The organism is Pseudomonas guariconensis, assembly GCF_024127895.1.
GTDB lineage: Bacteria > Pseudomonadota > Gammaproteobacteria > Pseudomonadales > Pseudomonadaceae > Aquipseudomonas > Aquipseudomonas guariconensis_B.
This window is the reverse complement of record NZ_JAMYBK010000004.1, coordinates 228384-284557: the sequence shown is the minus strand read 5'-3', so window position 1 is coordinate 284557 and position 56174 is coordinate 228384. Positions and strand designations below refer to the sequence as shown.

Genomic DNA, 56174 nt, shown 5'->3' with positions numbered 1-56174 from the left:
TGCTACTGCCGAGTAAAGGGGACGATCACTCGCCTCCCCTTCTGGCACCTGGCATTACGCCATTAAGGCTGCCAGTGCCGACGACGAGCGGTGGTGTTACACTCGCCGCATGGCTTGTAAGAGAGCCATTGCCAGAGATGTCTCCCGACTATCACTGGCACCCCGCCGCCCTATCTGTGGTGGAGAAGGCGGCACCCAGGCTTCATGCCTGGACCCCGTGTTCAAGGTAAGTGGTTGCAGTGGTGTGCCCATCTACCTTGAACGCGGCCCGGTAGCACTGTGGTGGTACTACCGGGGGAAATTAGGCGACCTTTGGGGTCGCCTTTTTTCTTTGTGTACGGGCTATGCCGCTCGCGGCTCGTCCAATTCAGGTGGGAAAACATCATCTAACGCACATACCGCACCCAGGTCATTCAGGGCAACAGTGATAGCGCGACACTCACTCAACCCTGGCATACGAAGGCCAGACTCATAGTTACTCAATCGGGCCTGGGTCCATCCCAACCGAGCAACCAGGTCCCTTTGTTTGATACCAGCGCTTTTTCTTATCTCAGCGATACGATTCATAACGAAGACTCCGGTTGACTCGCCAGGAAAGATAACACGAAACGTGGATTAATCAACACGGTTAGTGCAAAAAAAACATTTCAGTACGTGTTAAAAATCAGGGATGAAGACACTCGCGCAACGCATCAAACACTTCCGTAAGGCCAAAGGCCTAAGCCAGCAAGCCTTAGCGAGCGCCTGCGGCTGGGAATCTCAATCCCGCATAGGCAACTATGAGCGGGGCATCCGAGAACCCAACCTCGCAGACATTGAAAATATGGCGCGCGCATTGGGCATCACCCTGGGAGAACTACTACCGGGTTCAGCCTCCGATGAAGCCCCGACCACCGTCAACATTACATTTGCAAGAAGGGCATTGGAGGGCGCAGTGCCGGTAGTAGGCTATGCACAACTGGGGACCGACGGATACTTCGACGCCTTGGACTTTCCTGCCGGGCATGGAGATGGCTATCTAAACATCCACAGCGATGACCCTGACGCCTATGGCCTGAAGGTGACCGGCGATAGCATGCACCCGAGGATCAAGAACGGGGAATACGTGCTAGTGGAGCCGAGTAAGGGCTACTACAGCGGCGACGAAGTGTTGGTCAGAACAACCAATGGCAGGACCATGATCAAGGAATTCATTTACCTACGCGACGGAATGTACCGCTTCGATAGCGTGAACGCCGACCACGCCCCCATCCATGTCGACGAAGATGAAATTGAGCACATTCATCTGGTTGGGGGCATCCTCAAATCATCACGGTTCATGCATATGCCCAAAAAATAAAACAATCTGTGTTGACACAGATAAGCACAATACGTGATATTTACCTCACTCTTCCACCACAGAGTGAGGCAACACCATGCACACCACCGCATCACTGCACGTCCATCCGGCCGCTGCAACCATCGACCTGATCTTCAAGATCCGCCGCCTAGCCCGCCAACACGGCTGCGCGTTTGGCAGTACCAAACGCCCTACGTCCACTCACGCCTTTTCGATGTCCCCGAACGACGGAGGACACGCAGCATGAGCTACGCACTCCGTCATAACGCCTTTGTCTGCCTCAAGGCACAGACCAATCTGTCCGGGCAGTTCACCCATATTCTCCGCGACGAGTCGAACGGCGCCCGCGTCAAGGCGACGGTACAGACCGAGGTCTATCTCGACCAGGTGACGGCTGTCATTCGGATGGGCTCAACGGTGAACAGCTTGACCTTGCCAGCGAATAGCCTCGCCAGTGCGCGCAAGATTGCCGCACACCTCGAGGCGATCGCCAACGGGAAGCTGGACACTGCCGACATGCCTCCAGTCGAGCAACTGCTCGCAGACGCGGCATAGGAGGCGACCGTGGAGAGAACCCTCGCACAAACCGCTAAGCACTTCGGGATCAGCCGCAACGAACTGATTCGCCGCATGCGGGAGAACGAGCTGTTGACCGAACGCAACCTGCCCCGCTACCCCACCCGTGACCGTGAGTATCTGCGGATCAAAGAGGGGAAGTGGTTCCATCCAGACGTCGGCATGCAGTACAGCGAGTCGACCCGCGTGAAGCAGGCCGGAATTCCCTGGCTGGCAGAGCGCTTGGGGCTAAACCTTCCGTCACCACCGGAAGATAAGCGCTATGCGGCCTAGGCAATACGCGGCCCAGATCCTCCAGCTCAAGACCCGTGCGGAGCGCAACGCTGCGCTCCAACAGGTCCCGGAAGAATGGCGCGACCTGGTACGCAAGCACTGTGAAATCACCTGGAACCATCCGTCACGCCACAAGCTCAGGGAGAGCCCGAAGCCTGATGAGCAACAACAATCAAATCGCGCTGCGCCTGCCGCACGCACCTGATTCAACCACGGTAGAACTGCTGTACCGAACGTTCGGCGACGTGCTGATACCACTCGACAAGGTGCGAGTGCAGTACTTCCGCAACCTCAACGAACAGACCTTCGTCGAGCAGTTGAAGGACGGTCGGATCTGCTTGCCCATCACTACCCTGGGCAGTAGCCGAAAGGACCTGAAGTTCGCCCACATCCGCCATGTTGCAGCCCTGATCGATAGCAGGGCTCACCTGGCAGACGAGGAGCAGTCCCGTCTCAACACCGAACACGACAAGCAGTAACAAGACCCGCAAGGGCCGCCACCACCGGCCCGCACACCACAAGGAGTAAGACCCATGACCACCCAACAGGTCATCGCCCTCGCCATAATCTGCCTATTCATCATCGGGCTGTTCGCCTATGCCTATTGGCTTGGGCGCACAGCAGGCCGAGCCAACCGCCAACACGGCTTGCTTTCCAACTCCCCGCCCTGCGCAGGATGCAGCCGCCCCATCGACCAGGAATCCCCGCAGATCTGGATCACGGAGGGAAGCGAGCACGAGTTGGCCCAGGTTCTCGGCGATGTCCCACTCGCTTCGCTCCGCGACACTCGCAGCATCAGCGCGCAAGAAACAAAAAGCCTCTGCTGCGAAGCAGCAGGCATTATTCATCCCACCACCAGCCCCGCAGAAGCGCAAATACCCCACAACAAGCTGCGCGAGGCAGCGCCCGCTGATGCAACGCTAATCGCTAAAAGTCGCCCGCACGCGCAGCCTGCCGAGGGGTATACGCACCCTTCCGCCGTCAGCTGCATCGTCGCCGCGATGGACGCGACACCGGCCGAGGCCGGAACCTACGCCACCTCGGAGCAGATGGCACAAGCGATTGAAGCCGCCCTGCAGCAAGCCGGGTTCCTGAGCCCAACCGACGAGACCTGGGAGGTCGTACGTGCCCACCTGGACGAATCGCTGATTGAGCGCAAGGCGGAGCAGCGCAAGCACCACCACACCGCCGCCAACCTCAAACGCACAATTGCCGAGCTCGAAGAGCGAATCATGTCGTACACCGGCATGCCGGTGACCAGGGCCGACTATGACTTGCTGATCAGCGCCGCCGAGTCCTTGAAGCTGGCCGAGAAGACCTGGAAAGCCCTTCCAGGCACCGAACCAGGCCGCAAACGAGCCACGCAGCACCAGCAAGACATCCTGGCGCTCGCAATGCGCGTGCACTCCCAACTACGCAACACCCCGGCCGGCGCGGTTAGTGCGGGGGAAGCAGCATGAACAGCATTCAAAGAATTACATTCACCCAAACGTCGCTGGAGCATGCACTCGATGCTGTCAGCGGGCTCCACGAAATGAGCACCGAACTAATCGCCCGCGAAGTGTTTCGGCTGATGCAGGAACAGGCCAGGGGCGGCTCAATCATGCCTATCACAATCTGGTGCAGCCGATCCGGGCTTTACCCCACGAAGCTCGATGCAGCTAGAAATGGCGAACAACAAGTTGCCCCTGCCGTGCTCATCGGATCAGACAGCCAAGTGAGCCTCGCAAACACCACCTATTCGGACGATACCACCGGGATCACTGATGCACTGCCGACGGTGGCAGTCGAAGGCGACCAACTAGTGATCCGCATCACCACCGAATGCTTGCTACACGCTGTCACATGCTCCCCGGAGTGGCCGACAGACGAAGCCGGATCGCCGATCAGCATCACCGACGACCAGCTCCTGCTCCAGGAAATTATCCATGAGCTGCAGCGCGAGGATGAACAAGGTACCAACCCTATGCACCGCTTGTTCGACGAAGCCGCGCTTAACGCATTGAACAATGGCAGCCAGGCGGTGGATTACGACGAGGCGCACCCATGAACAACACCAACCAAATGGTCAGAGTGCCCTGCGAGCTTCTGGAGCAAGCCCTTGATGCAGCCTTAGCAACTGGTATGCAGGACGTAGCGGATGAACTGAACCGTATTCTGACCCCCTCAGCTAAGAAGGATAAGCAGGTCGAGCCGGTAGCGTATGCGCTGTTCACCGAAAACGGAAAAATCCGCATCTGGTCGCGCAACCGTGAGGATGTTGGCATTGAGAACCTGCGGAAGGAGGGGCAAGAAGTGGTGCCGCTCTATACCCGCCCAGACCACAGCACACTGAACCAAGCAGCCCTGGACATACTCGCGGAACGTCAGCGGCAGATTGTGACTGAAGGCTATACACCGCAGAGAGACGATCAATACACCTCGGGACAACTGGCAGATGCTGCCAGCACTTACTCTTTCTGGGCTCGCACTTGGAACCTACCGCATGCCCAATGCACGCACGCTCCGACGATGTGGCCATGGCCCCCTGAAATGTGGAAGCCCAAATCTCAACGGCAGATGCTCATTAAAGCCGGAGGATTAATCTTGGCCGAACTGGAGCGCCTTGATCGTCAAACAGCACGCGAGGTTCAGCCATGACTGAGCGCATCCGACCACCCATGGCCTCACACAGTTTGGACCTGCCCGCGATCTGCGATATCTGTGGCAAAGGTAGGTCAACTCGAAAACATGCTACTTGCAGTAGAACCCGTCAACAGCGTGAAAGTGATAAATGGGCATCCTATATGGCTAATGTGGCCGCAAAACGAAAAATGGGGTCACGAAAATGAATACAGCTTTCGTGCTAATGGCACAATACAACGGACTCGCAATCATCCCTATTGAGTTGGTCTGCAACGACTACTTTACTCATCTAACCCCAGACATGTTTCAGCGCAAAGTGCTAGCAGGACAAATAAAGATCCCTATAACTAGACTTGAATCAAGCCAAAAAAGCGCCAAAGGGATACACATAACAGATTTAGCCGAGTACTTAGAGACTCAGCGCGCCTTGGCCATAAAAGAGCACCAACAACTCAATAGGGCGCGCTAAATCCGGCCAATCAAACACATAATAAATAATGGGCGCCACTGGGGCGCCCATCGCATTAGACCACTACGAACTACTTCGGAGCCCTGGATCAAAATGCGAAATCTCCATATCAACTATACGCTTATAGTCTTTACGACTCGAGAAAAGACTAATGGCATGCTCAGATAACTGATCTACCCCCGTAATCGTACGGCACAGCAAGGCCACCTTCGCCATCCCGGCCTCATACCTGCGCACAGATGACGATGCTATAACACCCTGCTCTTCATACTCTTGAATTAATTCACATATTATTTGCGATTGCCCTTGTAGCTCCAGCCAAAGCTCAAGAGGGAGAATAACTGCTGACCGCTCCTCTAACTCAGCGAAATCTTTAAAATAGCCACCCAAACTCGTCCTTGCCTCATGATGGTGTCGTTCGTCTTCCGCCGACAATATAATCACGTCTAACCTAATTCGTGACAGAAGGTGACTCACTTGCATAGCCATATCTAGCTGCCTAGAAAAAAGTGCATCCCTCAATGGCGCGACCCGCCCTTTGGCAGTGTAATAAAGGCCCAACGCACTCACTAACAGTGTAGACAAAATACCTGCAAGCCCAACCACTAAAGTGACCATGCTATCACTCATTACGCGCCCCTAACTCTATGCCATATATAGTGAGTTTTCATATTTAGACCGCCCTACCCCCTAGCGTTACCCGTGAATACAAGATAGCGCCCAACCACTTCCAAGTGCTATATCGATCGCCACGTCCACGAAGATGGGTATAACGTCGCAAGGAATTCCAGTCGCGGTGACCCGACACACTCGAAACCCTCGGGATATCCCAGTCCATTTCAAACAGCCGACTCACACCCTCATGTCTTAAGTCGTGGAAGTGAAGGTCCTCGATCCCCACCATCTTGCACGCTCTTGCCCATGCGGCTCCTATAGAGTCGGTGTTATATGGGAAGATTTCAGGGCACTCACGCGGCATGCTCTGCACGATGCGCCAAGCCTCGTCCGGCAAATAGCACCACACATCATTGCCGATCTTCTGGCCGGGGTTTTTCATGTCCCGAACTTTCACCGACTGCCGATGTTCATCCAGATCATCCCAAAGGATGCGGGTGATCTCATCCATTCGGCGCGTTGAATAGATAGCGAACGCCACCACCTTGGGCATATGGATGACTGTCGGCCTGCGCTGCAACATCTCGAAAAAGTGCTCAATCACCTTGTCGAGCTCATCCAACGTAGGCCGCCGATCTCGCTCGCGACTCCTCATGTTGTAGCCGAACTTCTTGAGCACCAGGCGCGCATCGGTCATTGCTTGCGGATTGATCTCGTAGCCCCAGGCCGCCCTGGCCAACGACAACACTGATCCCAAGTGCGCCAGATCATTGCCGGCCGTCTGCGGCTTAATCCCTCCCCCGTCAGGACTCATGCGCCAAAGGGCATAGTCCACCAGCACCTGCTGGCTAATGTCGGAGTCGACCTTATCACCCAGATAGCTGTTCTTGATGGCAGTCAGCGTGCGCCGCTTGGTCTCGCCCAATGGCCGGGCTTTCTCGGCCTCGACCAGGTAACGGTCGATCATCTGTTTGACCGTATGTCCCACGCGGCTGGCCCGCTCGATCGCACCAGGTTCTGCCAACTCAGTCTCTCGTCGCTTCGCCCAAGCCTGAGCGGCCTGTTTGCGGGCGAACGTCTGGCTCTCTTGGTAAACTGTCACTTTGTCGCGGTTGATGCGGATCTGAGCTGTGTAGCTGATGGTGCCGTCGGCCTTCTTGCGGGGTCTGATCGTTGCCATGAGAGTTGGTACACGTCCTGATTCGATTGGTACATTGTACCAAGAGCTTGGTAAAAACGCCCCAAAACCCCCGAAAATCGGTACAGAACACGTTGAACGAAATGACTGTTAAATCAGGCTCTACGCCAGAAAACATGCGCCCTGAGCCCTCCCGCCGCTTCAGCGTTGCACCGATGATGGACTGGACAGACCGCCATTGCCGGTTCTTCCTGCGCCTGCTGTCCAGGCACACCCTGCTCTACACGGAGATGGTCACCACCGGCGCCCTGCTGCACAACGACGCCCATCGCTTCTTGCGCCACGACGACACCGAGCACCCGCTGGCCCTGCAACTGGGCGGCAGTGTGCCGGCGGAGTTGGCAGCCTGCGCCCGGCTGGCCGAGGACGCCGGCTACGATGAGGTCAACCTCAACGTCGGCTGCCCCAGCGACCGGGTGCAGAACAACATGATCGGCGCCTGCCTGATGGGCCACCCGGCGCTGGTGGCCGATTGCGTCAAGGCCATGCGCGATGCGGTGCACATCCCAGTCACGGTCAAGCACCGCATCGGCATCAATGGCCGTGACAGCTATGCCGAGCTGTGCGACTTCGTCGGCCAGGTGCGCGAGGCGGGCTGTCGCAGCTTCACCGTGCATGCGCGCATCGCCATCCTCGAAGGCCTGTCGCCCAAGGAGAACCGTGAGGTCCCGCCGCTGCGCTATGACGTGGCCGCGCAGTTGAAGGCCGACTTCCCGGACCTGGAGCTGGTGCTCAATGGCGGTATCAAGACACTGGAAGAGTGCCACGTGCACTTGCAGACCTTCGACGGCGTGATGCTCGGCCGCGAGGCGTACCACAACCCCTACCTGCTGGCCGAAGTAGACCAGCAGTTGTTCGGCAGCACGGCGCCGGTCATCAGCCGCAGCGAGGTGCTGGCACGGCTGCGTCCGTATATCGTCGCGCACATGGAAAGCGGCGGCGCCATCCATCACATCACCCGCCACATCCTCGGCCTGGGCCAGGGCTTCCCCGGTGCCCGGCGCTTCCGCCAGTTGCTGTCGGCAGACATCCACAAGGCCGCCGAGCCGCTGGCCGTGCTCGACCAGGCCGCCGAGCTGCTGCAGGGCCGCTGACGGAACCCCGGGTGCGCTTTCGACTCGAACCTTCATTCCCTCGCCCATCCTGCCCCCCCGGCCCTTGAGCGGTCGCCGGGGCTCGGGTAATGTCGAGTCATTGCACAGGACAGAGCACGCCCATGACCTCCAAGCTGGAACAACTCAAGCAGTTCACCACCGTGGTCGCCGACACCGGGGACCTGGACGCCATCACCCGCCTCAAGCCGGTCGATGCCACCACCAACCCCTCGCTGCTGCTCAAGGCCGCCGCCATTCCCGGCTACGCCGACCTGCTCAGGCAAGTCAGGGCCGACGCCAAGGGCAATGTGGACCTGGCCTGCGACAAGTTCGCCGTGGCCGTCGGCTCAGGCATCCTCAAGGTCATTCCAGGGCGCATTTCCACCGAAGTGGACGCACGCCTGTCGTTCGACGAACCGGCATTGCTGGCCAAGGCCCGCCAACTGATCGCGCTGTACGAACAGGCCGGCATCCCGCGTGATCGCGTGCTGATCAAGCTGGCATCCACTTGGGAAGGCATCCGCGCCGCCGAGCAGCTCGAACGCGAGCAGATCCAGACCAACCTGACCCTGCTGTTCTCCTTCGCCCAAGCCCAGGCCTGCGCCGATGCCGGGGTGTTCCTGATCTCGCCGTTCGTGGGCCGTATCTACGACTGGTACAAGAAGAGCACCGGCAAGGAATACGTCGGCGCCGAAGACCCGGGCGTGCAATCGGTGACGCGCATCTACAACTACTACAAGGCCAACGGCTACGACACCGTGGTCATGGGCGCGAGCTTCCGCAATATCGGCCAGATCGAGCAACTGGCCGGTTGCGACCGCCTGACCATCAGCCCCGAGCTGCTGCAGCAATTGAGCGACGACCAGGGCCAACTGCCGCGCGTGCTCCAACCCGGCAATGCCGGTGAGGCCAAGCAGCAGTTGAACGAAAGCCAGTTCCGCTGGGCGATGAACGAAGACGCCATGGCCACGGAGAAGCTGGCCGAGGGTATCCGCCAGTTCGCCCGGGACCAGGAGAAGCTGGAAGCGTTGATGGCTGAAAAAGCCTGATACAAATCTGGTTTGCCCCGCGGGCGGCAAATGCCGAGCATTTCCGCCCGCTTTTCGTCTGGGTGCTGCGTTTGCGCAGGCACTGCCCGTTGAACGTACTGACGCTTTCGCGGGCAAGCCCGCCCCCACATGGCCTTGCAAACCCATTATGTATGGTCGACGCAGCCTCTGTGGACTTGCCTGCGAATGGGTCGGCTTGCAACCTGAACTGTCGATGACCACCCTACCCCTCATTCTCGCCGGCCCCGTGCTGCGCCGCCTGGAACCCCAGCGCCTGGCCATCTGGCTGGTCGGCACGCAACCGCTTCGCCCCGAGTTCGTGCTCGATTGCCCAAGCATCGAGGCCAATCTTGCCTGCGAGGTGATCCCAGTGGGCCGGCACGCCTTCGTGCACCTGCTGGACATCCGCTTCGACCAGCCGCTGCCTCGCAACCAGGCCATCGGCTACGATCTGCTGCTGGACAACAGCCAAGGCATCGCCGACTGGGCCCCGCACCTGCTCTACCCCGGCACCCGCCGGCCAAGCTTCGTGCTGCGCGAGCGCCTCGACCAACTGCTTCACGGCTCATGCCGCAAGCCCCATCACCCCGCCGCCGATGGCCTGCTCTGCGCCGACCGCCTGCTGCAAGCCTGCCAGCGTCCGCAAGAGCGCCCCGCCCTGCTGCTGATGACGGGCGACCAGGTCTACGCCGACGACGTGGCAGGCCCCATGCTGCGCGCCATCCATGAGCTCATCGAGCACCTGGGGCTGTTCGGCGAATACCTCGAAGGCGCCCTGGTCGACGACAGCACCGCGCTGTACCGCCACCCGGCCAGCTATTACCACCGCGCCGACCTGCTGCCGGCCCAGGAAAGCAACGAGAGCCTGCGCGAACGCTTCTTCGGCGGCAAGCGCAAACCGATCTTCTCCAGCAGCAACGCCGACAATCACCTGGTGACCTTCGCCGAAGTCATGGCCATGTACCTGCTGGTCTGGTCGCCAGTGCCCTGGCGCCTGGTGCGCATGGACATGCCCGCAGGCCTGAGCGAACCGCGCCAGGCCCGGTATCGCGCAGAACTGCCGCTGATCCAAGCGTTCGCCGCCGGCCTCGGTCAAGTGGCCCGGGTGATGGCCCACCTGCCCTCGCTGATGATCTTCGACGACCACGACATCACCGACGACTGGAACCTTTCGGCGCAGTGGGAACAGACCGCCTACGGCCACCCCTTCTCGCGGCGGATCATCGGCAACGCCCTGCTCGGCTACCTGCTCTGCCAGGGCTGGGGCAACGATCCGGACGGCTGCGCGGGGCTGGCCGAAGCCTGCAGGGCCCTGGGCGAGCGAACGGCCCAAGCGCACCTGGACAACGCTGCCCAGGACCAATTGATCGACCAACTGCTGCGCTTCCAGGGCTGGCAGTTCGACCTGCCCAGCGATCCGCCATTGCTGGTGCTGGACACCCGCACCCGCCGCTGGCGCAGCGAAAGCAGCCTGAAGAAGCCGTCCGGCCTGCTCGACTGGGAGGCGCTGTGCGAGCTGCAACAGGCCCTGCTCGACCATCCTTCGGCGATCGTCGTGTCACCGGCACCGATCTTCGGCGTCAAACTGATCGAGACGGTGCAACGGGTCTTCAGCGGGCTCGGCTATCCGCTGCTGGTCGACGCGGAAAACTGGATGGCCCATCGCGGCGCGGCCCAGGTGATCCTCAACATCTTCCGCCATTCGCGCACGCCCGGGCACTACGTGATCCTTTCCGGTGACGTGCACTACTCCTTCGTCTATGAAGTGCTGATCCGCCACCGCCAGCGCAGCCCGCACCTGTGGCAGGTCACCAGCAGCGGGATCAAGAACCAGTTCCCCAAGCGCCTGCTGGACGTGCTCGATCGCCTCAACCGTTGGCTGTATGCACCACATTCGCCACTCAACTGGTTCACCAAGCGCCGGCAGATGGAGGTAGTGCCACGCACACCCAGCCACAGCCAGGCGGGAGAGCGGCTGTGGAACAGTGCAGGTTTGGGGCAGGTATTCTTCGATGAGCAAGGCCGGCCGGCGCGGGTGTTCCAGCTCAATGCCGACGGCGCCGCGGCTACCGAGTTCGTGCGGGACTGACGCCACGCATCGGTAGCCCGGGCTCGCTCAGGAGCGCTCCAGGGCGCTCACCAGGTCGTGGAACGCCTCACGGTTGGAGTCGTTCAGACCCATGAGGATCTTGTGCGCCTCCAGCACCTTGGAGCGCACCACCTCTTCGTTCTGGTCCTGGGATGGCAGGTCGGTAAGGCATTCCGGGCAAGGGACCGGGCGATCGACGATGTTGAACACCTGGTCGAAGCCCATGGACTGCAGCAGACGGGAAATGTCCGGGTTGGTGGTCACCACGGTAGGCAGCAGGCCCACCTTCTGCCGGGACAGGATCGACAGCTTGGCCAGCAGGCCCAGGGTGGTGCTGTCGATGCTTTCGGTCTCGGTCAGGTCGATGACGATGGCCGAGAAGTTCAGCGCGGTGAAGATTTTCTCGATCGTCGCATCCAGCGCCGAACACAGGGTCAGGCGCACTTCACCGACGAATTTCAGAACGAAGGTCCCGCTCTGCTCGGCGAACTGGATTCTACCGGTACTCATTCAAGGTTCCTGCTCAACACCAATAGGGCGATATCATCCGGCATCTCCCCAAGCGTAGCCAATCCGAATCGTTGGCGCAGCCCGTCCAGGCTGCCACCGGCTTCCTTGACGATTTCCGGCAAGGTCGCTTCCTTATCTTTGAGTGTGTCCCCAGGCAAAAGGTCCAGTATGCCATCGGACATCAGGGTCAGGCTGAAGTGCCGTGGCAGCTCCAGCACATGGTCCTGGTAGCTGGCCTCGTCGAACAGCCCTACCGGCAGGCCGCGCCCCTCCAGGTAACGGGCCTGGCCCGGGGTATAGAGCACCGGCAGCGGCAAATGGCCGCCGACGCTGTAGGTCATCAGCCCGGCTTCCTCGTCGATCACCCCACCGACCATGGTCACGTGCTTGCCCAGCTTGCAGTTGATCAGCCCACGGTTGATGTGGCTCAGCACTTGCGAAGGCTTGAAGTCGCGCATCCTGCCGCTGCGCTTGAATTCGAACAGCAGCCGGGTGGTCATGAACTTGAGCAGCACGGTGACGAACGCCGACGAAGCGCCATGCCCGGACACGTCCGCCAGGTAGAAGGCGATACGGCGCTCGTCCACCCGGAAATAATCGGCGAAATCGCCCGACAGGTACAACGACGGGATGATCTGGTGCTCGAACGACAGGTCGCCGGCCAACCATGGGCTTTCCGGCAGCATGTTCATCTGTACCTGGCGGCCGGCGTTCTGGTCCTCCTGCAGCAGGTGCAGGCTGGCTTCCAGCTCACGGTTGGCAGCCTCGAGCTTGTCGCGGTAGCGCTGGTTCTCCAGCACCAGCCGCGAGCGGTCGAGGGCACGGCGCACCGAGTGCTCGAGCACGGCCAAGTCTTCCAGGGGCTTGATCAGGTAGTCGGCGGCGCCCAGGCGCAGGGCCTCGACCGCATCGCTCATGACCCCGGCCCCGGACACCACGATGACCGGCAACTGCGGCGCCCGCTCGCTGACCCGGCGGATCAGCTCAAGGCCGCCCATCTGCGGCATGCGCAGATCGCAGATCACGAGGTCGGGCTGGTGTTCTTCGAAGACCTGGAGGCCCTGCTGGCCGTTGGCGGCCTGGAGGACGCTGAAGCCACTGTCTTCCAGATAGGCGGCGAGGCTGGCACGGACCACGTCGTCGTCATCGATGATCAGCAGCGTTGCACTGGGTTTCTGCATGTGGGCGAACGGCGCCGGATTAGGTTGGAGCAGCGACGTCGGCAAGGCGGACGGGCAGCTACTGGAATACTCTGTGGCGACTCTCTACTTGAGTTGTAGGCCAAGAAGACTGGCCCGGCAACTGGCAGAGGTGCCCTGTAAGGCGCAGACGGTACTCCCATCCGCCAGGCGTTTCAAGCATGCAAGGGTCGAGTGCTGCGCACTTTACAGGGCAAATCACCGGGAGTTATAAGAAAGCCGACCCGCGCAACCTGATGGGAAGGATGCAGCATGTCCCAGATACCCTCGAACCACGGCGAGAAACGCGACTTCATTCGTATGCGCATCGATACCGAAGTCACCCTGCTGCATGCCGACCAGGTGATCGCGGCAGTCTGCCTCGACCTCTCCAGTGGCGGCATGCAGGTGCAGGCACGGGAGCATTTCCAGGTGGGCGACCGGATCGAGGTACGTATCGATTCCGACCACCCTGCCCTCAAGGGCCTGCACGCCAGCACCGAGGTGGTGTGGATCGCCGAGCAGCCCGATGGTCAGCAGAAATTCGGCTTGCGCATCCTGGCGATGCACTGATTTCCAGGGTCAATGCCTGTCAGTTAAGCCTGGGGCCGCTTCGCCCCCCCAATGGCGCTGTAACCCTTAACTGACCAGCATCGACCCGAAGGTCGCCTTTTTCATCCCCGCCGGGATCAGAAATCGTCCTCGACTTCCCCATCCTTGACCTTGAACTCGCGGTTCTGCAGGTAGGCGTTGCGGATGAAGATGTACTTGTCGCCGCTGATCAGCTTTTCCGCCGACAGCAGGTCGGCGCGGGTGTCGACCACATCCAGGGCGAAAATCGAATTGCGAGTCGGCACATGGTCGATGTAGCGGTAAGGCTTGGTGTAGGTGTCCGGGTACTTGGCCAGGCCGTCGCGCACGGTGCTTGGGCCAAGGAACGGGATCACCACGTACGGACCGCTGCCCACGCCCCAGTAGCCCAGGGTCTGGCCGAAGTCCTCGTCGTTGCGCTGCAGGCCCATCTTGGTGCCGACATCGAAGAAACCGCCCAGGCCGAACGTGGTGTTGACGATCAGCCGCGCGGTATCCACGCCCGCCGCGTGCGGCTTGAGCTGCAGCAGGTCGTTGACCAGGTTGGTGACGTCGCCCAGGTTGCGGAAGATGTTATGGATGCCGTCTTCGAGAAATTGCGGGGTGACTGCCTGGTATCCCTTGGCCAACGGCTTGAGGGCATAGGTATCGAGGGTATCGTTGAACCTGAAGATCGGGCGGTTCACCGCCTCCCAGGGGTCCTCCTCGGTAGCCGCCTGGCTGGCGGCCACGGGCGCCAGCAGCAGGCTGGCGCAGACACAGGCCTGGGTGATTCGCTCGATCACGCCGGCACCGATCCTATGCATAGATGTTTCTCCATCGGGATTCACGGTGGCAGGCGCCTGGGCGCGCTGCCGGACAAGCCGCCAGTATAAAGGCTCGCTGGCTGATAAACAGCCTTACACATTTTTGCTCACTATTTTGTGAGCGTCTGTTACGTAGTCATCTACCGGTAACAATTGCCGAATAGCCTGCGGGCTATTTCAGGGAAGTTGACCATGCAAGACGCACCCGCCTTCACCGCCGTGCTCTTCGGTTTGCGCGGCTGCCTGGTCCAGGCCGCCAACGGCAGCCCACTGCCCACCCCTGGCGCCCTGGATGCCCTCACCGGCCTGCGGCGCCAGCAGGTCCCTTGCATATGGCTCGACGAGCTCAGCGCCAGCCAGGGCGAGTCTCTGGCCAGCGTGCTGCCCGACTGGCTGCCGGGCCAGGCCGGCAACGCGCCCCCCTGGCCGGCGCCGAATGCCTGCTGGCACGCACTCATGTCCTTGCAGAGCCAACGCCTGGACGGCTGCGTGCTGGTCAGCGGCGATCCGCGCCTGCTGCAGTCCGGTCTCAACGCCGGGCTGTGGACCGTGGGCCTGGCCGCCTGCAGCCCTGCCTGCAACCACACCTCCGGCCAATGGCAGGCGATGAGCCGGGAGGCGCGCGAACGGGCACGCGGCAAGGCTACGCTCGAGCTGTTCAGCCTCGGTGTGCACTCGGTGATCGACCACCTCGAAGCCCTCGACACCTGCCTTGCCGACATCGCCCAGCGCCGGCGCAAGGGTGAAAAACCCTGACACAGCGCCGTTGACGCGGATCATGCAAAGCGCCGGCAGGTGGATTACGATTGAAGACAAGCGAGAACCTTTGCCTCACCGCCGAGGTCCATGCCTTGCCAAGCCATAGAGGGAGAACACCCGATGCCTGCCCGCGAACTGCAAGAGCAACTCGAAAGCCTGCGCGAGCAACTGGAACGCAACCCGCCGCTCTCCTTGGAAGAGCGCGAACATCTGCATGAACTGATGCAGCAGATCGAAGCCCAGCTCAAACTGGAAGAGGCCACCCAGGACAACAACCTGGTCGATGGCGTCAACGCGGCCGTCGAACGCTTCGAGGCCGAACACCCGGATCTCACCGCCATCCTGCGCAATATTGCCAATCACCTGCACAGCATGGGTATCTGAGCCAGAGGGCCGCCTTGCGGCCCATCGCCGGCAAGCCGGCACCCACAGAGTCCGAGGCGATCACCGACGACGCGGCTTGCACGGTCCCGGCGGGAAAGGGCCTGGTCCGCAAATGGGCTGCAAAGCAGCCCCAAGACTCACAAACATCCTTACTGACGAACCAGCCGCTGGTTGCCAGGCGCGATCGCCCGGGTGCTGCGGTAGGGGTTGATATCCAGCCCGCCACGGCGCACGTAACGGGCATACACGGTCAGGTGCTCGGGCTCGAGCAGGCGCAGCAGGTCCAGGTAGATGCGCTCGACGCACTGTTCATGGAAGTCGGCATGCTGGCGGAAGCTCACCAGGTAGCTCAGCAGGCTGGCATGGTCCAGGGCCAGGCCCTTGTACTCGACCACCACACTGCCCCAGTCTGGCTGGCCAGTGACCGGGCAGTTGGACTTGAGCAGGTGGCTGTGCAGGGTTTCCTCGACCACGCGCTGCGGGTCGCAGTGCAGCAGTTCAGGCTGTGGATGCTCGTAGTTGTTGATGGTCACATCCAGCACATCGATGCACTGACCTGGCAAGGCCACCACGCCCTGGGCCTCGACTTCGCCCAGGCTGCGCACCCGCACCGTCACCGGCTTGCCAGCGGCGGCTGAGAGGTCCTTCTCCAGGCAAGCCTGCAACTCGCTGGTGCTGGCGAAGGCCGTCTGGTTCAGCGAGTTGAGGTACAGCTTGAACGACTTGGACTCGATGATGTTCGGCGAATCGGCCGGGATGGCGAATTCGCCGATGGCCACCACCGGCTTGCCCGAAGGCAGCAGCCAGGACATCTCGAAGCAGTTCCAGTAGTCCACCCCCTGCCATGGCAGGGTCTGGGCGCTGACGCCGAGTTCGGCCCACTTGGCCGTACGCGGGATCGGGAACAGCAGCGAAGGTGTGTAGGTGGCGATGTATTCGCTGGATTTGCCCAGCGGGGAGTGTTCGGCGGCGGGATGCATGGGTCTGACCTGGCAATTCGGAATGCACCTATTCTACCGTTTTTGCCCCCTGCCTTGTGGTCGATGTCACTCGATGGTCAACGGCCCGACCATGCCCGCCTGGTAGTGCCCCGGCACATTGCAGGCGAACTCGATGGGCGCCGAGGCGCGGAAGGTCCACGTCAGCTCGGCACGCTGGCCGGGCGGGACCAGCACCGTGTTGCCGGCCTCGTGGCCGTGCGCGCCATGACCGTGGTCCATGCCCCCGTGATCCGCGCCGGCGGTGAAGAGCTTGCCTTGCATGGCCAGCATTTGCTTCTGGTGCTCGGCGTGCATGGCCTTGTCGCCAAGGTTGAACTCGTGGGGCAACTGGCCTTCGTTGATGAGCACGAAGCGCACGGTCTCGCCGGCCTTGACCTGCAGGCCGCGGGGCTCGAAGGCGATGTCCTTGAGCAGCACCTCGACGGTACGGGTGGCCTTGGCCGCCGGCGCTGGCTCGCCGAAGGCGAAGCCATGGCCACTGTCGGCGAGCACGGGCAGGCTGAACAGCGCGAGGGCGGCGGCGATAAGGGGGTGTTTCATGTCTACTCCAAGGCTACAGCAGCGATGGAACCACTCTAGGCTGAGGCAACTGGCAGTTGCCTGACAGGGAGATTACAACTTTGTCAGCTTCGCCGGGCCCGCCTATCGTCACGTATCATTGGCACCCGGCGCCCACCGAAGCCCGCCAATCTTTTGGAGCAAAGCCCCCATGAAACTGCTGATCGTCGAGGACCAGGCCAAGACCGGCCAGTACCTGTGCCAAGGCCTGAGCGAAGCGGGCTTCGCCACCGAGCTTGCCGGCGACGGCGACACCGGCCTGCACCTGGCCCTGGGCGGCGACCACGACCTGCTGATCCTCGATGTGATGCTCCCCGGCCGCAACGGCTGGCAGATCCTCCAGGCCGTGCGCCAGGCTGGCCTGGACACGCCGGTGCTGTTCCTCACCGCCCGCGACGCCGTGCAAGACCGGGTACACGGCCTGGAGCTGGGCGCCGACGACTATCTGGTCAAGCCCTTCGCCTTTTCCGAACTGCTGGCCCGGGTACGCAGCCTGCTGCGCCGAGGCGCCAGCCCCAGCCTGGATACCAGCCTGACCCTGGCCGATCTGCGCCTGGACCTGATCCGCCGCCGGGCCGAGCGCGGCGGCCAGCGCATCGACCTGACCGCCAAGGAGTTCGCCCTGCTCGAACTGCTGCTGCGTCGCCAGGGCGAGGTGCTGCCCAAGTCGCTGATCGCCTCGCAGGTCTGGGACATGAACTTCGACAGTGACACCAACGTCATCGAGGTGGCGATCCGCCGCCTGCGCCTGAAGATCGACGACGCCCACGACAACAAGCTGATCCATACCGTACGCGGCATGGGCTACGTGCTCGAGGAGCGCCAGGACTGATGCCGCGCCTGTCCCTCGGTGGGCGCCTTGCCCTGCTCTTCGCCGCCTGTACCGCCGCCGTCTCGCTGACCGCCGGCGTGCTGTTCAGCCGGGCCAGCGAACAGCACTTCATCGAACTGGACGAACAACTGCTAGGCAGCCGGCTGTCGGTTCTGCACGCCCTGCTCGACGGCGTGAGCTCCCCCGCCGAACTGGCGCCACACCTGCTGGCCTTGCGCATCGAGCTCAGCCACCAGGCCGACCTGGCCCTGCGCATCCGCGGCGGCGACGGCACGCTATGGTTCGACAGCCGGCCTGACCTACCGGACGCACCACGCCAGCCCGGCCTGGCCACCCTGCACGCCAACGGCGTCGACTACCGCAGCCTGGGCGCCCGCCTGGACACCGCCACCCCGGGCTCGGCGCAACTGACCCTGTTCCTCGACATCACCCATCACCAGCATTTCCTGCAAGGCATGCAGCGCCTGATCTGGCTCACCGTCGGCCTTTCGGCCCTGGCCACCGCGCTGCTCGGCGCCTGGGCCGCCCGGCGCGGGCTGCGACCATTGCGGCAGATGGGCGATGTCGCCGCCAGCGTCAACGCCCGCTCGCTGACAACCCGGCTGCCGGTGGCGCAGATGCCCGAGGAACTGGCCGAGCTCGCCAGCACGGTCAACGCCATGCTGCAGCGCCTGGAGGATGCCTTCCAACGCCTTTCGGCATTTTCCGCCGACATCGCCCACGAGCTGCGTACGCCACTGTCCAACCTGCTGACCCACACCCAGGTCACCCTCACCCGGCCACGCAGCCTGGAGGACTATCGCGAAGCCCTGCACGGTAACCTGGAGGAGCTGCAATGGATGGCGCAACTGGTCAACGACATGCTCTACCTGGCCAAGGCCGACCATGGCCTGCTGCCCCCCAACCGCCAGCCGCTGGACCTTGCCGCGGAGGTGGATGCCTTGCTGGAGTACTACGCGCCACTGGCCGAGGACGCCGAGGTACGCCTGCAGCGTGTGGGTGAGGCGCAGTTGGAGGGTGATCGGCACATGCTGCGCAGGGCCCTGTCCAATCTGCTGGACAATGCCCTGCGCTTCACGCCCAGCGGCGGAGAGATCCGAGTGACACTGGCGCCGGGGCTGCACATCAGCGTGGCCAATACCGGCCCGGCCATCGCGGCGCAAATACTGCCGCGGCTGTTCGACCGCTTCTACCGGGCCGACCCCGCACGCCAGGAAGGCAGCAGCGAGCATGCGGGGCTGGGGCTGGCGATCACCCGCTCGATCGTGCAGGCCCATGGCGGGAACATCCGGGCCGAATGCGCGGGAGGCTGGACACGGTTCCTGATCGAGTTACCCGAAGCACGGTGAGAGGGACTGTCTATCCGCCCGCAACGGACTCCCTTGCAATGGCACATGATTCGTGAGCGCCGCTGCCCCTGCCTGGGCTTGCCCGCGATGGGCCGCACAGCGGCCCTGCCCGTAGATCACTCGTACCGCAACGCCATCGCCGGTTCCACCTGGGAAGCGCGATACGCCGGATAGATCGTGGCCAGGAAGCTCATCACCAACCCCGCCGCGCAGATGATCGCCACATCCCCCCACTGCAACTGCGACGGCAGGCTGCTGATGAAATACACATCGGACGTGAAGATGTGCTGCCCACTGACCCGCTCCAGCCAACCGACGATCTGGCTGACGTTGAGCGCGGCGACCACCCCGAGCACACCACCGACCAGGGTGCCGACGATACCGATCAGCGACCCCTGGACCATGAACGTGCCCATGATCTGCGCAGGCGTGGCGCCGATGGTGCGCAGGATGGCGATGTCCGAACCCTTGTCGTTCACCACCATGACCAGGGTAGCGATGATGTTGAACGCCGCCACGGCGATGATCATCAACAGCAACAAACCGATCATGGTCTTTTCCATCTTCATGGCGCTGAACAGGCTGCCCTGGGTGTGCGACCAGTCATCGGCACGGTAGGCCTCGCCCAGCCCGGCGGCGATCGCCTTGGACACCTGCGGCGCAGCGTACAGGTCGTGCAGCTTCAGGCGCACGCCCTGCACGCTGCCCGGTGCCCAGCGCTGCATCTCGCCGGCGTCGGCCACGTTGATGTAGGCCTGGGAACCGTCCAGCTCGGCACCGACCTTGAAGATGCCGACCACGGTCAGGCGCTGCATACGGGGGGTGATGCCGCCCGGTGCCTTGCTGATCTCCGGGACGATCAGGGTCAGCTTGTCGCCGGTGTTGAGACGAAAGCGCCGGGCGGTCAGCTCGCCGATCACCACGCCATACTCGCCCGGCAGCAGGTCCTGCAGGCGGCCCTGGACGATGTGCTGGCCAACGATGGAGACCTTGCCCTCCTCGGCCGGGTCGATGCCACTGACCTGGATCGGCTGCATCGCGCCCTTGTAGGAGAGCATGCCTTCCATTTCCGTCAGCGGTGCAGCGGCCATCACCGCGGGGTTCTTCAGGGCTGCGCCCGCCACCTTGCGCCAGTCGTCCAGCGGTTGCACGCCGAGGATGCTGGCGTGAGGCACCAGGCCGAGGATGCGCGAACTCATCTCGCGCTGGAAGCCGTTCATCACCGAGAGCACCACGATCATCGCCAGCACGCCCAGGGACAGGCCGATCATCGAGGTCATGGAGATGAACGAGATGAAGTGGTTACGGCGCTTGGCACGGGTGTAGCGAGCACCGATGAACAAGGGCAAGGGTCTGAACATGTACGAGAACACCCAATGAAGGTTGGTTACGAGGCGGCCCGTGCCGCCCCGTGCAAGCGACTCAGATCGGCACCAGGTGGCCATCGTCCAGGCGCAGCACCCGGTCCATCTGGCGCGCCAGGTTGAGGTCGTGGGTCACCACCAAAAAGGCCGTCTGCGAATGGCTGGAAAGCTCCTGCATCAACTCCTGGATGCCCTGGGCAGTGTGATGGTCGAGGTTGCCGGTGGGCTCGTCGAGCATCACCAGGCCCGGGCGGTTGACCAGGGCACGGGCGATCGCCACGCGCTGGCGCTCACCGCCGGACAGCTCGGCCGGCTTGTGGCTCAGGCGATGGCCCAGGCCCACACGCTTGAGCAGCGCCTCGGCGCGCTCGCGGGCCTCGGGGATCGGTGTGCGGCCGATCAGCAGCGGCATGCACACGTTCTCCAGGGCGGTGAACTCCGGCAGCAGGTGGTGAAACTGGTAGACGAAGCCCAGGGCGCGGTTGCGCAACAGGCCACGGGCCCGCTCGCCGAGTGCCGACAGCTCCTCGCCAGCCAGCCAGACGCTGCCCTGGCTCGGCGTGTCCAGGCCACCCAGCAGGTTGAGCAAGGTGCTCTTGCCGGAGCCGGAGCTACCGACGATGGCCACCCGCTCACCGGCGTGCAGCTCCAGGTTCAACCCGGACAGCACCTGCACCGACTCCGGGCCTTCCTCGTAGGCCTTGCCCAGGTTGCGGCAACTCAGTACGGCTTTATCACTCATGCGCGATTCACTCATAACGTAGCGCCTCTGCAGGCTGGGTGCGCGCCGCACGCCAGGCCGGATACAGGGTGGCGAAGAAACTCAGGACCAGCGCCGCACCGCAGACCATCCACACGTCCTCGGCCATGATCTGCGACGGCAGGTAATCGATGAAGTACACGTCGGCATTGAGGAACTTGTGCCCGATCAGCTTCTCGATGCCAGCGATCACCGCACTGACATTGAGCGCGGCGAAGATGCCGACCAACGCGCCGATCAAGGTGCCGACCACGCCGATCACCGTACCCTGGACCATGAAGATGGCCATGATCTGCCCAGGCGTGGCGCCGAGGGTGCGCAGGATGGCGATATCGCCGCGCTTGTCGTTGACCACCATCACCAGCGTGGAAATGATGTTGAACGCCGCCACCGCCACGATCAGCAGCAGCAGCAGGCCGATCATGGCCTTCTCCATGCGGATCGCCTGGTACAGGTTGCCGTGGGTGCGGGTCCAGTCGCGGGGGTAGAATTCCTCGCCCAGGTGCTGGGCGATGTCCCAGGCCACGCGCGGCGCCTGGAACAGGTCATCGAACTTCAGGCGCAGGCCCTGGACCTGGTCGGCTTTCCAGCGGTGCAGGCGGGACAGGTCGGCGATGTTGGTCAGGCCCAGATAGCCGTCGATCTCACCGGCCCCGACATGGAAGGTGCCGACCACGGTGAAGCGCTTCATGCGCGGGAACATGCCGGCCGGCGTCACGCTGACCTCCGGGGCGACGAAGGTCAGCTTGTCGCCGATGCCCACGCCCAGCTTGGCGGCGGCCTTGTCGCCGATCAGGATGCCCCACTCGCCTGGCGCCAGCCGGTCGAGGCTGCCTTCGCGGATGAAGTCGTCGATGATCGACACCTGCCGCTCGCGGGCGGGATCGATGCCGTTGAGCAACACCTTCTGCACCTTGCCGTCGTGGGTCAGCAGCCCCTGCATCTGGGTGAACGGAGCGACCGCCAGCACACGCGGATTCTGCTTTACTTGTTGGGCGAGGGCCGGCCAATCGTCGACCGGCTGGCCGCTTTCCAGCGTGGCATGCGGGATCATGCCCAGCACGCGGGTACGCATCTCGTGGTCGAAACCGTTCATCACCGACAGCACCACGATCATCACCACCACACCGAGGGCGAGGCCGATCATCGAGGTGAGCGAAATGAACGAGACGAAGTGATTGCGGCGCTTGGCACGGGTGTAGCGCGTACCGATGAATACGAAAAGAGGTCTGAACATGTCGGGGCTTGTTCGGATGAAAGGGAACGTCCTTGTGGCGGGGCGCCAATGGCGGCTTTACACTCGGACCACCGCCGTAACCATGGGTTCGCCATGACGACACTAGACGAAGAAGATCGCCGCGAATACTACCGCATCGAAGACAGGATCGCACTTCAAATCAGCCCCTTGAGCGCGGCCGAGGCCCTGGAGACAGACCTGTTGCAAGATGCTTCACCGCTGTTCAACCTGCTCAGCGAACTGCACCTGGCCGACTTCGAATCGCAACACCTGATGCGCCAGTTGAGCGAGAAGGATCGCACCCTGGCCGCCTTCCTGCGGGTGCAGAACAAACGCCTCGACCTGCTCGGCGCGGTGCTCGCCCAGACCCTGCTCGGCGAAATCGGCCAAGCGCAGCGGGTGATCCTCTCCGAGGGGGGTATCGAGTTCGCCCAGGCCGCGCAGATCGCCCCCGGCACCCGGGTGGCGGTGAAAATGGTGCTGATGCCCCGAGCCCATGGCCTGCTGCTGCGCGGCCGGGTCACCCACTGCGACCCACGCCCGCAGGGCGACTACGAGGTCGGCACCGAATTCGTCGACATGACCGACGCCCAGCGCCAGCTCCTGGCCCGCTACATCCTGCAGCGCCAGCAACAACAACGCCGCCAGCTGCGGGAGCAGGACGAATCCGCCTCTTGAGCCTTTCCCCATTTCAGACCTGAAGGAACGAACGTGACCCTGATCTATGGCCATCGCGGCGCCAAAGGCGAAGCGCCCGAAAACACCCTGACCAGCTTTCGCCAGTGCCTGTCGCACGGCGTCGATCGCTGCGAACTGGACCTGCACCTGTCGGCCGACAACGAGCTGATGGTGATCCATGACCCGACCCTCAAGCGCACCACCGGCCGCCGAGGCAAGGTGGTCGAGCACACCGCCGCCGAGCTGGCCACCTACGATGCGCGCAAGGGTGGCCCAGGCTGGGTGCAGCCCTGCCCTATCCCGCGCCTGGAGGAACTGTTCGAGAAGTGTGCCTTCGAGCACTGGCAACTGGAGGTCAAGAGCGCCTCGCGCACCCGTGCCGCCAGCACCGTGCTGGCGATCCGCGAGCTGGCCCAGCGCTTCGGCCTGCTCGACAAGGTCACCATCACCTCCAGTTCACGGGAGGTGCTGGGCGCCGCCCTGGAGCTGGTGCCAGACGTCTCGCGCGGGCTGGTCGCCGAATATGCCTGGCTCGATCCGCTGAAGGTGGCGCAGAACTACGGCTGTACCCTGCTGGCACTGAATTGGACGCTGTGCACCCCCGAGCGCCTGCTCAAGGCCCAGCGCCAGGGGTTGCATGTGTCGGTGTGGACGGTCAACGAACCGGCGCTGATGCGCCGGCTCGCCGACTTTGGCGTAGACAGCCTGATCACAGACTTTCCCGGTTTGGCCAAGACCACCCTTGGGAAGGACTGAACCCGGTCTCCCCGGCCGGCTCAGGCCACCGGCCGGAGCCGCTCAAAAAAGCCGGTTCAGGCCGTCGTAGGCAGCTACCCGATAGGCTTCGGCCATGGTCGGGTAGTTGAAGGTGGTGTTGACGAAGTACTTGAGATTGTTCAGCTCACCCGGCTGGTTCATGATCGCCTGGCCGATGTGGACGATCTCCGAGGCCTGGTAGCCGAAGCAGTGCACGCCGAGGATTTCCAGGGTCTCGCGGTGGAACAGGATCTTCAGCATGCCCTGCGGCTCGCCGGCGATCTGCGCGCGGGCCATGCTCTTGAAGAAAGCCTTGCCCACTTCGTAGGGCACCTTGGCCTGGGTCAGCTCCTGCTCGTTCTTGCCGATCGAGCTGATCTCCGGAATGGTGTAGATACCGGTCGGCACGTCATCGACGAAGCGCCAGCTGCCGTTGTCGACGATGCTGCCTGCGGCCGAGCGGCCCTGGTCGTGGGCAGCGCTGGCCAGGCTCGGCCAGCCGATCACGTCACCGGCGCCGTAGATGTTCGGCACGCTGGTGCGGTAGCTCTGGTCGACCTCGATCTGGCCACGGCTGTTGATCTTGATGCCGATGTTCTCAAGGCCCAGCTTGTCGGTGTTGCCGGTTCGGCCATTGCACCACAGCAGGGCGTCGGCCTTGATCTTCTTGCCCGACTTCAGGTGCAGGATGACACCGTTGTCCAGGCCTTCGACCCGCTCGTACTCCTCGTTGTGGCGCACGGTGATGTTGTTGTTGCTGAAGTGGTAGCTCAGCGCCTGGGAAATTTCCGAGTCCAGGAAGCTCAGCAGCTGGCCACGGTTGTCCACCAGCTCCACCAGCACACCCAGGCCACTGAAGATCGAGGCGTATTCGCAACCGATCACCCCGGCACCGTAGACGATCAGCTTGCGCGGGGTGTGGCTCAGGCTCAGGATGGTGTCGCTGTCGTAGACGCGCGGGTGGTGGAAGTCGATGTCGGCCGGGCGGTACGGACGCGAACCGGTGGCGATGATGATGTGCTTGGCCACCAGCTTCTCGACCACGCCATTGGGGCAGACCACATCGACGGTCTGCTCGTCGGCGAAGCTGCCGGTGCCGAAGAACAGGTCGACACGGTTGCGCGCGTAGTAGCCGGTGCGCGAGGCGACCTGCTTGGAGATCACCTTCTCGGCGCTCTTGAGCACATCGGGGAAGGAGAACCAGCGCGGCTCGCCGATGGCGCGGAACATCGGGTTGGTGTTGAACTGCATGATCTGCCGCACCGAGTGACGCAGGGCCTTGGACGGGATGGTGCCCAAGTGGGTGCAGTTGCCGCCGACCTGGCGACGGCTGTCGACCATCGCCACCTTGCGTCCTGCTTTGGCGGCATTCATTGCCGCACCTTCTCCGGCCGGGCCGGAACCCAGCACCACTACGTCGTAGTTGTAGACAGCCATGCGTACTCCTTCAGAACTGGCCCGCCGGCCGGTTGGCCGCGGGGCGCGATCATGTCGCCGGGGCGCCATGAGAAAATTCGGGTGCAGTCTAATCAAGCCTGAACGCCGCGCACATTAACCCTTGGTCGCGTCGTAGGCCAATCTTGCCTGCACTACATGTCGTTCACCGATTCCCTGGCGGCGATCATCCGTGCCTTGCCTTTCACTCGCCTTTCACTCGCCTTTGAGCTTTCGTTCGAAGCCAGGCGTAGCCCGGGAGACGAACCCATCCTGCGTCCGGGTCACCAGCATGGCCGCGATGCCATGGGCGATGGCGAAGTCCCAGCCCTGTTGCGGCCCCAGGATCAACAGCAGGGTCGAATAGCCGTCGGCCCGCAGCGCCGAGGCATCGAGCACGGTGACCGCGGCCAGGTCATGTTCGACCGGGCGCCCGAGGCGGGCATCGAGGGCGTGCGAATAGCGCCGGCCATTCTCCTCGAAATAGTGGCGATAGTCACCCGAGGTCGACACTGCCAGGCCATCCACGGCAATTACCTGGCGCGCGATCTGACGGTCCTCGCGGGGCAATTCCAGGGCGATGCGCCAGGGGCTGCCGTCGGGCTTGCGGCCCTCGGCCTTGAGTTCCCCCGTGGCTTCGGCGAGGAAATCGATGATACCCATGGCGCGCAGCCGCCCGGCGATCAGGTCGACGGCATGGCCGGCGGCGATGCTGTTGAAGTCCAGTTCCACGGGCGCGTCCTTGCACAACGCATCGCCCTCGATGCGCAGGTGGCGATAGCCCACGCGCTGGCGTACCAGGGCCCGCGCCTGCGGGTCGGGCACCTGCTCGCGGCGGGCCTGGGGGCCGAAGCCCCAGAGGTCGAGCAAGGGCTCGACGGTGAGATCGAAGGCACCCTGGCTCTGTTCGGCCAGTTGCTGGCCGAAGGCGACCAGCGCCAGCATATCGGCGCCCACAGCCTGGCACTGGTTGGCCGGCAGCTGGTTGAAGCGGCTGACGGTGGAGTCACCCCGGTAGGTCGAGAAGTGCCCGTCGATGTCGCGCAGGATCGCCTCGACCGCGTCCTGTACCTGCGCTGGCGACGGGCCGCCGGGTTCGCGCACGTACTGGATGCTGTAGCTGCTGCCCATGGTCGGGCCGCCCAGGCGTTCGAGGGTGGGCGCAGGGTTGCAGGCAGCGAGCAGCATCAGGATGAACAGCAGGGTCGTGCGCACATTGGATCTCTCGGTTGGCCAGCCATGCTGGCGCGGCGCCTGTTGGAGCGTCTGTCTTGTGTTGTCTGTACCGGCCCTATCGCCGGCAAGCCAGCTCCACTGCCCTCAGACCAGCGCAGCCCTTTCGCGACACAAGGCCGCCCAGCAGCTACCGCGCCAGACCTGGGTGAACACAAAAAATGCCAAAAAAACGGGAACCCGAAGGTTCCCGTTTTTTCAACGCATTACAAGCGGATCAGCGTGGAAACGCTGGCGGGTTCACACCGGCCATCTCTTCCATCACGCGCACCACCTGGCAGCTGTAACCGAATTCGTTGTCGTACCAGACGTACAGGACAACGCGGTTGTCGTTGCAGATGGTCGCCTCGGCGTCGACCACACCGGCGTGGCGGGAGCCGACGAAGTCGGTGGACACCACTTCCTGGGAGCTGACGTAATCGATCTGCTTGTGCAGTTCCGAGTGCATGGCGGTCTGGCGCAGGAACTCGTTGATCTCGTCGCGGCTGGTGGCCTTTTCCAGGTTCAGGTTGAGGATGGCCATCGAGACGTTCGGCGTCGGCACGCGGATGGCGTTGCCGGTCAGCTTGCCCTTGAGCACCGGCAGCGCCTTGGCGGCGGCGGTGGCGGCACCGGTCTCGGTGATGACCATGTTCAGCGGCGCGGCGCGGCCACGACGGCTGCCCTTGTGGAAGTTGTCGATCAGGTTCTGGTCGTTGGTGAACGAGTGAACGGTCTCGACGTGGCCGTTGACGATGCCGTACTGGTCATTCACGGCCTTGAGCACCGGCACGATGGCGTTGGTGGTGCAGGAGGCGGCGGAGATGATCTTGTCGTCGGCAGTGATATCGCCGTGGTTGATGCCGTGCACGATGTTCTTCAGCGCACCCTTGCCCGGCGCGGTGAGGATCACACGCTCGATGCCCGGGCACTGCAGGTGCTGGCCCAGGCCCTCGGCGTCACGCCACTTGCCGGTGTTGTCGACCAGCAGGGCGTTGTCGATGCCGTACTGGGTGTAGTCGATCGACGCCGGGTCGTTGGAGTAGATCACCTGGATCAGGTTGCCGTTGGCGGTGATGGTGTTGTGTTCCTCGTCGATGACGATGGTGCCATCGAACGGGCCGTGCACCGAGTCACGACGCAGCAGGCTGGCACGCTTGACCAGGTCGTTCTCGGCACCCTTGCGCACGACGATGGCCCGCAGGCGCAGGCCGTCGCCACCGCCGGTCTTCTCGATCAGGATGCGCGCCAGCAGGCGGCCGATGCGGCCGAAGCCGTACAGGACGACGTCGGTGCCCTTGCGTGCGGCAGCGTTCTGCTGGCCGACGACGTCAGCCAGCTCTTCGCGCACGAACTGCTCGACGCTGCGACCGTTGCCTTCGAGCTTGAACTTGTTGGCCAGCTTGCCCAGGTCGACCGAAGCGGCGCCCAGTTTCAGCTCGCTCATGGCCTTGAGCAGGGGGAATGTCTCGTGGACGGACAGCTCGGTCTCGTCGCTCTGACGGTGACGGGCAAAGCGGTGGGCTTTGAGGATCGAGATAACCGAACGGTTGATCAGGCTGCGGCCATAGATCGAGCTCACCACGTTGTTGTTGCGGTAGAGCTGACCGATAAGCGGGATCATCGCTTCAGCCAGGGCTTCACGATCGATCCACTCACCAAGACACTGGTCGGGCTTCTGAGTCACGGGAACCTTCCACATGTAGGGGGAGAAAAAAGGGGCTACATTATGACGCCCCATGGCGTATCGGGCAATGAGCGCCTGTCGCTGCCAGCGGACCCCGCCGCCACGCCCTTGCCGAGCCTGACAGCGCGCACCGGCACCGGTACAATTGTCGTCTTTGCCGCAACGCTTGGAGTCGGATCTTCCGTGTCAGTTCTGCGCCTACCGCAATTATCGGCCACGGCCGGCAAGCAAACCTGGGGCAACCTGCCCGGTGCCGCCCTGAGCCTGGCCATCGCCGAAGCCGCCAGCAGCGCTGGCCGCTTCACCCTGCTGCTGACCGCCGACAGCCAGGCCGCCGACCGTCTCGAGCAGGAGCTGCGCTTCTTCGCCCCAGACCTGCCGGTGCTGCCCTTCCCCGACTGGGAAACCCTGCCCTACGACCTGTTCTCGCCGCACCAGGACATCATCTCCCAGCGCATCGCCAGCCTCTACCGGCTGCCGGAACTGGACCACGGCATCCTCGTGGTGCCGGTCACCACCGCCCTGCACCGCCTGGCGCCGACGCGCTTCCTGCTGGGCAGCAGCCTGGTGCTGGACGTGGGCCAGACCATCGACGTGGAACAGATGCGTACACGCCTGGAGGCCAGCGGCTACCGCTGCGTCGACACGGTCTACGAGCATGGCGAGTTCGCCGTGCGCGGCGCGCTGATCGACCTGTTCCCCATGGGCAGCAAGCTGCCCTACCGGATCGACCTGTTCGACGACGAGATCGAGACCCTGCGCACCTTCGACCCGGAGACCCAGCGCTCGATCGACAAGGTCGACTCGGTGCGCCTGCTGCCAGCCCGCGAATTCCCCATGCAGAAGGAGGAAGTCACGCGCTTCAAGGCACGCTTTCGCGAACGTTTCGACGTCGACTTCCGCCGTAGCGCGATCTTCCAGGACCTGGCCAGCGGCATCATCCCGGCCGGCATCGAATACTACCTGCCGCTGTTCTTCGAAGAGACCTCGACCCTGTTCGACTACCTGCCGGCAGACACCCAGGTGTTCTCCCTGCCAGGCGTGGAACAGGCCGCCGAGCACTTCTGGAACGACGTGCGCGGGCGCTACGAAGAGCGCCGTGGCGACCTGACCCGCCCGCTGTTGCCGCCCGCTGAGCTGTTCCTGCCGGTAGAGGACTGCTTCGCCCGCCTCAAGCAATGGCCACGGGTGGTGGTCAGCAGCGACGAGGTCGAGCCGGGCGTCGGCCGCGAGCGTTTCCCGGCACGCCCCCTGCCGAACCTGGCGATCGAGGCCAAGGCCAACCAGCCGCTGGCGGAGCTGGCGAACTTCCTCGACCAGTTCCCCGGCCGCGTGCTGTTCACCGCCGAATCGGCGGGCCGCCGCGAGGTCCTGCTGGAGCTGCTCGAGCGCCTCAAGCTGCGCCCGCAGACGGTCGAGGGCTGGGCCGATTTCGTCACTGGCAGCGAGCGCCTGGCGATCACCATCGCCCCCCTCGACGACGGCCTGCTGCTGGACGACCCAGGCCTGGCCCTGGTCGCCGAGAGCCCGCTGTTCGGCCAGCGCGTGATGCAGCGCCGGCGCCGCGAGAAGCGCGGCGACGCGGCCAACGACGCGGTGATCAAGAACCTCACCGAATTGCGCGAAGGCGCCCCGGTGGTGCACATCGACCACGGCGTGGGACGCTACCTGGGCCTGGCCACGCTGGAGGTGGACAATCAAGTCGCCGAATTCCTCACCCTGGAATACGCCGAGGGCACCAAGCTCTACGTGCCGGTGGCCAACCTGCACCTGATCGCCCGCTACACCGGCAGCGACGATGCCCTGGCGCCGCTGCACCGGCTCGGCTCGGAAGCCTGGCAGAAGGCCAAGCGCAAAGCCGCCGAGCAGGTCCGCGACGTCGCCGCCGAGCTGCTCGACATCTATGCCCGCCGCGCCGCGCGCAAGGGCCATGCGTTCGCCGACCCGGCCGCCGACTACGCCACCTTCAGCGCCGGCTTCCCCTTCGAGGAAACCCCCGACCAGCAAAGCGCCATCGAGGCGGTGCGCGCCGACATGCTCGCCGGCAAGCCCATGGACCGCCTGGTCTGTGGCGACGTCGGCTTCGGCAAGACCGAGGTGGCCATGCGCGCGGCCTTCATCGCCGTGCACAGCGGCCGCCAGGTGGCGGTGCTGGTGCCCACCACCCTGCTCGCCCAGCAGCACTACAACAGCTTCCGCGACCGCTTCGCCGACTGGCCGGTGACGGTCGAGGTGATGAGCCGCTTCAAGTCGGCCAAGGAAGTCGCCAGCGCCGCGGCAGACCTCGCCGAAGGCAAGATCGACATCCTCATCGGCACCCACAAGCTGTTGCAGGACGACGTGCGCTTCAAGGACCTGGGCCTGGTCGTCATCGACGAGGAACACCGCTTCGGCGTGCGCCAGAAGGAGCAGCTCAAGGCCCTGCGCAGCGAGGTGGACATCCTCACCCTGACCGCCACGCCGATCCCACGGACCTTGAACATGGCGGTGTCGGGCATGCGCGACCTGTCGATCATCGCCACCCCGCCGGCGCGACGCCTGTCGGTGCGCACCTTCGTCATGGAGCAGAACAAGAGCACGGTCAAGGAAGCGCTGCTGCGCGAACTGCTGCGCGGCGGCCAGGTGTACTACCTGCACAACGACGTCAAGAGCATCGAGAAGTGTGCCGCCGAACTGGCCGAGCTGGTCCCGGAGGCGCGCATCGGCATCGGCCACGGGCAGATGCGCGAGCGCGAGCTGGAACAGGTGATGAGCGACTTCTACCACAAGCGCTTCAACGTGCTGGTGGCCTCGACCATCATCGAGACCGGCATCGACGTGCCCAGCGCCAATACCATCGTCATCGAGCGCGCCGACAAGTTCGGCCTGGCCCAGTTGCACCAGTTGCGCGGCCGGGTCGGGCGCAGTCACCACCAGGCCTACGCCTACCTGCTCACGCCGCCACGCCAGCAGATCAGCGCCGACGCCGAGAAACGCCTGGAGGCCATCGCCAACACCCAGGACCTGGGCGCGGGCTTCGTCCTGGCCACCAACGACCTGGAGATCCGTGGCGCTGGTGAACTGCTTGGCGAAGGCCAGAGCGGGCAGATCCAGGCAGTGGGCTTCACCCTCTACATGGAAATGCTCGAGCGTGCGGTCAAGGCGATCCGCAAGGGCACTCAGCCGAACCTCGAGCAACCCCTGGGCGGCGGCCCGGAGATCAACCTGCGCCTGCCGGCGCTGATCCCGGAGGACTACCTGCCGGATGTCCATGCCCGCCTGATCCTCTACAAGCGCATCGCCTCGGCAGCCGACGAGGACGGCCTCAAGGACCTGCAGGTCGAGATGATCGACCGCTTCGGCCTGCTGCCCGAGCCGACCAAGAACCTCATGCGCCTGACCCAGCTCAAGCTGCAAGCGGAAAAGCTCGGCATCAAGAAGGTCGACGCCGGCCCCAACGGCGGCAAGCTCGAGTTCGAGGCCGAGACGCCAGTCGACCCGCTGACCCTGATCAAGCTGATCCAGGGCCAGCCCAAACGCTACAAGTTCGAGGGCGCCACCCAGTTCCGCTTCTTCGTGCCGATGGAGCGCCCGGACGAACGTTTCAACACCCTGGAGGCGCTGTTCGAGCGCCTGAGCCCACAGCCTTAAGGAACATCCATGCGTGCCATCCGTTGCCTGACATTGCTGCTGACGCTGATCGCGCCGGCTGCCTTCGCCGAAGGCCCCTATCAGGTGGAAATGATCCTGGTCCGGCAGAACGCCGTGCCCGCGGTGAACAGCCCGTTCGCCCCCGAAGACTGGAGCGCCGGCGCCCCACGCCTGAACAAGGACGCCGAACGCCCGACCGCGCTGAACGACGAAGTCACCCGCCTGCAGGCCACGCCCAGCTATACCGTGCTGCTGCACAAGGCCTGGCAGCAGCAGGTCGGCAGCGAGCCGAGCCGCATCGCCCTGGGCGCAGGTCAGGAGCAGTTCGGCCACTTCCCCATCGAGGGCAACCTGAGCATCGCCCAGGGGCGCTTCATCACCGTGGAGGCCAACTTCTGGGTCAACCAGCTCGATGGCAATGGCAGCGTGCTGCAGAGCGAGCAGTTCAGGCAGAGCAACAGCACCATGAAGGCCAACCAACTGACCTTCCTCGATGGCGGTCACCTGGCGCTGCTGCTGAAGATCGCGCCGGTCGGTGAGCGCAAGCTGCCGGTACTGAGCCCGGAGATGATGGAGCAGTAAGGTGAACGAGAGCGCTGTGCAGTTCTTCGTCCGCGAGCTCGATGACTGGCGCGACTGGTTCGACCCGCGCACGCTGCAACGCGGCGAAGCCTATGCCGAGGACGGCCGGGTCCGGCTGGTCGCGGTCGACGAGACGAGGGTCCAGGCCGAATGCACGGGCTCCGCAGGGCGCGTGTACCAGCAATGGCTCAGCGTGCAAATGACCAAAGACGGGATCGAGTTCGAGGGAACCTGCAGTTGCCCGGTAGGCCACAACTGCAAGCACTGCGCCGCAGCCCTGTTCCTGTTGCGCCACGCACCCGCCCCGGTCAGCGCCCAGACCGATACCCACGCCAGTCTTTCGCCCGAGCTGCACTCCTGGGTCGAGGCCATGGCGAACCCGGTCGAGCAGCCCGCCCCCAAGGCGGACCACAAGGGCCGGGCGCTCTACTACCGCGTCGGCATGGACCAGGAGCAGTGCTACCTGACGGTGCTCAAGGGCACGCGGCAGAACGGCGGCGCCCTGGAACTCACCCGCATCACCTCGTTGCCAGAACTGATCTACTACCCGCCCCGCTACGTGACCGAAGCCGATGGCCGCCTGCTTCGGCTCATTGAAGCAGAGCGGGCGAAAGGTGGCCTACCGAACACCCTCTTCATCGGCGGCGCCCTTGGCGCCGAGCTGCTGGGCTATGCCCTGGCCACCGGTCACCTGTTGTTCCGAGGGCGTGACGACCTGCCCCTGCAGCCCGGCCCCGAACGCCACGCGGCGTTCCGCTGGGTCCGCCTGGACAACGGCAGCTACCGGGGCGCCTGGTATGCCGATGAGCAGGCCCTGGCCCAGGTGCTGCCACTGGAGCCACTGCATTACGTGGACACTACCACCGGCCAGGTCGGCAAGCTGACCCACGACCTGGATCCATTCATCGCCAGCCAGCTGTCGCGGGCACCCACGGTCCCGGAACACTTGGTCGTGCCTCTGAGCCACCGGCTCAATGCCCTGAACCGCCAGGTGCCCACGCCGACCACCGTCAGCACCGAGGACATCGACGGCATCGAACCACGGCCCCACCTGACCCTCGGCAGCCTCGAATTCAGCGCCTACATGCCCAAGACCGGGCGCATGCAGCGCCAGATGCAACACCGTGCCGCGCTGTCGTTCGACTACGACGGCCTGCGCGCCAGCGGCAACGGCGACAAGCCATTGACCCGACTGGTGGAAACGACCAGCCAGCGCATCCAGCGCCAGCCCCGCGCCGAACAGGCGCTGCGCAAGGCCTTGCACGACCTGGGCTTCAAACCCGCCACGCGGCAGAGCAAGGCCCTGCCCGACAGCGCCGGCGAGATGTTCCAGTTGCCCGACGACGAGGCCTGGCTGCACTTCGCCCGCGAGCACCTGCCACGCCTGCGCAAGGCCGGCTGGGTGATCGACATCCACCGCGACTTCGCCTTCAACCTGCAGGAGGTGGACGACTGGTACGCCACCGTGGTGGAGGCGCCAGGCCATGAATGGTTCGACCTGGAACTGGGGATCGTCGTCGATGGCCAGCGCCACAGCCTGCTGCCGATCGTCCTCCAGCTGCTGCGCAGCAGCCCCGAATTGCTACGCCCCAGCGAGCTGGCCCGACGCAGTGACGACGAGCACCTGCTGATCGACATGAACCGTGGCCGGCTCGACGCGCCGGCGCTGCGCGTCGCCCTGCCCTATGGCCGCATCAAGGCCGTGATGGGCACGCTGGGCGAGCTGTACCTGCATGACGACAGCATCGGTCCCTCCCTACGCCTGGACCGCGCCGACGCGGCGCGCCTGAACGACCTCGAACACCTGCCCCTGCACTGGGAAGGCGGCAGCCACGTGCGCGACCTGGGCCGTCGCCTGCGCGACGCCCGCGACGTGCAGGTCGAGCCCCCGGCAGGCCTGAACGCCACCTTGCGCCCCTACCAGCAGCAAGGCCTGAACTGGATGCAGGCCCTGCGCGAGATGGGCACCGGCGGCATCCTCGGCGACGACATGGGCCTGGGCAAGACCCTGCAGACCCTCGCCCACCTGTTGCTGGAAAAGCAAGCCGGGCGCCTCGAGCACCCAGCCCTGGCGGTGATGCCCACCAGCCTGGTCCCCAACTGGCTCGACGAGGCCCAGCGCTTCGCCCCGGAGCTGCGCGTGCTCGCCCTGCAAGGCCCCGGTCGCAGCAAGCATTTCGCCTCGCTGCACGAATACGACCTGGTCCTGACCACCTACGCCCTGGTCCCCCGCGACCTCCAGCACCTGCATGAGCGGCCCTGGCACCTGCTGGTCCTCGACGAGGCGCAGAACATCAAGAGCAGCACCAGCAAGGCCGCCCTCGCCGTTTGCGAATTGCAGGCCAACCAGCGCCTGTGCCTGACCGGTACGCCGATGGAGAACAACCTCGGCGAGCTGTGGTCGCTCTTCCACTTCCTGATGCCTGGCTGGCTGGGCGACCTCAAACGCTTCAACCGCGACTATCGCGTGCCCATCGAGCGTCATGGCGACAGCGAGCGCATGGCCCATCTGGCCAGTCGCATTCGCCCGTTCCTCCTGCGCCGCACCAAGGAACAGGTGGCCCAGGAGTTGCCGGCCAAGACCGAGATGATCCACTGGGTCGAGCTCAGCGACGCCCAGCGCGATACCTACGAAACCGTGCGGGTGGCCATGGACAGGAAAGTCCGCGACGAGATCGCCCGCAACGGTGCGGCGCGCAGCCAGATCGTCATCCTCGACGCCCTGCTCAAGCTGCGCCAGGTGTGCTGCGACCTGCGCCTGGTCAAAGGCGCCGAGATCAAGGGCTCGCATGCCGACAAGGGCAAACTGGGCAGCCTGCTGGAGATGCTCGAGGAACTGCTCAGCGAAGGGCGGCGGGTGCTGCTGTTTTCCCAGTTCACGTCGATGCTGGCGCTGATCGAGGCCGAGCTGGAGAAGCGCGGCATCCGCTACAGCCTGCTGACCGGCGACACCCGCGACCGTCGCGCCCCGGTGCGACAGTTCCAGAACGGCGACAGCGAGGTGTTCCTGATCAGCCTCAAGGCCGGCGGCACCGGCTTGAACCTGACCGCTGCGGACACGGTGATCCACTACGACCCGTGGTGGAACCCGGCCAGCGAGAACCAGGCCACCGATCGTGCCTACCGCATCGGCCAAGACAAGCCGGTGTTCGTGTTCAAGCTGATCACCCGCGGGACGGTGGAAGAGAAGATCCAGCAGTTGCAGCAGGAGAAGGCTGCGCTGGCGGCCAGCCTGCTCGATGGCGAGGCGGCCGGTCAGTGGCGGCTGGGCGACGAGGAGATCGAAGCGCTGTTCGCACCGTTGCCGGGCAAACGCGGGCGCTGACGCCCCCGCGTACGGGTTTGGTAAATGCTGGGGCCGCTTCGCGTCCCAAAGCCTTAACTGGCTACTGACGTATCAATCGACCAGTTGCGCCTCTTTCAGCGCCCCCAACGCCTCCAGCCAGCGCGGCTGCTGACGGTAGTCCGTCCGGGCGAACCCACGCCCACGCATCCCGGCGATCCGCGGCGACGGCCTGACCTTCAGGCGCTGGGCCGCACAGAGCGCCAACTCCGCCGCCGCCCGGTCATTGCACACCAAGCCCATGTCGCAGCCGGCGCTCAGGGCCGCCTCGATCCGGCTGGCTGCATCTCCCACCACATGAGCCCCTGCCATGGACAGGTCATCGCTGAAGATCACGCCCTGGAAGCCCAGTTCGCCGCGCAGGATGTCCTGCAGCCAACGGCGCGAGAAACCGGCCGGCTGATTGTCCACCTGCGGATAGATGACATGGGCCGGCATCACCGCCGCCAGCTGGCCACTCAGGCGGGTGAAGGGCACCAAGTCCGCCTGGCGCAACTGCTCCAGGCTGCGCTCATCGGTGGGGATGGCCACGTGGGAGTCGGCCTCGGCCCAGCCGTGGCCGGGGAAGTGCTTGCCGCAGGCCGCCATGCCGGCAGCGTTCATGCCACGGATGAAGGCACCGGCCAGTTGCGTGGCACGCTGCGGGTCGCCTTCGAAGGCGCGGCTGCCGACCACCGCGCTGCGCTGGTGGTCAAGGTCGAGCACCGGGGCGAAGCTCAGGTCCAGGCCGACCGCCAGCACTTCGGTCGCCATCAGCCAACCACATTGCTCGGCCAGGTATTCGGCATTGGCGTTGTCAGCGATCGCGCGCATCGCGGGCAGGCGCACGAAGCCCCGGCGCAAGCGTTGGACCCGGCCGCCTTCCTGGTCGACGGCCAGGATCAGATCGGGACGGATGGCGCGGATGGAGGCGCACAGCTCGCGCACCTGGCGCGGGCTGGCGATGTTGCGGGCAAAGATGATCAGGCCGGCCACCTCGGGCTGGCGCAGGAGATGGCGATCTTCGGCGGTCAGCCATTCACCGGCGATATCCACCATCAGGGAGCCTTGCAGGCTGGCGGTCATAGGGAATCCTTCATTGGAGATCCAGGGAAGCCCACTGGGGGCAGGCGGCTTCGTCGATCCGTACCGGGCAGTGCAGCGGCACGCGTTCGAACAAGTCCAGCAGGTCGCTGTTGCGCAGGCGCACGCAGCCATGGGACAACGGCACGCCCAGAGGTTCGCTGTCGGGCGTGCCATGCAGGTAAATGTAGCGACGGAAGGTGTCGACCCGGCCAAGGCGATTGACGCCCGGCTCGCAGCCGCTGAGCCAGAGGATACGGCTCAGGATCCAGTCGCGCCCGGGGAACTGCGCATGCAGCGCCGGCGACCAGACTTCGCCGGTCCAGCGACGGGCACGCAGAACCGCGCCGAGCGGCAGGCCTGCGCCGATCCGCGCCCGCACCTGGTGAAGCCCCCTGGGCGTGCACCCCGAACCGTTCAACTCACCGGCGCCGTTGCGGGCGGTCGAGACCGGCAGGCGCACACACAGTTGCCCACGGGCGAAACCGTAGAGGCATTGATCGGCCAGGGAAATGTGCAGGAAATCGAGATCGGGCATGGGCGCTAGCGGCCTGTACGGTTACCACGCAGGCCGCCTAGCTTAGCCGAAGCGCCCTGCCCCGCCCAGTGCTCAGGCCTTGGCAGGGGCGCTGGCGGTGCCGGACTTGCTGCGCGGGCGCAACTGCGCCACGACCATGGCTTCGTCGGTGACGCCGCTGTCGGCGCGCATGCCAGCGGCCAGGAACGGCACCATCAGGCGCATGACCTGCTCGATCGAGGTGTTGATGCCGAAATCGTTCTCGGCGATGGCGCGCAGGGCCTTGATGCCCGACATACTGAACGCCGCGGCACCGAGCATGAAGTGCACGCGCCAGAACAGTTCCAGTGGCGGAATGCGCGGCGCGGCCTCGTTGACCAACAGCATGTAGCGGCGGAACACCTTGCCGTACATGTCCTCCAGGTAGCGACGCAGGTGCCCCTGGCTCTGGCTGAAGGCCAGGCCCAGCAAGCGCATGAAGATCGACAGGTCGTTATTGCTGCGCGGTTGCACGGCCAGGGCCTGCTCCACCAGCATCTCGAGCAGCTCCTCGAGGCTCGGCTTGTGCTCGGGGCGTGCCTGGCGCCGCTCCAGCTCACGCTCGAGGCTGGCGCAGAAAGGGCCGAGGAAACGCGAGAAAACTGCCTGGATCAGGGCTTTCTTGGAGCCGAAATGGTAGTTCACCGCAGCCAGGTTGACCCCGGCCTTGCTGGTGATCAGCCGCAACGAGGTCTCCGCGAACCCCCTTTCCGCGAACAGCTGCTCGGCAGCATCGAGAATGCGTTCAACGGTTTCCGATTGGGCCATGACTACTCCGCCTGACAAACAGTTGTTTGAAACATACGTTTCAGGCCTGTTCCTGTCAAGGCTCCGTGACTAGGCGGTCGCCATTTAAAAGCTACAAGCGTCAAGCTGCAAGCGGTGCCAGCCCTGTAGATGCGCACCTGCGGGGACTCGGCGAAGGGCCCAGGGCGCCTTATCGCGCTTTTCTTGCATCTGATGGCTTGCAGCTCGCCCTCTACTGTATATAATCCCAGTCACTGTATAAAAAGACAGAGCGCCCGCCATGCTGAAACTGACGCCACGCCAAGCCGAGATCCTGGCCTTCATCAAACGCTGCCTGGAAGACAACGGCTTCCCGCCGACCCGCGCGGAGATCGCTCAGGAGCTGGGCTTCAAGTCCCCCAACGCCGCCGAGGAGCACCTCAAGGCCCTCGCCCGCAAGGGTGCGATCGAGATGACCCCGGGCGCTTCCCGCGGCATCCGTATCCCGGGCCTGGAAGCCAAGGCCGAGGAAAGCGGCCTGCCGATCATCGGCCGGGTCGCCGCCGGTGCGCCGATCCTTGCCGAGCAGCACATCGAGGAATCCTGCAACATCAACCCGACGTTCTTCCATCCCCGTGCCGACTACCTGTTGCGCGTGCACGGCATGAGCATGAAGGACATCGGCATCTTCGACGGCGACCTGCTGGCGGTGCACACCTGCCGCGAGGCCCGCAACGGCCAGGTCGTCGTCGCCCGCCTCGGCGACGAAGTGACCGTCAAGCGCTTCAAGCGCGAAGGCAGCAAGGTCTGGCTGCTTGCCGAGAACCCCGAATTCGCCCCTATCGAAGTCGACCTGAAAGAACAGGAACTGGTGATCGAGGGCTTGAGCGTCGGCGTCATTCGCCGCTGATCCAGGAGGCGTCATGCAGCAGTTCATCCATGCACCCCAGCAAGCCCAGCTGCCCCTGTTCGAGGCCTTCCTCGCCCAACCGGTACTGCCCGGGCTGAAGGCCCACACCCCGTCGCAACCCCTCAAGGGCAACCAGCCCGAGCGGTTCAGCGAGCTGTCCCTGCGCGGCGCGGCGGGTCACTGCCAGAGCCTGCTGGCTCCCATCCTGCGCGAGCTGAGCGAGGAGGACGACACCCGCTGGCTGACGCTCATCGCCCCGCCCGCCAGCCTGACCCAGGCCTGGCTGCGCGATGCCGGCCTCAACCGCGAGCGCATCCTGCTACTGCAACCGCGCGGCAACCAGAATACCCTGCAACTGGCCTGCGAGGCCCTGCGCCTGGGCCGCAGCCACACCGTGGTCAGCTGGCTCGGCAGTGTCAATGCCAGCACACGCCAGCAACTGATCCGCGCAGCCAATACCGGAAACGCGCAAAGCCTGAACATCCGCCTCGGCTGATGTTCAGGCTTTGCCTGTAGCTGCTCTGAATCTGGGAAGCGCGACGCTCAATGCAGCACGCGCGGCCCCTCGTCACGTTCGAGGTCGCCTTCGATCAGGCGACCTGCCATCTGCACGCCCACGCTGAGCATGGCCTTGGCCACTTCCACATGCTGTCCTTGCAGGAATACCTTGGCGTCCTCAGAGAAATCCAGGGTTACCAGGGAGCCTTCATCCTCGGCGCGGCGAAGCTCGATCCGGCCATCAGGCAACTCGACAATTTCTAGGAAGGACGTTGACATATAGGGCCTGCTTTTCACGAAAGGCCAGTATTGTACCAGCCACGGGCGTTGTCAGCACTCACTCAACGCGTCACGGAAACGACGCACCAGGTGCTTGAGGTTCTGCCGCCAGCTTTCCAGTTCGTCCCGCGACAGTGCGGGTTGCTCGGGCTCATCCAGGTTGACAGCCTGAATCAATGGCTGGGTAACGTCTGTTTTCGGGGCTTTTCTCGCGACCGGCGGTCGGAACAAATCGGCATAAGCCCGCAGCAATTGCGCGAGCCAGGTTTCCGGCTGACGGGCCAGCTCCAGCAACTCGGCCACCTCGGGGATGGCGATACGTTCCAGCGCGTCGTCGCTGAGCAGCAGTTCCACACGCGGCGCCGTTGCCTGGGGCAAGCGATAGAAGCCCGCGATCTCGTGGCACAGCCCCAGCAAGGCCCCGTACAGATGGAACAGCGCCGACTCGCGCTCGGCCTGGATCAGCCCCTGGGCGTTCATCGCCTGGCTGTCGGCAGCCTTGGCCATGGACTCCAGGGCGAGCCCGGCGAAGAACAGTTTCTGGTTGGTGCGGGTGTAGAGTTCCTGGGCCATCTTCAGTGCCCTCCCTTAAAGGCTGCAAGGCGATACTGCAGTGTCGGGGATCGGCAGGCCCGGCCGCAAGCACATCCGCTTCGAAGCCGGTCAGTCATGACATGCGGCTGCCTTTAGGGGCGCGAAGCGCCCCCAAATGCCGACCGATCAGCGCTTGTCTTCGACCTTCCACGCACTGCCGTCGTAGAACGCCTTCCAGCCAGTCGGCTTGCCGTCCACCTCGGACTGCACGTACTGCTCCTTGGTCTTACGGCTGTAGCGGATCACCGCCGGGCGGCCGTCCGGGTCCTTCTGCGGTGCATCGCAGAGGAAATGGTACTTCGGATCGATCTCGTGCTTGTGCGGGATGATCTCCAGCACCAGCGGCGCACGGGTCTCGCGGTTCTTCGGGAACTGGCTGGCAGCCAGGAACAGCCCCGAGGCGCCATCGCGCAGCACGTAGGTGTCGTCGACCTTCTCGCACCTGAGTTCAGGCATGTCCACCTTGTCCATCTTCGGTGGCGCCGCCTCGCCGCTCTTGAGCAGCTTGCGGGTGTTCTTGCACGCCGGGTTGGTGCAGCCGAAGAACTTGCCGAAGCGGCCGGTCTTGAGCTGCATCTCGCTACCGCACTTGTCGCATTCCAGGCTCGGCCCTTCATAGCCCTTGATGCGGTAGCTGCCCTCTTCGATCTCGTAGCCCGGGCAGTCCGGGTTGTTGCCGCAGATGTGCAGCTTGTGCTTTTCGTCCAGCAGGTAGGCGTCCATCGCCGTCGCGCAGATCGGGCAACGGTGCTTGCCACGCAATACGCGGGACTCGGATTCGCCCTCGTCGTCCGCCGCGATCTCGTCGCCCGGCACCAGGTTGACCGTGGCCTTGCAACGCTCCTTCGGCGGCAGGCTGTAGCCCGAGCAGCCCAGGAACACACCCGTGGAAGCGGTACGGATCATCATCGGCCGGCCGCATTCCTTGCAGGCGATGTTGGTCAGGGTCGGCTGGTTGGCCCGCATGCCATTCTCGGCGGACTCGGCGGTCAGCAGCTTCTTGCTGAAATCACCGTAGAACTCGTCGAGCACGTTCTTCCAGTCACGCTCGCCCTGGGCCACGTCGTCGAGGTTCTCCTCCATGCCGGCGGTGAAGCCGTAGTCCATCAGGTTGGAGAAGCTCTCCGACAGGCGCTCGGTGACGATGTCGCCCATCTTCTCGGAGTAGAAGCGGCGGTTGTGCAGGGTCACGTAGCCGCGGTCCTGGATGGTGGAAATGATCGCCGCATAGGTCGACGGGCGCCCGATGCCGCGCTTTTCCATTTCCTTGACCAGGCTGGCTTCGGTGTAGCGCGCCGGGGGTTTGGTGAAATGCTGGCTGGGATCGAGCTGGATCAGCTTGAGCGATTCGCCCTGGGCCATTTCCGGCAGGACGTCATCCTCACCCGGCTTGCTCTGTTGCGGCAGCACACGGGTGTAACCGTCGAACTTGAGGATACGGCCCTTGGCACGCAGCTCGAAGTCACCGGCATTCACCGTGACGCTGGTGGAAAGGTACTGCGCCGGCGGCATCTGGCAGGCCAGGAACTGGCGCCAGATCAGCTCGTACAGGCGCTCAGCGTCACGCTCCATGCCGCTGAGCTTGCTCGGGTGAGTGTTGACGTCGGAGGGGCGGATCGCCTCGTGCGCTTCCTGGGCGCCCTCCTTGCTGCCATACACCACCGGCTTTTCCGGCAGGTACTGCTTGCCGAACTCACGCTCGATGTAGCCACGCGCCATGTCCAGGGCATCGGTCGACAGGTTGGTCGAGTCGGTACGCATATAGGTGATGTAGCCTGCCTCGTACAAGCGCTGGGCCATCATCATGGTCTTCTTCACGCCAAAGCCCAGGCGGTTGCTCGCAGCCTGCTGCAGGGTCGAGGTGATGAATGGCGCCGACGGCTTGCTGCTGGTCGGCCGGTCCTCGCGCTTGGCTACGCTGTAGCTGGAAGCCTTGAGCTTCTCCAGGGCCGCCATGGCCTGGGCTTCGTTCAGCGGCTTGAAGGCCTCGCCGTTCTCCCGGGCCACTTCGAAACGCACCTTGGCGTTCTTGGCGGTGCCCAGGTCGGCATGGACTTCCCAGTATTCTTCCGGGACGAACGCGCGGATCTCACGTTCGCGCTCGACCACCAGCTTCACCGCCACCGACTGTACGCGGCCGGCAGACAAGCCACGGGCGATCTTGGCCCACAGCAGCGGCGAAACCATGTAGCCGACCACGCGGTCGAGGAAGCGGCGCGCCTGCTGGGCATTGACCCGGTCGATGTCCAGTTCGCCCGGCTGGGAGAAGGCCTCCTGGATGGCCTTCTTGGTGATTTCGTTGAACACCACGCGCTTGTAGCGGCTGTCATCGCCACCGATAGCTTCACGCAGGTGCCAGGCGATGGCCTCCCCTTCGCGGTCCAAGTCGGTTGCGAGATAGATGGTGTCGGCATCCTTGGCCAGGCGACGCAATTCGTCGATGACCTTTTCCTTGCCCGGCAGGATCTCGTACTTGGCCTTCCAGCCCGCCTCCGGGTCGACGCCCATGCGCGCCACCAGCTGGCGACGGGCCTTTTCCTTCGGCGACAGGGCCGGAGCCTCGCCCGCGGCCTTGCCACGCTTGGCCGCCGGTTCCTTGCTGGCGCTAGCCGAACCGCTGGTGGGAAGGTCTCGGATATGGCCGATACTCGACTTCACCACGTACTGGCTGCCCAGGTACTTGTTGATGGTCTTGGCCTTGGCCGGGGATTCCACAATGACCAGCGATTTGCCCATGGATCGGAGTATTCCTGAATCTGAAGATGAAAAACGCGTCAGGTGCCGGACGCGGCACCGCTATATATAGTGGCAACAGGGTGAGGTCAAGCGCGGGCAGCTACTCGTCGGCTGCCGCAGGACGCCCGAACAGCCCATCCTCGGCCTTGACCAAAGCAAAGCGTGGCACCTGCTCGCCGTCAACCTCGACGGACTCCAGGAACATCGACAGCGGTCGTACCCAGAGCCCGTATTCACCATACAGCGCCTGGTAGAAGACCACCCACTCCTCGCTTTCGGAGTGCCGTGCGACGCCGAAGACACGGTACTCAGGCCCCTTGTAATGCCGGTACACGCCTGGCTGTATCTGCATGTCGCCCACCCTCTTGAACAAATCCTGTAAAAAACAAAAACCGGGGCGCTAGGCCCCGGCTGCTGTCAGCGACGCACTCAGACGCGTTCGAAGACAGTCGTGATGCCTTGGCCCAGGCCGACGCACATGGTGGCGACACCCAAGGTCCCGCCATTTTGCTTCATGACGTTGAGCAGGGTGCCGGAAATCCGTGCCCCAGAGCAACCGAACGGATGCCCCAGCGCGATGGCGCCGCCGTGCAGGTTAACCTTCTCATCCATCTTGTCGAGCACTTTCAGATCCTTGAGCACTGGCAGGGCCTGTGCAGCGAAGGCTTCGTTGAGCTCGATGAAGTCGATATCGGCCATGGTCAGGCCGGCACGCTTGAGCGCTTTCTGCGTCGACGGCACCGGGCCGTAGCCCATGATCGCCGGGTCGACACCGGCCACGGCCATGGAACGGATCACCGCCAGCGGCTGGATCCCCAGGTCCATGGCACGCTGGCCAGACATGACGATCATGCACGATGCGCCGTCGGTGATCTGCGACGAGGTACCGGCGGTAACGGTACCACCTTTCGGGTTGAACGCAGGCTTGAGCGAAGCCAGGCCTTCGAGGGTGGTTTCCGGGCGGATGGTCTCGTCGTAGTCGAAGACCTTGAGGAAGCCGTTCTCGTCATAGCCCTGCATCGGGATGATCTCGTCCTTGAACTTGCCTTCGACCGTCGCCTTGTGGGCGAGCTGGTGCGAACGCAGGCCGAACAGATCCTGCTGCTCACGGCTGATGCCATGCATCTTGCCGAGCATTTCCGCAGTCAGGCCCATCATGCCCGAGGCCTTGGCGGCGTGCAGCGACAGGTGCGGGTTGGGGTCGACGCCATGCATCATGCTGACGTGGCCCATGTGCTCGACACCGCCGACCACGAACACATCGCCATTGCCGGTCATGATCGCCTGGGCGGCGGTGTGCAGCGCACTCATCGACGAACCGCACAGGCGGCTGACGGTCTGCGCAGCGGAGGTATGCGGGATCGGGGTCATCAGCGAGGCCATGCGGGCGATGTTCCAGCCCTGCTCCAGGGTCTGGTTGACGCAGCCCCAGATCACGTCCTCGACTTCCTTCGGGTCGACCTTGTCGTTGCGTTCCAGCAGTTTGCTGATCAGGTGCGCGGACATGTCTTCGGCACGGGTGTTGCGGTGCATGCCACCCTTGGAACGGCCCATCGGCGTGCGGCCGAAGTCGACAATCACCACGTCTCTTGGATTCAGGCTCATATCAATATTCTCGCTCTAACTCGTTGGGCGCTCAGTTGAAGAAGCGCTGGCCGTTCTTGGCCATCTCGCGCAGCTTCGCAGTCGGGTGGTACAGCGGCCCCAGATCGGCGTACTGGTCGGCCAGGGCGACGAACTCGGCGACCCCGATCGAATCGATGTAGCGCAGCGCGCCCCCACGGAAGGGAGGGAAGCCGATGCCATAGACCAGGCCCATGTCAGCCTCGGCGGCAGTCTCGACGATGCCGTCTTCCAGGCAGCGAACGGTCTCCAGGCACAGCGGGATCATCATCCAGTTGATGATGTCCTCGTCGCTCACTTCACGCTGTTCGAAGACGATCGGCTTGAGCACGTCCAGCACCGACGGGTCGGCGACTTTCTTCGGTTTGCCGCGCTTGTCGGTCTCGTAGGCGTAGAAGCCCTTGCCGTTCTTCTGGCCCAGGCGGTTGGCCTCGTAGAGGGCGTCGACGGCGGAGCGGCGATCGTCCTTCATGCGGTCCGGGAAGCCCTCGGCCATCACGTCGCGGCCGTGGTGGCCGGTGTCGATACCGACCACGTCCATCAGGTAGGCCGGGCCCATCGGCCAGCCGAACTTCTCCATGACCTTGTCGATGCGCACGAAATCGACGCCGGCGCTGACCAGCTTGGCGAAGCCGCCAAAGTACGGGAACAGCACGCGGTTGACCAAGAAGCCCGGGCAGTCGTTGACCACGATCGGGTTCTTGCCCATCTTCTTGGCATAGGCCACGGTGGTGGCAACGGCCACTTCACTGGACTTCTCGCCACGGATGACTTCCACCAGCGGCATCATGTGCACCGGGTTGAAGAAGTGCATGCCGACGAAGTTCTCCGGGCGCTTGAGGGCCTTGGCCAGCAGGCTGATGGAGATGGTCGAGGTATTGGAGGCGAGGATCGCGTCCTCCTTGACCTGGGCTTCCACCTCAGCCAGCACGGCCTGCTTGACCTTCGGGTTCTCGACCACGGCCTCGACGACGATGTCGACATTGGCGAAGTCGCCGTAGGACAGGGTCGGGCGGATGGCGTTGAGCGCCTCGGCCATCTTCGCCGGGGTCAGGCGGCCCTTCTCGACGCGCTTGCCGAGCAGCTTGGACGCTTCGTTCAGGCCCAGTTGGATGGCTTCCTCGCGGATGTCCTTCATCAGGATCGGCGTGCCCTTGACCGCCGACTGGTAGGCGATGCCGCCCCCCATGATGCCGGCGCCGAGCACGGCGGCCTGCTTGACGTCGTGGGCGATCTGGTCATGGGCCTTGGCCTTGCGCTTGAGCTCCTGATCGTTGAGGAACAGGCCGATCAGGCTTTCGGCGACCGAGGTCTTGGCCAGCTTGGCGAAACCGGCGGCTTCGACTTCCAGGGCCTTGTCACGGCCGAAGTTGGCGGCTTTCTGGATGGTCTTGATGGCCTCGACCGGTGCGGGATAGTTCGGGCCGGCCTGGCCGGCGACGAAGCCCTTGGCAGTCTCGAAGGCCATCATCTGCTCGATGGCGTTGAGCTTGAGCTTTTCCAGCTTCGGCTGGCGCTTGGCCTTGTAGTCCAGCTCGCCGCTGATGGCACGCTTGACCAGGTCGAGGGCCGCCGCCGGCAGCAGCTCGGGGGCGACCACGGCATCCACGGCGCCGACCTTCAGGGCGTCTTCGGCACGGTTTTCCTTGCCGGCGGCGATCCATTCGATGGCGTTGTCCGAACCGATCAGGCGCGGCAGGCGCACGGTACCGCCGAAGCCCGGGTAGATCCCCAGCTTGACTTCCGGCAGGCCGATCTTGGCGGTGCTGGACATGACCCGATAGTCGGCGGCCAGGCACATCTCCAGGCCGCCGCCCAGGGCGATACCATTGATCGCGACGACGGTCGGCACTTCGAGGTCCTCGAAGTCGCTGAAGATACGGTTGGCTTCCAGGTTGCCGGCGACCAGCTCGGTCTCGGGCAGCTTGAAGTTGTCGACGAATTCGGTGATGTCGGCGCCGACGATGAACACGTCCTTGCCGCTGCTGACGATCACGCCCTCGATGGCGGCGTCGGCCTTGATGGCGTCCACGGCCTGGCGCAGTTCGTCCAGGGTCAGGCGGTTGAACTTGTTGACGGACTCACCCTTGAGGTCGAACTTCAGTTCGACGATGCCGCTTTCAAGAGCCTTAACCGTGATGGCTTTACCTTCGTAAATCATCAACTGATCTCCACGATATGGAAGCTGAACTGTACACGCCGATCGCTGGTGCAAGGGCCGGCTATCCCGCCCCCTTTCCCAGGCACACCCGTCAGCGCGCTAGTCGGGATTCTGTACGAGCGGTCTGACATACAAACGCTCAATTCATACGCCCGTTTGATTTGGGTACGCACACATTCTCCGAAAAGATCGACGTTGTCAAATGCTCGCAAGCAGCCTGAAAACGCGACTTTCCGGTCATTTTGCACCCCATGGGCAGGAAACATGATGACAGTGATCGCCGGACATTCATGTCAGCGATAGCCCCTGCGCAGCAGAAAATGTCAGCAGGCGGGAAATGAGTGACTACACTGGCGAGGCGATGTTCAACCGGCCTGCCTGGCCTTGAGGGCACGCCAGGGTCGCCCTGGTGGGTCTGCCCGGGACCGCGGGATTGCCCCGCGGTCTTTTTTTTGGCTTCAGGCCAGGTCCTCGAGGACCTGGGCAATATCCTGCAATACAGATTTGTCGCCACGCTCGCTCCAGTACAGGGCCAGCATGCGGTTGTCGGCCTCGACCTTGTAGACGCTCGCCGGCAAACGGGCAAAGGCCTCGGCCAGGCGCGGCTCCTCGCAGGGTTCGCGCCACTGGTTCCACCATACGCCCGGGGTGACCTGCCAATAGCTCCAGCGGTCGTCGTGCCCCTTGCGCCGCGCCCGGTGGTACTGTGGGCACGGGCTGGGCGGCTCTTTCTCCAGCCAGTGCGGCCACTGCTGGGGCGCCAATTGCATGGCCAGCCCCATGCGCCGCCCTTCCAGGCGCAGGTTCATCTGCTCGCTCTGCTTGCGCGATGGACGCAACCAGGCCAGAGGGCTGAGAATCAGCGCAAGGATTGACACCACCAGCCATACCGTCATATCTGTAGATCCCATAAAGCGTTGCAAATGAGCCGGTTAGCCATGTTTCACGGCGACCGGCCCGAAAGCGACCATACTTCTACTATCGCGATTGTCAGGAGTACCGCTCATGTCCTACGAACATCTTCTGGTCGCCGTCGACCTGACCGAAGAATGCGACCCGGTGATCAAACGCGCCATGAAGCTCGCCGAACCCACCGGTGCCAAGGTATCCCTGGTGCATATCGTCGAACCCATGGCCATGGCCTTCGGTGGCGACGTGCCGATGGACCTGTCGCAACTGCAGCAGCAACAGTTCGACCAGGCCAAGGAGCGCATGGACCGCCTGTTCAACAAATACCCGACCATCAACCGTGGCGACTCGCACCTGACCTACGGCCAGCCACGCCAGGAGATCCATCAGCTGGCCAAGGAACAGAACTGCGACCTGATCGTGGTCGGCAGCCATGGCCGCCACGGCCTGGCCCTGCTGCTCGGCTCCACAGCCAACGACGTGCTGCATGGCGCGCCGTGCGACGTACTGGCGGTGCGACTCCAGAAAAAAGAAGGCTGATAGCACACCGCTCAGCCAGACTGGCCCTTCGCGGGTACCCCCGCGAAGGGCCAGTGCGCATCAGCCTTCCAGTTCGGCCCAGCGCTCGACCAGCGCGTCCAGCTCGGCCTGCATCTGCTCCAGCTTCGCCAGCACCGCCGAGGTTTCGCCGATCGGCCGCTGGTAGAAGCCTGGCGCGTTGACCTCTTCCTGCACCGTGGCCATGCGCTGCTCCAGCTCGTCGATCTGCCCTGGCAGGGCCTCCAGTTCGCGCTGCAGTTTGTAGCTGAGCTTCTTCTTCGCCGGCTCCGCCGCAGCGGCAACGGCCGGCGTGGGCGCGGCCTCGGCAACCGGCTTTTCCACCACCGCACTGCCCAGTTCGGCCTTGCCGCCCTTGCTCTCGGTCACGCCCAGCAGCTTCGGCGAGCCACCCTGGCGGATCCAGTCCTCGTAGCCACCGACATACTCGCGCACCTTGCCCTGGCCTTCGAACACCAGGGTGCTGGTGACCACGTTGTCGAGGAAGGCACGGTCGTGGCTGACCATCAGCACGGTGCCCTTGAAGCCGGACAGCACTTCCTCGAGCAGCTCGAGGGTCTCCACGTCCAGATCGTTGGTCGGCTCGTCCAGTACCAGCAGGTTGGCCGGCTTGCTGAACAGCTTGGCCAGCAGCAGCCGCGCCCGCTCGCCGCCCGACAGCGCCTTGACCGGCGTGCGGGCACGCTGGGGGCTGAACAGGAAGTCGCCCAGGTAGCTCAGCACATGTCGGCTCTGGCCGTCGATCTCGATGAAATCGCGCCCTTCGGCCAGGTTGTCGATCACCGTCTTCTCCAGGTCCAGCTGATGGCGCATCTGGTCGAAATAGGCGACCTCCAGCTTGGTGCCGCGCTCGATCGTCCCCGAGGTCGGCTCCAGGTCACCGAGCATCAGCTTGAGCAGCGTGGTCTTGCCGGTACCGTTGGCGCCGAGCAGGCCGATGCGGTCCTCGCGCTGCAGGACCATGGAGAAGTCCTTGACCAGCAGGGGGCCTTCGGGGTGGGCGAAGCTGACCTTCTCCAGCACCATCACCTGCTTGCCGGACTTGTCCGCCACTTCGAGCTGGATGTTCGCCTTGCCCTGGCGCTCGCGGCGTTGGCTGCGCTCGACGCGCAGGGCCTTGAGAGCACGCACGCGGCCTTCGTTGCGGGTGCGGCGCGCCTTGATCCCCTGGCGGATCCACACCTCCTCCTGGGCCAGGCGCTTGTCGAACAGCGCATTGGCGGTTTCCTCGGCGGCCAGCATGGCCTCCTTGTGCACCAGGAAGCTGGCGTAGTCACCGTTCCAGTCGATCAGCCCGCCGCGGTCCAGTTCGAGGATGCGGGTGGCCAGGTTCTGCAGGAAGGAACGGTCGTGGGTGATGAACAGCACGGCGCCGTTGAAGCCGCTCAAGGCCTCCTCGAGCCAGGCGATGGCACCGATGTCCAGGTGGTTGGTCGGTTCGTCGAGCAACAGCAGGTCGGGCTCGGACACCAACGCCTGGGCCAGCAGCACGCGGCGGCGCCAGCCACCGGACAGCTCGGCCAGGGTCTTGTCGGCCGGCAGCTGAAGGCGGCTCAGGGTGCTCTCCACCACCTGCTGCAGGCGCCAGCCATCGCGGGCCTCCAGCTCGTGCTGGACGCGCATCAGCTTGTCCAGGTCGGCGTCGCCCTGGATGTTCTGGCTCAGGTGGTGATACTCGGCCAGCAGTGCGCCGACACCGTCCAGGCCCTCGGCGACCACGTCGAACACGCTGCGTTCGTCGGCCACCGGCAGCTCTTGCGGCAGCTCGCCGATCTTCAGCCCCGGCGCGCGCCAGATCTCGCCGTCATCGGCCTTTTGCTCGCCCTTGACCAGGCGCAGCATGCTCGACTTGCCGGTACCGTTGCGACCGATGATGCACACCCGCTCGCCACGGGCGATTTGCCAGGACACCTTGTCCAGCAGCGGCATGGCGCCGAACGCGAGGGACACATCGCTGAATTTGAGCAGGGTCATGATCGTCTCCAAAAACCGGGCGCGCATTCTACCCGACTTACCCTCTCCCGGCATCAGGCAGGCCATCTTCCGGGGGCTTTGCGACATCCGGTCGAAGATAATGATTGGATACAAGCGCAGTGCTTTCACCCGTGGCTGGCAAACGGCTAAGCTAAGGCAATCAACCCCAACAGTGCTGGCTTCGCCGTCACTTTCCCATGGTTCAACTGCCCGGACGTATCATGCGCAGCCGCCTGTTCCAATTCGTTTCCTGCCTGCTGCTCACCGCCACCACCGCGAGCGCGGCACACGCCATCGACATCACCCAGCAACGGCGGTACTACGACGAGGCCAAGCGCGCCCTGGCCAAGGGCGACAAGGGCCCCTACCTGCGCTATGCCCAGGCCCTGCGCGACTACCCGCTGACGCCCTACCTGGCCTACGACGAGCTGACCGCCCGCCTCAAGAGCGCCAGCAACCAGGAGATCGAGGGCTTCCTCGCCAAGCATGGCGACCTGCCCCAGGCCAACTGGATGAAACTGCGCTGGCTGCGCTGGCTGGCCGAGCGCGGCGACTGGAACACCTTCGTCAAATACTACGACCCCAAGCTCAACTTCACCGAGCTGGACTGCCTCAACGGCCAGTACCAACTGACCCATGGCCTGCGCGCCGAAGGCTTCGCCACCGCCGAAAAGCTGTGGAACGTCGGCAAGTCGCAGCCGGCCGCCTGCGATCCTCTGTTCAGCCTGTGGGCCGCCCAGGGCCAGTTGACCGAGGCCAAGCGCTGGCACCGCGCCAAGCTGGCGGCCCAGGCACGCAACTACGGCCTGGCCAACAGCCTGGTCAGGAACCTCACCACCCTCGCGCCCCAGGGCAAGCTGCTGGTCGAGGTGGCGCAAAAGCCCGAGTTGCTCAACCAACCGTCGCGTTTCACGCCAGTCAACGAGGCCATGTCCGACGTGGTCAGCCTCGGCCTGCGTCGTCTGGCGCGGCAGGACCCGGAGCGAGCCATGGCGCTGCTCGACGGCTATGCCCAGCGCATGCACTTCTCCCGTGACGAGAAGGTAGCCATCGCCCGCGAGATCGGCCTGACCCTGGCTCGCCGCTACGACCCACGTGCGCTCGACCTGATGACCCGCTACGACCCCGAACTGCGCGACAACACGGTCAGCGAATGGCGCTTGCGCCTACTGCTGCGCCTGGGCCGCTGGGAAGAGGCCTACGAGTTGACCAAGCGCCTGCCCCAGGACCTGGCGAGCAGCAACCGCTGGCGCTACTGGCAGGCCCGCAGCCTGGAACTGGCGCAGCCGAACGACCCGCAGATCCCGCTGCTGTACAAGACCGTGGCCCGCGAGCGCGATTTCTATGGCTTCCTCGCCGCCGACCGGGCGCAGACCCCCTACCAGTTGAACAACCGGCCCCTGGTGCTGAGCCAGCAGGTGATCAACAAGGTCCGCAATACCCCAGGCATTCGTCGCGCCCTGGAGTTCCATGCCCGTGGCCAGATCGTCGAGGGGCGCCGCGAGTGGTACCACGTCAGCCGCCACTTCACCCGCGAGGAGATGGTCGCCCAGGCACGGCTGGGCTACGAGCTGCGCTGGTATTTCCCGGCCATCCGTACCATCAGCCAGGCCCAGTACTGGGATGACCTGGACATCCGCTTCCCGATGGCCCACCGCGACACCCTGGTGCGCGAAGCCAAGGTACGCGGCCTGCATTCGAGCTGGGTGTTCGCCATCACCCGCCAGGAAAGCGCCTTCATGGAGGACGCCCGCTCCCCGGTGGGAGCCAGCGGCCTGATGCAACTGATGCCGGCCACCGCCAAGGAGACCGCACGCCGGTTCAACATCCCGCTGGCCTCACCGCGCCAGGTGTTCAATCCGGACAAGAACATCCAGCTCGGTGCGGCCTACCTGAGCCAGGTGCACGGGCAGTTCAACGGCAACCGGGTACTGGCCTCGGCGGCCTACAACGCCGGGCCGGGCCGGGTGCGGCAATGGCTCAAGGGGGCCAGGCACCTGAGCTTCGATGTGTGGGTCGAGTCCATTCCGTTCGACGAGACGCGCCAGTACGTGCAGAACGTGCTGTCCTACTCGGTCATCTACGGGCAGAAGCTCAATTCGCCGCAACCGTTGGTGGATTGGCACGAACGGTATTTCGACGACATGTGAGGTACAGGGCCGCTTCGCGGCCCTACTCGATCACCTCGACCTTCATCCCCACCTCGATCCGGCCACTGCCATCTGCCGCCAGGTTCTGCCCGAACAGCACATCCCCTTCCCGCTCGCGGAAGGTCTTCAGCGTGGCCAGCGGCTCGCGATCAGCACTGCGCTCGCCGGTATGCGGGTCGAGCGTGGTCAGGATGCAGCGCACGCTGGGCTTGAGCAGCCGAAACGTCATATCGCCGATGCGGATGCGCTTCCAGCCATCCTCGGCGAACGGTGCTGCCCCCTCGACCACCAGGTTCGGCCGAAACCGCAGCATCTCCATGGGCCGTCCGATGCGTCGATTCAGCTCATCCAGCGAACCCTGGCCGATCAACAACAAGGGAAAGCCATCCGGAAACGCCGCCCGGTCACTGTTGAGGCCATAGCCATTGGGCAAATAACGGGCCCGCTGCTCGGGGCAATGCACCAGGCGCACGGGCTTGCCGAGCAGCTCGCTCAGCCAGGCCGCGGCGGCATCGCCAGCATCCGGAACACGCAAGGTATCGCGCCAGATGGTCACGCCCCGCAGGGCCTCGTCGGCAGGTGGCACGGCCACTTCCAGCGGCGCCTGCCCTGCTGTCTCGAGCAGTAGCCCGCCTTCGCCATGGCTCGCCTTGAGCTGGCCCAACCGCGGCCAGGCACGCTGGGTGAGGAAGCGGCCATTCTCCGCCTCCACTACCATCCAGCGCCGGTCGCCCTGCAACCCCAACAGGTCAACCGGTGAATCTTGCAGGCCCTGGGCCTGCCCTGACTTCACCGGGTACCGATACAACGCACTCAAGAACATCCTGCCCGCCTTGCCCAGTCGAAAACATCAAGCTTATACCCGATGCAGGGGCCGCTACGCGCCCTCTTCGCGACACAAGGCCGTTCCCACAAGGTCCTGCGCAGGCCGTAGAGTGCAGCTCAGCTAGGCCATGACATGGTCCAGCATCAAGCGCTGCTGCACCACCTCCACCAGCCGGTCGGGCTGGAATTTGGAGAGGAAGTCGTCGCAGCCGACCTTCTTCACCATCGACTCGTTGAAGCTTCCCGACAGCGACGTGTGCAAGACCACGTACAGGCCACGCAGGCGGGCATCCCCGCGTATCTCGGTGGTCAGCCGGTAACCGTCCATTTCCGGCATTTCCGCATCGGTGAATACCATCAGCAGCTTTTCGCAGACATCCTCCCCCGCATCGGCCCATCCCTTGAGCATGCGCAGGGCCTTCAGGCCATCGCTGGCCACGTGCAGCTTCATGCCGAGCTGGGACAAGGTGTCACGCAGTTGCGCCAGGGCCACGCTGGAATCGTCCACCAATAGCACCTCGCGCCCCCGGGCACGGGCCAGGACCGGGTCCTCGAGCTTGTCGCGGGAAACCTTGGTGCTGTAGGGCACGATCTCGGCCAGCACCTTCTCCACGTCGATCACCTCGACCAGCCGCTCATCGACCTTGGTGATCGCGGTGAGGTAATGCTGGCGCCCCGCGCTGGACGGGGGTGGCATGATAGCTTCCCAGTTCATGTTGACGATGCGCTCGACACCGCCCACCAGGAAGGCCTGCACCGAGCGGTTGTACTCGGTGACGATGATCGTGCTGTCGGGGCCTGGCTGCAGCGGGCGCATGCCGATCGCCTGGGACAGGTCGATCACCGGCAAGGTCTGCCCGCGCAGGTTGACCACGCCGCAGACGAAAGCATGGCGCTGTGGCATCAAGGTCAACTTGGGCAACTGCAGCACTTCCTGGACCTTGAACACGTTGATTGCGAACAACTGGCGACCCGCCAGCCGGAACATGAGGATTTCCAGGCGGTTCTCACCCACCAGTTGCGTTCGTTGATCTACCGTGTCGAGAATGCCAGCCATTGGAAAACCTCCAGGCTTGAGTCAGGAAAGTGAATTCATCTGCCTTGTATCGGCGGGTTTCGATACGGCTTGACCCCTATCGGAAAATGCCGCCCGAGCAATTGATATCACTTTAACATCATGCTTTACTGCTGCCACGCACCTACAGCCCCTGTCGCCACCCATCAGGGAATCCCCTAGGCGCAATCGGGTGCAACCTGATGTTCCCGCCATCAGTTAGCCATTAATGTGACGCCATTCTCATTGCATGAACGGAGTCAGGCTTTTGCTAGCGATCGTTTTGGTGTCGCCACCCCCTGCTCCAGCCCCGCACGCTGGAGTTTCATGATGGATAGCGCACCCCTGAACAGCAGTGCCCTGCAGGATTTCCTGCTGGACGCCCAAGTCTTGTTGACCAAGTCCCAGGAGTGCCTGCAGCACCTGGAATTGATCGACAACGACCCTGATGCCTGCCACTGCCTGAACGATGCCCTAGCCACCCTCGCCCGGCGCGCCGACACCCTGGGCCTGCTCGAGGTGTCTCATTACACCGCCGGCCTGCAGCAGTTGCTCGCCCCCGCCTGCTGCCAGCAGCACCTGCCAGGCAACGCCCTGGCCGCCCTGCAGGGCTGCCTGACCCTGCTGGCCTGGCAACTGGAACTGGTCGATGTACGCACCGGCCGCCTGAACCTGGACCCTGCGGAACAGACCGAGCTGCTTGGCGAACTGGCCAGCGCCCTGGGCCAGCCACTCCCGCAATTGTGCGGGCCCTGCCAGGAGAGCGGCAACGCCTGCATCCACCCGCATCCACCGCACACCCTCCCCAACCAGGGGAATGCGTCGAGCCTCACGAAAGCCAACTAGGTACATGCACAACTTCAGCTTGGAACGTTGGCTTGGTGCAGACGAAACGAGCGGGGTGGCTCGGTGAGTTGTACCTGGAAGTAAAGCCGACCCACCCAGTAACAGCACATTGCCATCCAACTGGCCGCACGACCGCTCGTATCGGCCCGAAAACCCTGAGGTTTCAGTCAATTAGCCAGTCGCGACCAAATCAACCTGAAGTGATACCATGCGCACAACAAGTGCGCACGTCACAGGTATGGCTCGATTCGACGCACACTCGATGACTGACTGAAAGCAGGACGCCAAAGCCTCTGGCACATGCAAGGCCTCCAACAGCGATGATTCAGTGGCTTCCCAATCTATGCTCCCACGCTTGAAGATCCCCCAGCGTTGCCGCTCCTGCACTGCCCTGTTGCACTGGACGACCGCCGCCCTGTGCGTGGCATCGCTGGCTGCCAACCTGGTGCTGTGCCTGCGTGCGCAACCGCTGCCGCTCGGCCTGTTGCTGTTGCAACTGGCCGCCATGTTCGGGGTCGGTTGGCAACTGCGCCATGGGGCCCGGTCGATCAACCTGCGCCCGGCGGAACTGGCCGACCGCATGCTCAAGGTCCAGGAAAGCGAGCGCCAGCGGCTGAGCCGGGAACTGCATGACGACATAGGCCAGTTGCTCACCGCCGCCAAGCTCCAGGTCGATTGGTTGCAACGCCGCGTGCCCGACGAGTTGCAGACACAGTGCACCACCTTGCGCACGAC

At 63.9% G+C, this 56174-nt stretch carries 54 protein-coding genes (1 of these 54 only partly in view); 27 read left to right on the top strand and 27 right to left on the bottom strand.

All coding sequences use genetic code 11. The features are described from left to right. Positions 1–342: 342 nt before the first annotated feature. Positions 343–567: a helix-turn-helix domain-containing protein gene (locus NJF35_RS07660; protein WP_253090911.1), complete on the bottom strand. Its 225-nt coding sequence runs from the start codon at positions 565–567 to the stop codon at positions 343–345. A 103-nt stretch (positions 568–670) separates the two neighbouring features. On the opposite strand from NJF35_RS07660, the gene NJF35_RS07655 reads away from it, so the two are divergent. The 8 genes from NJF35_RS07655 (at position 671) to NJF35_RS07615 (ending at position 5282) form a co-directional block, all read left to right on the top strand. Next, entirely contained in the window at positions 671–1339 is a 669-nt protein-coding gene (locus NJF35_RS07655) for an XRE family transcriptional regulator (RefSeq protein ID WP_253090910.1), read from the top strand. Positions 1340–1582: 243 nt separating this feature from the next. After that, positions 1583–1894, top strand: a complete 312-nt coding sequence (locus tag NJF35_RS07650) for a hypothetical protein (protein ID WP_253090909.1) — start codon at positions 1583–1585, stop codon at positions 1892–1894. 9 nt (positions 1895–1903) lie between these two features. Next, positions 1904–2188 carry a phage antirepressor KilAC domain-containing protein gene (locus NJF35_RS07645; protein WP_253090908.1) on the top strand — a complete coding sequence of 95 codons (285 nt, stop codon included), beginning with the start codon at positions 1904–1906 and terminating at the stop codon, positions 2186–2188. A gap of 158 nt (positions 2189–2346) precedes the next feature. After that, positions 2347–2667 carry a pyocin activator PrtN family protein gene (locus NJF35_RS07640; RefSeq protein WP_253090907.1) on the top strand — a complete coding sequence of 107 codons (321 nt, stop codon included), beginning with the start codon at positions 2347–2349 and terminating at the stop codon, positions 2665–2667. A 54-nt stretch (positions 2668–2721) separates the two neighbouring features. After that, positions 2722–3648, top strand: a complete 927-nt coding sequence (locus NJF35_RS07635; RefSeq protein WP_253090906.1) for a DUF4423 domain-containing protein — start codon at positions 2722–2724, stop codon at positions 3646–3648. Beyond that, positions 3645–4238: a hypothetical protein gene (locus NJF35_RS07630; protein WP_253090905.1), complete on the top strand. Its 594-nt coding sequence runs from the start codon at positions 3645–3647 to the stop codon at positions 4236–4238. Before NJF35_RS07635 ends, NJF35_RS07630 begins: the two co-directional genes overlap by 4 nt. Next, the gene (locus tag NJF35_RS07625) at positions 4235–4828 is read left to right on the top strand and encodes a hypothetical protein (protein WP_253090904.1); all 594 of its coding nucleotides are present in this window, start codon (positions 4235–4237) and stop codon (positions 4826–4828) included. Before NJF35_RS07630 ends, NJF35_RS07625 begins: the two co-directional genes overlap by 4 nt. A gap of 187 nt (positions 4829–5015) precedes the next feature. Beyond that, complete coding sequence (locus NJF35_RS07615) at positions 5016–5282, top strand: pyocin activator PrtN family protein (protein WP_253090902.1); 267 nt, start codon at positions 5016–5018, stop codon at positions 5280–5282. A 63-nt stretch (positions 5283–5345) separates the two neighbouring features. On the opposite strand, the gene NJF35_RS07610 is transcribed toward NJF35_RS07615, so the two are convergent. Together NJF35_RS07610 and NJF35_RS07605 are read right to left on the bottom strand one after the other, a co-directional pair. After that, on the bottom strand, positions 5346–5912 hold the full coding sequence (locus tag NJF35_RS07610; protein ID WP_253090901.1) for a hypothetical protein: 567 nt from the start codon (positions 5910–5912) through the stop codon (positions 5346–5348). Positions 5913–5955: 43 nt separating this feature from the next. After that, positions 5956–7077: a site-specific integrase gene (locus NJF35_RS07605; protein WP_253090900.1), complete on the bottom strand. Its 1122-nt coding sequence runs from the start codon at positions 7075–7077 to the stop codon at positions 5956–5958. 134 nt (positions 7078–7211) lie between these two features. On the opposite strand from NJF35_RS07605, the gene dusA reads away from it, so the two are divergent. The 3 genes from dusA (at position 7212) to NJF35_RS07590 (ending at position 11327) form a co-directional block, all read left to right on the top strand. Beyond that, the gene (gene dusA, locus NJF35_RS07600) at positions 7212–8189 is read left to right on the top strand and encodes a tRNA dihydrouridine(20/20a) synthase DusA (RefSeq protein ID WP_253080491.1); all 978 of its coding nucleotides are present in this window, start codon (positions 7212–7214) and stop codon (positions 8187–8189) included. 122 nt (positions 8190–8311) lie between these two features. Then, positions 8312–9238: a transaldolase gene (gene tal, locus NJF35_RS07595; protein ID WP_253080492.1), complete on the top strand. Its 927-nt coding sequence runs from the start codon at positions 8312–8314 to the stop codon at positions 9236–9238. A gap of 214 nt (positions 9239–9452) precedes the next feature. Continuing rightward, on the top strand, positions 9453–11327 hold the full coding sequence (locus tag NJF35_RS07590; protein WP_253090899.1) for an alkaline phosphatase D family protein: 1875 nt from the start codon (positions 9453–9455) through the stop codon (positions 11325–11327). Between the two features lie 27 nt (positions 11328–11354). Here NJF35_RS07590 and rssC read toward each other — a convergent pair whose 3' ends face one another. Both rssC and rssB read right to left on the bottom strand, forming a co-directional pair. Next, positions 11355–11837, bottom strand: a complete 483-nt coding sequence (gene rssC, locus NJF35_RS07585) for an anti-sigma factor antagonist RssC (protein ID WP_194787571.1) — start codon at positions 11835–11837, stop codon at positions 11355–11357. Then, positions 11834–13018 (bottom strand): two-component system response regulator RssB, encoded by a 1185-nt coding sequence (gene rssB, locus NJF35_RS07580; protein ID WP_225786898.1) that lies wholly within the window; start codon positions 13016–13018, stop codon positions 11834–11836. The genes rssC and rssB overlap by 4 nt, the downstream gene beginning before the upstream one ends. Before the next feature lie 270 nt (positions 13019–13288). Between rssB and NJF35_RS07575 the strand changes: the two genes are divergently transcribed. Next, positions 13289–13588, top strand: coding sequence for a PilZ domain-containing protein (locus NJF35_RS07575; protein WP_225786899.1), 300 nt, complete (start codon positions 13289–13291; stop codon positions 13586–13588). Positions 13589–13704: 116 nt separating this feature from the next. Here NJF35_RS07575 and NJF35_RS07570 read toward each other — a convergent pair whose 3' ends face one another. Next, positions 13705–14412, bottom strand: a complete 708-nt coding sequence (locus NJF35_RS07570; RefSeq protein ID WP_225786900.1) for a VacJ family lipoprotein — start codon at positions 14410–14412, stop codon at positions 13705–13707. Positions 14413–14604: 192 nt separating this feature from the next. On the opposite strand from NJF35_RS07570, the gene NJF35_RS07565 reads away from it, so the two are divergent. Continuing rightward, positions 14605–15168: a phosphonoacetaldehyde phosphonohydrolase-related protein gene (locus NJF35_RS07565; RefSeq protein WP_253090898.1), complete on the top strand. Its 564-nt coding sequence runs from the start codon at positions 14605–14607 to the stop codon at positions 15166–15168. A gap of 123 nt (positions 15169–15291) precedes the next feature. Then, a complete protein-coding gene (locus tag NJF35_RS07560; RefSeq protein ID WP_225786902.1) occupies positions 15292–15555 on the top strand; it encodes a DUF4404 family protein in 264 nt (87 codons plus the stop codon). A 149-nt stretch (positions 15556–15704) separates the two neighbouring features. On the opposite strand, the gene queF is transcribed toward NJF35_RS07560, so the two are convergent. Together queF and NJF35_RS07550 are read right to left on the bottom strand one after the other, a co-directional pair. Beyond that, on the bottom strand, positions 15705–16535 hold the full coding sequence (queF, locus tag NJF35_RS07555; RefSeq protein WP_225786903.1) for an NADPH-dependent 7-cyano-7-deazaguanine reductase QueF: 831 nt from the start codon (positions 16533–16535) through the stop codon (positions 15705–15707). 66 nt (positions 16536–16601) lie between these two features. Continuing rightward, complete coding sequence (locus tag NJF35_RS07550; protein ID WP_253090897.1) at positions 16602–17096, bottom strand: plastocyanin/azurin family copper-binding protein; 495 nt, start codon at positions 17094–17096, stop codon at positions 16602–16604. A gap of 169 nt (positions 17097–17265) precedes the next feature. On the opposite strand from NJF35_RS07550, the gene NJF35_RS07545 reads away from it, so the two are divergent. Further along, positions 17266–17946, top strand: a complete 681-nt coding sequence (locus tag NJF35_RS07545) for a heavy metal response regulator transcription factor (protein WP_253080493.1) — start codon at positions 17266–17268, stop codon at positions 17944–17946. Next, positions 17943–19295, top strand: a complete 1353-nt coding sequence (locus NJF35_RS07540; RefSeq protein WP_253090945.1) for a heavy metal sensor histidine kinase — start codon at positions 17943–17945, stop codon at positions 19293–19295. The genes NJF35_RS07545 and NJF35_RS07540 overlap by 4 nt, the downstream gene beginning before the upstream one ends. 116 nt (positions 19296–19411) lie before the next feature. Here the strand turns inward: NJF35_RS07540 and NJF35_RS07535 are convergent, their stop codons facing one another. From NJF35_RS07535 to NJF35_RS07525, 3 genes are all read right to left on the bottom strand, one after another. Beyond that, positions 19412–20656 carry a lipoprotein-releasing ABC transporter permease subunit gene (locus tag NJF35_RS07535; protein WP_253090896.1) on the bottom strand — a complete coding sequence of 415 codons (1245 nt, stop codon included), beginning with the start codon at positions 20654–20656 and terminating at the stop codon, positions 19412–19414. 61 nt (positions 20657–20717) lie between these two features. Further along, positions 20718–21401, bottom strand: a complete 684-nt coding sequence (gene lolD, locus NJF35_RS07530; protein WP_225786907.1) for a lipoprotein-releasing ABC transporter ATP-binding protein LolD — start codon at positions 21399–21401, stop codon at positions 20718–20720. 7 nt (positions 21402–21408) lie between these two features. Then, on the bottom strand, positions 21409–22656 hold the full coding sequence (locus NJF35_RS07525; protein WP_225786908.1) for a lipoprotein-releasing ABC transporter permease subunit: 1248 nt from the start codon (positions 22654–22656) through the stop codon (positions 21409–21411). A gap of 93 nt (positions 22657–22749) precedes the next feature. On the opposite strand from NJF35_RS07525, the gene NJF35_RS07520 reads away from it, so the two are divergent. Together NJF35_RS07520 and NJF35_RS07515 are read left to right on the top strand one after the other, a co-directional pair. Then, positions 22750–23334: a PilZ domain-containing protein gene (locus tag NJF35_RS07520; protein WP_225786909.1), complete on the top strand. Its 585-nt coding sequence runs from the start codon at positions 22750–22752 to the stop codon at positions 23332–23334. A gap of 33 nt (positions 23335–23367) precedes the next feature. Continuing rightward, entirely contained in the window at positions 23368–24090 is a 723-nt protein-coding gene (locus NJF35_RS07515) for a glycerophosphodiester phosphodiesterase (protein WP_225786910.1), read from the top strand. Positions 24091–24132: 42 nt separating this feature from the next. Here NJF35_RS07515 and sthA read toward each other — a convergent pair whose 3' ends face one another. The 3 genes from sthA to NJF35_RS07500 all read right to left on the bottom strand — a co-directional run bounded on the left by sthA (position 24133) and on the right by NJF35_RS07500 (position 28438). Further along, positions 24133–25527 (bottom strand): Si-specific NAD(P)(+) transhydrogenase, encoded by a 1395-nt coding sequence (gene sthA / locus NJF35_RS07510; protein ID WP_225786911.1) that lies wholly within the window; start codon positions 25525–25527, stop codon positions 24133–24135. 213 nt (positions 25528–25740) lie between these two features. Next, on the bottom strand, positions 25741–26739 hold the full coding sequence (locus tag NJF35_RS07505) for an FAD:protein FMN transferase (RefSeq protein ID WP_253090895.1): 999 nt from the start codon (positions 26737–26739) through the stop codon (positions 25741–25743). A 235-nt stretch (positions 26740–26974) separates the two neighbouring features. Further along, the gene (locus NJF35_RS07500; RefSeq protein ID WP_225787150.1) at positions 26975–28438 is read right to left on the bottom strand and encodes a glyceraldehyde-3-phosphate dehydrogenase; all 1464 of its coding nucleotides are present in this window, start codon (positions 28436–28438) and stop codon (positions 26975–26977) included. A gap of 168 nt (positions 28439–28606) precedes the next feature. On the opposite strand from NJF35_RS07500, the gene mfd reads away from it, so the two are divergent. From mfd to NJF35_RS07485, 3 genes are read left to right on the top strand one after another with little or no spacing between them, the layout of a single operon-like run. Further along, positions 28607–32053, top strand: coding sequence for a transcription-repair coupling factor (gene mfd, locus NJF35_RS07495; RefSeq protein ID WP_253090894.1), 3447 nt, complete (start codon positions 28607–28609; stop codon positions 32051–32053). A 9-nt stretch (positions 32054–32062) separates the two neighbouring features. Then, the gene (locus NJF35_RS07490) at positions 32063–32635 is read left to right on the top strand and encodes a peptidoglycan binding protein CsiV (protein ID WP_225786914.1); all 573 of its coding nucleotides are present in this window, start codon (positions 32063–32065) and stop codon (positions 32633–32635) included. Between the two features lies 1 nt (position 32636). Beyond that, the gene (locus NJF35_RS07485) at positions 32637–35960 is read left to right on the top strand and encodes a DEAD/DEAH box helicase (RefSeq protein ID WP_225786915.1); all 3324 of its coding nucleotides are present in this window, start codon (positions 32637–32639) and stop codon (positions 35958–35960) included. Between the two features lie 72 nt (positions 35961–36032). Here the strand turns inward: NJF35_RS07485 and nagZ are convergent, their stop codons facing one another. The 3 genes from nagZ to NJF35_RS07470 form a co-directional block, all read right to left on the bottom strand. Then, the gene (gene nagZ, locus NJF35_RS07480) at positions 36033–37031 is read right to left on the bottom strand and encodes a beta-N-acetylhexosaminidase (RefSeq protein WP_253080516.1); all 999 of its coding nucleotides are present in this window, start codon (positions 37029–37031) and stop codon (positions 36033–36035) included. A 22-nt stretch (positions 37032–37053) separates the two neighbouring features. After that, positions 37054–37578, bottom strand: coding sequence for a L,D-transpeptidase (locus NJF35_RS07475; RefSeq protein WP_225786916.1), 525 nt, complete (start codon positions 37576–37578; stop codon positions 37054–37056). Between the two features lie 72 nt (positions 37579–37650). Further along, entirely contained in the window at positions 37651–38364 is a 714-nt protein-coding gene (locus tag NJF35_RS07470; protein WP_225786917.1) for a TetR/AcrR family transcriptional regulator, read from the bottom strand. 259 nt (positions 38365–38623) lie between these two features. Here NJF35_RS07470 and lexA point away from each other — a divergent pair, with 259 nt between their 5' ends. Together lexA and sulA are read left to right on the top strand one after the other, a co-directional pair. Then, complete coding sequence (lexA, locus tag NJF35_RS07465; RefSeq protein ID WP_225786918.1) at positions 38624–39232, top strand: transcriptional repressor LexA; 609 nt, start codon at positions 38624–38626, stop codon at positions 39230–39232. A 13-nt stretch (positions 39233–39245) separates the two neighbouring features. After that, entirely contained in the window at positions 39246–39728 is a 483-nt protein-coding gene (gene sulA, locus NJF35_RS07460; RefSeq protein ID WP_225786919.1) for an SOS-induced cell division inhibitor SulA, read from the top strand. A 47-nt stretch (positions 39729–39775) separates the two neighbouring features. On the opposite strand, the gene NJF35_RS07455 is transcribed toward sulA, so the two are convergent. From NJF35_RS07455 to NJF35_RS07425, 7 genes are all read right to left on the bottom strand, one after another. Beyond that, positions 39776–40009 carry a hypothetical protein gene (locus tag NJF35_RS07455; protein WP_225786920.1) on the bottom strand — a complete coding sequence of 78 codons (234 nt, stop codon included), beginning with the start codon at positions 40007–40009 and terminating at the stop codon, positions 39776–39778. Between the two features lie 51 nt (positions 40010–40060). Then, positions 40061–40582: a DUF6586 family protein gene (locus NJF35_RS07450; RefSeq protein WP_225786921.1), complete on the bottom strand. Its 522-nt coding sequence runs from the start codon at positions 40580–40582 to the stop codon at positions 40061–40063. Between the two features lie 147 nt (positions 40583–40729). After that, positions 40730–43339: a type I DNA topoisomerase gene (topA, locus tag NJF35_RS07445; RefSeq protein WP_253090893.1), complete on the bottom strand. Its 2610-nt coding sequence runs from the start codon at positions 43337–43339 to the stop codon at positions 40730–40732. Between the two features lie 100 nt (positions 43340–43439). Next, positions 43440–43691, bottom strand: a complete 252-nt coding sequence (locus NJF35_RS07440) for a DUF1653 domain-containing protein (protein ID WP_225786923.1) — start codon at positions 43689–43691, stop codon at positions 43440–43442. 77 nt (positions 43692–43768) lie between these two features. Further along, positions 43769–44944 carry an acetyl-CoA C-acyltransferase FadA gene (fadA, locus tag NJF35_RS07435; RefSeq protein ID WP_225786924.1) on the bottom strand — a complete coding sequence of 392 codons (1176 nt, stop codon included), beginning with the start codon at positions 44942–44944 and terminating at the stop codon, positions 43769–43771. 31 nt (positions 44945–44975) lie between these two features. Further along, positions 44976–47123, bottom strand: a complete 2148-nt coding sequence (gene fadB, locus NJF35_RS07430; protein ID WP_253090892.1) for a fatty acid oxidation complex subunit alpha FadB — start codon at positions 47121–47123, stop codon at positions 44976–44978. A gap of 458 nt (positions 47124–47581) precedes the next feature. Beyond that, entirely contained in the window at positions 47582–48019 is a 438-nt protein-coding gene (locus NJF35_RS07425) for a hypothetical protein (protein ID WP_225786926.1), read from the bottom strand. 109 nt (positions 48020–48128) lie between these two features. Between NJF35_RS07425 and NJF35_RS07420 the strand changes: the two genes are divergently transcribed. Further along, positions 48129–48572, top strand: a complete 444-nt coding sequence (locus tag NJF35_RS07420) for a universal stress protein (protein WP_225786927.1) — start codon at positions 48129–48131, stop codon at positions 48570–48572. 60 nt (positions 48573–48632) lie between these two features. Here the strand turns inward: NJF35_RS07420 and NJF35_RS07415 are convergent, their stop codons facing one another. Continuing rightward, positions 48633–50564 (bottom strand): ATP-binding cassette domain-containing protein, encoded by a 1932-nt coding sequence (locus tag NJF35_RS07415; RefSeq protein ID WP_225786928.1) that lies wholly within the window; start codon positions 50562–50564, stop codon positions 48633–48635. A gap of 221 nt (positions 50565–50785) precedes the next feature. On the opposite strand from NJF35_RS07415, the gene NJF35_RS07410 reads away from it, so the two are divergent. After that, complete coding sequence (locus NJF35_RS07410; RefSeq protein ID WP_225786929.1) at positions 50786–52714, top strand: transglycosylase SLT domain-containing protein; 1929 nt, start codon at positions 50786–50788, stop codon at positions 52712–52714. A gap of 22 nt (positions 52715–52736) precedes the next feature. Here NJF35_RS07410 and NJF35_RS07405 read toward each other — a convergent pair whose 3' ends face one another. Both NJF35_RS07405 and NJF35_RS07400 read right to left on the bottom strand, forming a co-directional pair. Beyond that, positions 52737–53537, bottom strand: coding sequence for an MOSC domain-containing protein (locus tag NJF35_RS07405; protein WP_253090891.1), 801 nt, complete (start codon positions 53535–53537; stop codon positions 52737–52739). Positions 53538–53660: 123 nt separating this feature from the next. Then, the gene (locus NJF35_RS07400; RefSeq protein WP_225786931.1) at positions 53661–54596 is read right to left on the bottom strand and encodes a chemotaxis protein CheV; all 936 of its coding nucleotides are present in this window, start codon (positions 54594–54596) and stop codon (positions 53661–53663) included. Between the two features lie 327 nt (positions 54597–54923). On the opposite strand from NJF35_RS07400, the gene NJF35_RS07395 reads away from it, so the two are divergent. Beyond that, the gene (locus NJF35_RS07395; protein WP_410045834.1) at positions 54924–55439 is read left to right on the top strand and encodes a histidine kinase; all 516 of its coding nucleotides are present in this window, start codon (positions 54924–54926) and stop codon (positions 55437–55439) included. A 343-nt stretch (positions 55440–55782) separates the two neighbouring features. Continuing rightward, positions 55783–56174, top strand: partial view of a sensor histidine kinase gene (locus NJF35_RS07390; protein WP_225786933.1) — the 5' end (the start) only. 505 nt of this gene lie beyond the right edge of the window; the window shows 392 of its 897 coding nt (coding positions 1–392); it begins with the start codon at positions 55783–55785; the stop codon falls past the right edge of the window.

Bases quoted from the DNA above. Each gene is read 5' to 3' on its own strand.
- NJF35_RS07470 (WP_225786917.1), bottom strand. From the start codon at position 38,364: ATGGCCCAATCGGAAACCGTTGAACGCATTCTCGATGCTGCCGAGCAG.
- NJF35_RS07450 (WP_225786921.1), bottom strand. From the start codon at position 40,582: ATGGCCCAGGAACTCTACACCCGCACCAACCAGAAACTGTTCTTCGCC.
- NJF35_RS07635 (WP_253090906.1), top strand. From the start codon at position 2,722: ATGACCACCCAACAGGTCATCGCCCTCGCCATAATCTGCCTATTCATC.
- NJF35_RS07565 (WP_253090898.1), top strand. From the start codon at position 14,605: ATGCAAGACGCACCCGCCTTCACCGCCGTGCTCTTCGGTTTGCGCGGC.
- rssC (WP_194787571.1), bottom strand. From the start codon at position 11,837: ATGAGTACCGGTAGAATCCAGTTCGCCGAGCAGAGCGGGACCTTCGTT.
- NJF35_RS07520 (WP_225786909.1), top strand. From the start codon at position 22,750: ATGACGACACTAGACGAAGAAGATCGCCGCGAATACTACCGCATCGAA.
- NJF35_RS07425 (WP_225786926.1), bottom strand. From the start codon at position 48,019: ATGACGGTATGGCTGGTGGTGTCAATCCTTGCGCTGATTCTCAGCCCT.
- sulA (WP_225786919.1), top strand. From the start codon at position 39,246: ATGCAGCAGTTCATCCATGCACCCCAGCAAGCCCAGCTGCCCCTGTTC.
- NJF35_RS07535 (WP_253090896.1), bottom strand. From the start codon at position 20,656: ATGTTCAGACCCTTGCCCTTGTTCATCGGTGCTCGCTACACCCGTGCC.
- NJF35_RS07500 (WP_225787150.1), bottom strand. From the start codon at position 28,438: ATGTGGAAGGTTCCCGTGACTCAGAAGCCCGACCAGTGTCTTGGTGAG.
- NJF35_RS07660 (WP_253090911.1), bottom strand. From the start codon at position 567: ATGAATCGTATCGCTGAGATAAGAAAAAGCGCTGGTATCAAACAAAGG.
- NJF35_RS07550 (WP_253090897.1), bottom strand. From the start codon at position 17,096: ATGAAACACCCCCTTATCGCCGCCGCCCTCGCGCTGTTCAGCCTGCCC.
- NJF35_RS07655 (WP_253090910.1), top strand. From the start codon at position 671: ATGAAGACACTCGCGCAACGCATCAAACACTTCCGTAAGGCCAAAGGC.
- lexA (WP_225786918.1), top strand. From the start codon at position 38,624: ATGCTGAAACTGACGCCACGCCAAGCCGAGATCCTGGCCTTCATCAAA.
- fadB (WP_253090892.1), bottom strand. From the start codon at position 47,123: ATGATTTACGAAGGTAAAGCCATCACGGTTAAGGCTCTTGAAAGCGGC.
- NJF35_RS07640 (WP_253090907.1), top strand. From the start codon at position 2,347: ATGAGCAACAACAATCAAATCGCGCTGCGCCTGCCGCACGCACCTGAT.
- queF (WP_225786903.1), bottom strand. From the start codon at position 16,535: ATGCATCCCGCCGCCGAACACTCCCCGCTGGGCAAATCCAGCGAATAC.
- tal (WP_253080492.1), top strand. From the start codon at position 8,312: ATGACCTCCAAGCTGGAACAACTCAAGCAGTTCACCACCGTGGTCGCC.
- NJF35_RS07625 (WP_253090904.1), top strand. From the start codon at position 4,235: ATGAACAACACCAACCAAATGGTCAGAGTGCCCTGCGAGCTTCTGGAG.
- NJF35_RS07545 (WP_253080493.1), top strand. From the start codon at position 17,266: ATGAAACTGCTGATCGTCGAGGACCAGGCCAAGACCGGCCAGTACCTG.
- rssB (WP_225786898.1), bottom strand. From the start codon at position 13,018: ATGCAGAAACCCAGTGCAACGCTGCTGATCATCGATGACGACGACGTG.
- NJF35_RS07395 (WP_410045834.1), top strand. From the start codon at position 54,924: ATGGATAGCGCACCCCTGAACAGCAGTGCCCTGCAGGATTTCCTGCTG.
- dusA (WP_253080491.1), top strand. From the start codon at position 7,212: ATGCGCCCTGAGCCCTCCCGCCGCTTCAGCGTTGCACCGATGATGGAC.
- NJF35_RS07615 (WP_253090902.1), top strand. From the start codon at position 5,016: ATGAATACAGCTTTCGTGCTAATGGCACAATACAACGGACTCGCAATC.
- NJF35_RS07475 (WP_225786916.1), bottom strand. From the start codon at position 37,578: ATGCCCGATCTCGATTTCCTGCACATTTCCCTGGCCGATCAATGCCTC.
- NJF35_RS07575 (WP_225786899.1), top strand. From the start codon at position 13,289: ATGTCCCAGATACCCTCGAACCACGGCGAGAAACGCGACTTCATTCGT.
- NJF35_RS07415 (WP_225786928.1), bottom strand. From the start codon at position 50,564: ATGACCCTGCTCAAATTCAGCGATGTGTCCCTCGCGTTCGGCGCCATG.
- NJF35_RS07570 (WP_225786900.1), bottom strand. From the start codon at position 14,412: ATGCATAGGATCGGTGCCGGCGTGATCGAGCGAATCACCCAGGCCTGT.
- sthA (WP_225786911.1), bottom strand. From the start codon at position 25,527: ATGGCTGTCTACAACTACGACGTAGTGGTGCTGGGTTCCGGCCCGGCC.
- NJF35_RS07560 (WP_225786902.1), top strand. From the start codon at position 15,292: ATGCCTGCCCGCGAACTGCAAGAGCAACTCGAAAGCCTGCGCGAGCAA.
- NJF35_RS07525 (WP_225786908.1), bottom strand. From the start codon at position 22,656: ATGTTCAGACCTCTTTTCGTATTCATCGGTACGCGCTACACCCGTGCC.
- NJF35_RS07455 (WP_225786920.1), bottom strand. From the start codon at position 40,009: ATGTCAACGTCCTTCCTAGAAATTGTCGAGTTGCCTGATGGCCGGATC.
- NJF35_RS07605 (WP_253090900.1), bottom strand. From the start codon at position 7,077: ATGGCAACGATCAGACCCCGCAAGAAGGCCGACGGCACCATCAGCTAC.
- NJF35_RS07490 (WP_225786914.1), top strand. From the start codon at position 32,063: ATGCGTGCCATCCGTTGCCTGACATTGCTGCTGACGCTGATCGCGCCG.
- NJF35_RS07630 (WP_253090905.1), top strand. From the start codon at position 3,645: ATGAACAGCATTCAAAGAATTACATTCACCCAAACGTCGCTGGAGCAT.
- NJF35_RS07610 (WP_253090901.1), bottom strand. From the start codon at position 5,912: ATGAGTGATAGCATGGTCACTTTAGTGGTTGGGCTTGCAGGTATTTTG.
- NJF35_RS07410 (WP_225786929.1), top strand. From the start codon at position 50,786: ATGCGCAGCCGCCTGTTCCAATTCGTTTCCTGCCTGCTGCTCACCGCC.
- topA (WP_253090893.1), bottom strand. From the start codon at position 43,339: ATGGGCAAATCGCTGGTCATTGTGGAATCCCCGGCCAAGGCCAAGACC.
- NJF35_RS07400 (WP_225786931.1), bottom strand. From the start codon at position 54,596: ATGGCTGGCATTCTCGACACGGTAGATCAACGAACGCAACTGGTGGGT.
- NJF35_RS07405 (WP_253090891.1), bottom strand. From the start codon at position 53,537: ATGTTCTTGAGTGCGTTGTATCGGTACCCGGTGAAGTCAGGGCAGGCC.
- NJF35_RS07590 (WP_253090899.1), top strand. From the start codon at position 9,453: ATGACCACCCTACCCCTCATTCTCGCCGGCCCCGTGCTGCGCCGCCTG.
- NJF35_RS07420 (WP_225786927.1), top strand. From the start codon at position 48,129: ATGTCCTACGAACATCTTCTGGTCGCCGTCGACCTGACCGAAGAATGC.
- NJF35_RS07440 (WP_225786923.1), bottom strand. From the start codon at position 43,691: ATGCAGATACAGCCAGGCGTGTACCGGCATTACAAGGGGCCTGAGTAC.
- fadA (WP_225786924.1), bottom strand. From the start codon at position 44,944: ATGAGCCTGAATCCAAGAGACGTGGTGATTGTCGACTTCGGCCGCACG.
- lolD (WP_225786907.1), bottom strand. From the start codon at position 21,401: ATGAGTGATAAAGCCGTACTGAGTTGCCGCAACCTGGGCAAGGCCTAC.
- NJF35_RS07650 (WP_253090909.1), top strand. From the start codon at position 1,583: ATGAGCTACGCACTCCGTCATAACGCCTTTGTCTGCCTCAAGGCACAG.